Source organism: Lachnospiraceae bacterium, from assembly GCA_025758065.1.
Lineage (GTDB): Bacteria > Bacillota > Clostridia > Lachnospirales > Lachnospiraceae > Enterocloster.
In genome coordinates this window covers 1855172-1912842 of the sequence record CP107199.1, presented here as the reverse complement: position 1 = coordinate 1912842, position 57671 = coordinate 1855172, and the positions used below count along the sequence as shown (strand labels likewise).

Below are 57671 nucleotides of genomic sequence, written 5' to 3'. Positions count from 1 at the left end.
ATCTTTCCTCCGCACACTAAAACATCCTTGATCCCAAGGTGTTCCGGTGCGTATACATCAGCCTGTTTCAATAATATCATGGTTATATTTTCTCCTAAATATATTATATGTTCTCTCGGAATCTTTCTGTACCTGATTTTGTGAGAAGATTTTTTGTCAGTTGTACCCAAATTTCTGAGGCGTATGCGGTGCGTACGTTGATGAAATTCGGGTGCGACTGGCGGAAAATCGGCCACAAAGGCAGGTGCAGGAAAGACTCCGAGAGGACATCCAAATTTTCCAGACGCAGCTGCGTCCGGACCGGATATCCATCTTTTACTTTTCTTTGTAGAAGTCCGGTACGACTTTTTCATGGTACTCTGCTGCCGCCTGACGAAGGCTTTCATCTAACAGCAGGTCAAGACCGGTCATTGCCAGTCCCTGTGCCCCCTTGATGCAGATCTCATCTGCAGCCGGTTCTGCTGCTGCTTTGGCATATTCTTTGGAATGTGCCGGGATCTCTTCATCTGTAATAGACAGGTAATCGTGGATCGCCGGGATCTTAATAGACACATTTCCAATGTCAGAAGAACCAAAAAGCAGTTTTGGATCCGGCAGGCACATGCTGATACCTACACGGGCCATATTTTCCTTAAAATCTTCACAGATGGGCAGACATGGATAACGCTCTGCATAGATCGGTTCTGACTGGATCTGTACCTTTGCACCTGTAAGGCTTTCTGCACGTTTTGCACAGCCGATGATCATGTTCTGAAGCTCATCAATACGCTTCATGGTAGCCGCACGGATACAGAACTCCGATTTGGAAAATCCCGGAATTACGTTAGAAGCAGTTCCGCCCTCTAAAATAACACCGTTTACATTGTCCTCTGTTTCAAATAACGGACGCAGCATATCGATCTGGTTAAACACGCTGATAGCCGCTGTCAGGGCATTGATGCCAGTTGCCGGTGCAGAGGAATGGGCAGACTGTCCTGTAAAGGAAATGGTAAGACTTCCGGAAGCTCTTCCGTTCCGGTTAATATAGTTCCTGCTTTCACCGCCACAGGTGGGATGGATCATCAGTGCAAAATCCACTCCATCAAAGCCGCCCCGTTCCAGCATAATAGCCTTTCCGGCACCTCCTTCTTCTGCAGGAGTTCCAATGATCCTTACTTCTCCTGCAATTCCCATTTCCACAAATATTTTTGCCAGAGAAGCAAATGCACCGGAAGCACAGGTGGCGATCACATTGTGGCCGCAGCCATGTCCTACGCCTCTTAAAGCATCATATTCTGCCAAAAACGCCACTACCGGGCCTTTTCCTGTTCCTTTTTTCACTGCCTTAAAGGATGTTGGAAGGTCACAATAATCTCTTTCTGTTTCAAATCCCTGTTTTTCCAGAAAATCACATATTTTAGCAGATGATTTAAACTCCTGAAAACCGATCTCCGGTTCATCATGGATGCTATGGGAAAGTTCGATCAGCTGCGGTCTTAACCGTTCTGCTTCCTCACAGATCTTTTTCTTCCATTCATCCACAGAAATCCCTTTTATTTCTGTCATGATCCACACCTCCAAAAAATAAAATGTGTATACAAAAAGCTGCAGACGTATCCAAATGGCGCCTGCAGCCTTACTTAATTACAGCTTAAAGCAGATGACAAGCAGCCATATGTCCTGGTTCTACTTCACGCAGCACCGGCTTTTCCTGACGGCAGCGGTCGGTAGCATATGGGCATCGGTCGCTGAAATAACAGCCCTTTGGAAGGTTTACAGGGCTTGGGATCTCTCCCTTTGCATCAATTCCCTGAACCAGCGGCTTTTCGCCTACAGTAGGAACTGCTGCAAACAGCACCTTGGTATACGGATGTACCGGATTGGTGAAAAGGGTGTGTTTATCTCCCATTTCCACAATACTTCCCAGATACATAACGCCCAGTCTGTCACTGATGTGGCGTACAACTGATAAGTCATGTGCAATAAACAGATAAGAGAAATTAAATTCATCTTTCAGATCCATTAACAGGTTTAAGATCTGGGCCTGAATGGATACGTCCAGAGCGGATACCGGCTCATCGGCAATGATGAACTCCGGATTTACAGCTAAGGCTCTTGCAATACCAATACGCTGTCTCTGTCCGCCGGAGAACTGATGAGGATATCTTCCAGCCTGCTCCGGTCTTAAACCAACACGGGCTAAAATACTCATGCAGCGTTCTCTTGCTTCTTCTTTGGTCTTTGCAATGCCATGGAACAGAAGAGGTTCCATAATGATGTCAGCAACTCTCTGTCTCGGATTTAAGGATGCATAAGGATCCTGGAAGATCATCTGCATACTCTTGCGGTAAGGAAGAAGCTCATTTGGTCCTAAGTGGCTGATATCTTTTCCTTTATAGAGTACCTGTCCGGAGGTTGGCTCCAGAAGGCGGATAACGGTTCTTGCTGTAGTAGATTTACCGCAGCCGCTTTCTCCTACCAGACTGAAAACTTCCCCTTTTTTGATCTCAAAGCTTACATCATTTACAGCATGGACTACTTTATCTTCTTTTACAAGCTTTCCCTTTTCAAAACGAAGGGACTGCAGGAGGCCTTTTGTAAGGTGGAACTCCTGACATACATTTTTCACTTCAATGAGTGTCTCAGATGTTTCCATTTATGCTTCCTCCTGTTCTTTTTTCTTTAACAGTGGGAAGTGACATGCAGCCATATGGCCCGGTCCCACTTCCTGCATCTGCGGCTTTTCATGGCGGCAGATCTCCTGGCAGTATTTGCATCTTGGTGCAAAATAACAGCCTTCCGGCAGCTCAAACATATTTGGAACCATACCGGGAATATAGTCCAGACGGTCTCTGTCCTCATACAGCTTTGGAATGGAATTTAAAAGTCCCTCAGTGTATGGATGTGCATTATGATAAATAATATCCTCTGTCTTTCCGGTCTCTACCAGTTTTCCGCAGTACATAACATTGATCTTGTCAACCATCTGGGATACAACTGCCAGGTCATGAGTGATCAGCATCAGAGATGTATTATGCTCCTTCACCAGCTTTTTCATAAGCTTTAATATCTGTTCCTGAATGGTAACATCCAGGGCAGTAGTAGGCTCATCTGCAATCAGCAGCTTCGGGTTGGTAGCCAGTGCAATGGCAATGATAACACGCTGGCGCATACCGCCGGAAAACTGGTTTGGATATTCTTTTAAACGTTCTTCCGGATTTGGGATGCCTACTGCATGGAGCAGCTCAATACAGCGCTCTCTTCTCTGTGCCTTGTTCATCTGTGGCTCATGAAGGATCAGCACCTCTTCCATCTGTCTCTGGATGGTATAAAGAGGATTTAAAGATGTCATAGGATCCTGGAATACCATGGAAATGTCTTTTCCACGGATCTTTGACATATCTCTTTCACTGATCTTTGCCAGGTCTTTTCCATCAAACATGATATGGTCTGCATCTACCACACCCGGATCTTCTACCAGCTTTAAAATAGAGAAACTGGTAACAGACTTTCCACTTCCGGACTCACCTACGATACCTAAAATCTCACCTTCTTTTAAGCTGAAGCTTACATTATCTACTGCTTTTACCACGCCCTTGAAGGTGTGGAAATATGTTTTTAATCCCTGTACGTCTAATAATACTTTATCTTCCATACCGCACCTCCTATTTCAGATTCGGGTTCAGCTCATCTCTTAAGAAGTCACCTAAAAGATTGATACCGAATACGATCAGCATGATATACAGACCTGGGAACACAGATGCCCACCACAGACCTGAGAACAATACATCAAAACCAGTTTTTACAAGCAGTCCCAAAGAAGGCTGTGTAATCGGCACACCAACACCTAAAAAGCTTAAGGTTGCCTCTGTCAGGATAAAGCTTCCGATCTGGATAGTTGCTAAAACGATAATGGAATTGATAACGTTTGGAAGTACATGTTTTATAATGATAATGCGGTTTGGAAGGCCAATGGTACGTGCTGCTTCCACATATTCCATTTTTTTAACGGAAAGTGTTTCACCGCGGACTGTTCTTGCATAAGTTACCCAGCCTACCATAGTCAGGGCGATGAGCAGTTTTCCCACGCCTCGTCCAAATACGGACATGATGAATAATGCGATCAGCATTGATGGGAAAGACAGCTGTACATCTGCAATACGCATGATAACAGCATCTACTTTGCCGCCAAAATATCCTGCTAACAGTCCCAGTGTGGTGCCAATGGCACAGGAACAGATCATGCCTACCAGACCGATCATAATGGAACTTGCGCTACCATAGATAATGGCACTTAAAATATCACGGCCCTGTTCATCACTTCCCAGAAAAAATCCGGCTTTTCCGCCGTCTAACCATACCGGTGGAAGATAAGAATCTGCCAGGCTGATGGCAGTCAGGTCATATGGGTTCTGCGGAGCCAGGAAACGTCCAAATACTGCAACCAGGATTGCAACTACCACCAGGATACTTCCGATGATGGCTGGAATATTGTGTTTATAGTGATAGAAAAACTCAGACTTTAAAAAGCTTTTCCACCATCCTGTTTTTTCAATGGTTACTTTCTCTTCCATGTTCATCACCTCAATTCAATTCTAGGATCAATGAGTGTATACAAGATATCAACGATAAAGTTCAGCACCACAAACATGCAGGCTGCTGCCATCAGATAAGCCACGATAATAGGTCTGTCTGATTTATTAATAGCATCAATAAGCAGCTTGCCCATGCCAGGCCATGCAAAAATGGTCTCTGTAATGGTGGTGAACGCGATCATATTTCCCAGATCCATACCGAAAATAGTAACAACCGGGATCAGCGCATTCTTTAAAGCATGTCCAAAAAGAATGGACTTGGCAGGAACACCTTTTGCTCTTGCAAACTTAATATAATCCTGACGCATATTTTCCAGGATACCGGAACGGGTCAGTCGAAGCATGGTAGCCACATTGGTCAGGGCCAGTGTTATTGCCGGAAGAATGACATAACGGATACCTCCGGGAGCAAAAATGCTTAAAGCTACATTTCCCACCATTACCGTATTTCCACGGCCGGAAGCCGGAAGCAGTCTTAAAACAACTGCAAAAATGTAGATCATCATCATGCCAACCCAGAAGGAAGGAAGAGAAATACCTAAAATAGAACCGGACATAATAAGCTTGCTGCTGGCTCTCTTAGGATAAGCACCTGCATATACACCTAAAGGAATGGCAATACACAGTACAAGACAGGCTGCAACAGCAACTAATTCAAGAGTCGCAGGCATACGTTCAAAGATCAGATCCATAGCAGGTTTTCCATATATATAAGATTTACCAAAATTGCCATGAAGCACATCTCTGATAAAAATACCATACTGAACGGGAAGGGGCTTATCAAGTCCCAATCTGGTTCTTGCGGATTCGATCTGTTCAAGGGTTGCATTTTCCGGTACCAGCATATCAACCGGGTCACCGATAAAGTTGGTCAGCAGAAATACGAGAAGAGATACTATAAAAAGTACCACGATCATCTGCACAAACCGTTTTACAACATACTTTATCATAAAATCTTACCTCCTGTTATCATCAGAGTATCTAATATTCCTTTTATCCTCATCTTCACCTGCCTTTGCGGCTGGTTTGGATCATCACCGTCAGCTGCACACGCAGGTACAGAGAGGATGTTGGGGCTCCGGCGAATCCCGGGAGCATATTTTAATGAAAAGGAGCCGTTTAATTTTACACGGCCCCTTTACTTTGTTACCTAACGTTTATTTATAAGAGAACTCCCATGCATATACATACTTGTTCATTCTTGGGGTGTAATTTAAAGTATCCTTGATCGCATATGTATCCTGCTCAAAGTGAAGCGGAATGTATGCATAATCTTCTCTTGAGATCTTGTCAGCCTCTGCTACCAGTTCACCTCTCTTGGTATCATCCATCTCAGTGAATGCCTGATCAACTAAGGCATCTACCTGTGCGTTGGAGTAATGGCCTCTGTTGACACCGCCATCACCTGCCTCACGGTTATAGGTGTAAAGCATATCGTGCATAAGAGAAAGTCCATCACCAGAAGCATCAGACCATCCGGTCATTAAGAACATGGATTTATTCTCTAATGGTTTAATGTAGCTGAAGAAGTTAGCCTTTGGCATCAGGTTTAAATTAACCTTGATACCTACTTTTTCAAGATAACCTGCTACTGCCTGGGCGATCTGCTCATCGTTCATGTAACGGTCATTTGGAGCATCTAAGGTTACTTCAAAACCATCTGGATATCCAGCTTCTGCTAACAGCTGTTTTGCCTTTTCAGGATCATATGCTTCACGGGTAACTTCGGTGTAGCCTACATAATCTTCCGGAACAACAGAGTTCATTTCATATGCGCATCCATTCATGATGTTCTTGATAATGGTTCCTTCATCAATTGCCAGATACATAGCCTGTCTTACTTTGACATCAGACATTGGATTTTTCTGTCCAGGGAACAGAGGAGAATCCTCACGGCTGTCCAGGTTCAGGTAGATCTCACGAAGACCCTTCTGCTTGATCACGCTGATACCCTCAGTTGCATCCAGACGGTCAATATCTCTTGCAGATACGTCAATAGTAAAATCAACATCGCCAGTCAGCATGGTAGCGGTTCTGGTTGCTTCATTTGTAATAGGACGGAAACGTACATTCTTAATAGCCGGAACTTCGCCCCAGTAATCTTCGTTTGCTGCCAGGTCGATATGGTCTTCCTTAACCTGCTCTACGAATTTGTAACGGCCGGTACCAATTACATTGTCTGCAACCTGCTCTTCTGTGCCAACTTCTGCAATTTCCTGTTTTAATACATACAGCTGGGCAACGTTAAACAGCATTAAAGGGTTTGGTTTTTCAGTCTTAATAACAACGGTATTTGCATCAGGTGCTTCCACAGACTCAAAGCTGGATGTGTAGCTGCTGTATGCAGATGGGGAATCAGGATTGGAAGCCAGATTGATAGATGCAACAACGTCGCCGGAATCCATTACATCACCATCATGGAACTTAACGCCTTCTCTTAAATGGAAGGTCCAGGTTAAACCATCCTCAGAGGTCTCCCAGCTTTCTGCCAGACAAGGACCAAAGGACATATCTGCATTCTGGGCAACCATTGCCTCATAGATATGGAGCATGATCTGGTTTGTAGGTCCCTCATCATATCTGTATGGGTCCATAGACAGTACATCAGATGATGTTACGATAACCAGGCTGTCCTTTCCAGAAGCGTCTGCTGCTGTGTTTCCAGCTGCTTCACTGCTTTCTGCTGCGCTGCCAGCTGCTGTGGTGCTGGATGCAGAAGATCCGCCGCAGCCTGCAAGGCTTGCTGCCATTGCTGCTGCAAGTGCTACTAATAAAGCTCTTTTCTTCATTTTTCATATCCTCCTCTATCTTACTTTTTCCGCCAGCCTTCCTTGCGGGAAGACTATATAGAAAAAGCAGGGCACACTTCTCGCATGCACAGTTCCCTGACTGTTTTCAAAGCGCCCTTGCTTTAGTGACCATTCTATACGATTCTTTATATCGCTGTCAAATGTCCGTACAGAAAATACAACACTTTTCTTATTAAAATTTATTTTTTATTGTCTTTAGGTTGTTTTATTTGTTTTATCGATATATAATCAACCTAATAAGGAGGATTACTTACATGAAGCATAAACTATTGATCCTGACCCGGAATCCGGTGGCAAAAGTAGGGATCGCCTCTTACCTTTCTTCCCTTTTTGGACAATACCTTACCATTGTGTCTACCAGAATTGCTGACCTGAAGCCGGAGGATATGGAAGATGCAGGCTGTATCCTGTATACAACAGGTGAATTAAAAGAACAGATGCCTTTTTCCATTCCGGATTCTGTAAAACAACTGGTATGTATGCGTACATTTAACCATACCTATCTCCAACGCATCCTTCAGATCCCGCCTGGGTCTTTTGTATACCTGGTCAATGATACAGTGGACACCACCTATGAGATCATGGAACAGTTAAAAGAATATGGCTTTTCCCAGTACCATTTTCTCCCCTATCTTCCGGGTACTGGAGAGGTACGGAAAGATATCCAGTATTGTGTAACTCCAGGAGAAGTTCATCTGGTTCCTTCTTTCATCCATCAGGTAATCGATATTGGCAACCGTATTGTAGATATTTCTACTATTAACGAGCTGATCGCCGTTTTCAAACTTCCTTCCAGCCTGGCCGATGAGGTTACAAAAAATTACTTAAACCATATTATCCAGATACAGAAGCTTTCCAACCAGCAGTTAAGCCAGGCTCTGGATATGAAAGAGATCACGCGGGGAATTTTGGAGAATGCCTCAGAAGGCCTGTGCCTGCTAAACCAGTCCGGCAAAATAGAACTGTGTAATTCCCTTTTTCTGAGGATGACCGGGATCAAAGAACGGAATATTCAGGAAAAAAATTTTTCAAGATTGTTAGAAGAGGCCGGGATCATTTATGATTATCCCAGCGAGAATGACGGAATTGCTGTACACAATGGAGAAGAAGCTTTCCGCATGTGGTTTCAGGACTTCAGCATTGCAGACAGCCGTCAGGTACGCCTGATCCATACAAACCCACTCCAGGATGCCCAGTTTCCTACCCGTATTACGAAATTATGCGATTTCAGTTACTTTTCTACTGTAAACCCACTGCAGCTGCATATGTTAGACACAGCACGAAGAGTATCTGTCAATGATTTTCCTATTATTATAGAAGGGGAAAGCGGCACGGAAAAGGAACTTTTAGCCCAGGCCATCCATTTAAATTCCCGCCGTCACGACGGGCCATTTATTTCCCTAAATATTTCTTCCCTGAAGTCAGAGTCCGCTGAAGCAGCCCTCATTGGCAGCTATGAACAGCAGGAAAATGGTGTCCGTAAAAAAACCGGCGCACTGGAAGCTGCAAAAGGAGGAACACTGCTGATCAATAATCTTCAGTATGCAGATTCAGAACTGCAGCGCCTTCTTTTAAGTATCTTAAAAAATGGCTTTTTTATCCCGCTGGGAAATAATTGTTCCCCCCAGCCTCTGGACCTGCGCCTGATCGTTACCTCTGTCAGCGATCTGTACTCCCGCGTTCTGGAAGGGAAATTCTTAGATGAGCTGTTTTTCCTGTTAAGTACGGTATCTTTGTATACCATTCCTTTAAGACAGCGCAGAAATGATATCCCCCTGCTTTTGGAAACCTTCTTAAAACGGGCCTTCCAGGAACCGGGACTGACCTCCAAACAGCTACTTACAGAGCCGGTACTCACTTTCTTAAACCAGTACGACTGGCCGGGAAATGTACTGGAGCTTAAAAATGTTTGTACTTACTTTTCCTGTATCTATCACAGAGAACCACTGTCTTTAAGTGATCTTCCGGGCTATATTTTAAATCAGATCCGCAGGCGTGAACAGCAGCTTGATATAACAGAGCACCGGATCTTATCCCTGATCGCTGCTAATCCCCGCAGCGGACGTTCCTTCCTCTGCGACAAGCTAAATGAAGAAGGGCTGCAGCTGACCCAGGCCAATATCCGCACCAGCCTGCAGCGGCTGGCAAATGCCGGATATATTAAGATCCACAGGACCCGGGGCGGCTGTGAGATCACAGAGCTGGGAGCACTGGTAAATACACAATAAGCCCCTATGATAATGCCAAAGGTGCCAAAATAAGTTTACAAAGCTGTTTTAATCCTGTGCCTCTGCTTGTTTGAAATCTGACGTTCCAGGGCCGTCTGTACTGAACGGCTCTGGTTCCTGATGAGATTCACACCAGATATCGTACCAGAAAAGACAGGCATCCTTCCATGCAGACTGGGCAGTTTCATATTGCTCTGTAAGAGCAGCCATTTCTCCCTCTGCCGGTTCTTTCCTGTCCCCAGAACAAAACTGCTTATTTTCAGCATCTGCTGTCTCACACCAGTGTTCCAGCTCCCATTCTTCTCTATTTCCATTTTTTTCCAGAATCTGCTGATATATTGCTTCTGCACGCTCTGCAGCATTTTCTATGGCCTCTGCAGCCAGGCGCAGTCTCCACTGTTCATAAGCTTCTTCCTCCGGGATTTCCCGCAGCCTGTGACGTTCTGCCCTTGGCACAGCTTTTAAACCTTCGATCAGTGCCTGTTCCTCTGCTTTGATACGGGCCGCCAAAGGCTCTCCGGAAGCTTCTTTTTCCTTCCGCTCCAGATAATGCTCATATCCAAAAGGATAATAAAAAGCAGCGTTATTTTCAAAAATAAGCACAGACCTGGCTACCTGGCGGATAAAATACCGGTCATGGGATACAAAAAGAATGGTGCCTTCATATGCCTGGAATGCTGATTCCAGGGTCTCCTTTGCCTGAATGTCCATATGGTTGGTGGGCTCGTCCAGGATCAGAAAATTTGGCCGGCTCTGCAAAAGTTCTGCCAGTACCAGCCTTGCTTTTTCACCACCGGACAGGTCATCCACCCGTTTTGCACCATCCTTCCCTTTAAAAAGATAGGCGCCTAAAATAGTCCTCACTTCCTTATCCGTCAGAGACGGAAACAGGTCTGAAAAATGCTCCACCACTGTTTTTTCTGACTGGATCGCCGCTGAATACTGGTCAAAATATCCAATGGTAATATTATTTCCCAGTGAACAGTCTCCTGCTACAGCAGGCAGGAAACCTGCCACTGTCTTTAAAAATGTAGTTTTTCCGGAACCATTTACACCTAAAATCCCGATCTTCTGGCCTTTGCGTATACGCAGGCTCAGTTCTAACAGGGGATGTTTATCATAACCGATCTTTAAATGCTCTGCTTCAAAGACCCACTTACTTCCTGATACCAGCGGAGTGATCGTCCCTGTAAAAATATGTGCCATATCTTCCCTTGGCTTTTCCACAGGATGCATCCGCTCTAATATCTTCTTCCTAGAACGGGCGAAAGCGGCCTTTGAAGGCTTATTTTTAAACCTTTTGATCAGTTCTTCCTGACGTTCTATCTCCTCCTGCTGGCGCAGATATGACTTCATCTGGATCCCATAGTTTTTACGTTTCTGTTCACGATACTGGGTATAATTTCCCGGATACCGGGTGATCTTCCCCTGATCCAGTTCATAAATAATATCCGCAGTACGGTCCATAAAAAAGCGGTCGTGGCTGACCATGACTACAGCTCCCTGATACTGCTTCAGATAACCTTCCAGCCAGCAGGCTGTTTCCATATCCAGATGGTTCGTAGGCTCATCCAGCAATAACAGATCCGGCTTTTGAAGAAGAAGCCGGATCAGGGCGATCTTAGTCTTCTGGCCTCCGGAAAAGGCTGCTACAGAACGCTTTTTGTCCTCTTTCTGAAATCCCAGACCTGTAAAAAGGGTGTCATATTCCCGCTCATATTCAAAACGTTCCCTGTCAAAAAGGCCTTTCGCAGGACAATGAAGCATCATAAGCTCTTCTACTGTCCGTTCTTCCTCTGCCAAAGCCTGCTGTCCAAGCATCTCCACCGTCAGCTGTCTGGAAGCCAGGATCCCCGGTCCCTGACGTCTGTCATCCCGGTCCAGGCTCAACTCTCCTGCGATCAGCCGCAAAAGCGTAGTCTTTCCCGCGCCATTTCTTCCAACTACTGCAATTTTCTGATTTCCCTGTATTTCAAAATCAATATGGGATAATATAGTTTCACCGCCTAAGGTAACGGTGCCGTCTTTTATCTGGTATTTCATGATGTAAACCTCATATTCCTGCAAATGATCCACAGCTATATTAGTATAGCGAAACAGCGGCTCTGATGCAAGTGTGGCACCTGTAAATCGAAAAAAGTCCCCTTTCTGTGGCAAAACTTCCACAGAAAGGGGACAAATTCACAAATCGGACATCGGATATGTTTTTATGTAAATGGATTTTCTGTCTTATAAAGCATTCCTGCCGGCTGGTTAAAGCCGATCTCTTCTACATCAACGCCAATATACTTAAATACCTCATACAGGCTCTTGCCGAAGTGACCGAATGCAACTGCACCGTGATGCGGGAAGCCCTTCTCGATCAGTACATGACGGTAGAAACGTCCCATCTGGGGAATTGCAAAGATGCCGATGGAACCAAATGACCGGGTTGCCACTGGCAGTACCTCGCCCTGTGCTACATAAGCGCGCAGAATGTTGTCAGCTGTACTCTGTAAACGGTAAAACGTAATATCACCAGGCATGATATCACCTTCCAGAGTTCCCTGTGTAACTTCTTCCGGAAGAGAACGGGCCATTATGAACTGATACTTCATTTCACAGAATGCCAGCTTCCCTGAGTTGGTATTTCCACAATGGAAGCCCATGAAAGTCTCCTTTAAATCATAGTTAAATTTACCCTTGATATCCTCATTGTAAAGGTCTTCCGGTACAGAGTTGTTAATATCTAAAAGGGTTACTGCATCCTGGCTGATACAGGTTCCGATAAATTCACTTAATGCACCATAAATATCTACTTCACAGGACACTGGAATGCCGCGTCCGGTCAGGCGGCTGTTTACATAACAGGGGACAAAGCCAAACTGGGTCTGGAATGCAGGCCAGCATTTTCCTGCAATGGCAACATATTTGCGGCAGCCTCTGTGGTCACGGATCCAGTCTGATAAAGTAAGCTCATACTGGGCCAGCTTTGCCAGAATCTCAGGCTTTTTATTTCCTTCTCCCAGCTCTGCTGCCATATCTGCTGCTACTTCTGCAATTCTTGGATCACCTGCATGCTTATTAAACGCTTCAAACAGATCCAGCTCTGAGTTTTCTTCAATCTCAACCCCAAGGTTATACAGCTGTTTGATCGGGGCATTGCATGCCAGGAAATTTAACGGTCTTGGGCCAAAGCTGATGATCTTCAGATCCGACAGACCAATAACGGTTCTTGCAATTGGCAGGAAATCATGGATCATATCTGCACATTCTGCTGCCGTTCCTACAGGATATTCAGGGATATAAGCCTTGATATTTCGCAGCTGAAGGTTATAGCTTGCATTTAACATACCGCAGTATGCATCACCTCTGCCGGATACCAGATCATTTCCGGTCTCTTCTGCTGCTGCAACAAACATCTTTGGCCCTTCAAAGTGTTTTGCAAGTAATGTTTCAGAGATCTCGGGACCGAAGTTTCCAAGATAAACAACTAAAGCATTGCAGCCCTCTTTCTTAATATCTTCTAATGCCTGTACCATATGGATCTCACTCTCTACGATACAGACCGGGCACTCATAAATGTCCTCTGCCTCATATTTTGCCTTGTAAGCATCTACCAGGGCTTTTCTGCGGTTTACAGATAAAGACTCCGGGAAACAGTCACGGCTGACTGCCACAATGCCAATTTTTACTTTCGGGATATTCTCAAACATGTTTTTTCCTCCATATTTACAGGTCTGCTTCACCACAGCCCTTATTTATTCTCTTAATGCCCCTATGCTCTTTCTAATGTTTTTGTAATTCTGCCTTTTAAACTTCTATATTTTCACCTTTCAGTCCAATAAAACTGCCCTCAGGAAGTCCGCCTTCTTCATGGCCGATAAGCCATTTATTCACAGCTGCCAACAGTTTCTCTTCACCACTCTTATTTTCCGGTCTGTGGCTTAATTCACCGTTTGTCCCCTTTGGAAGGACCACTACGCAGCGGAAACCTTTAGCACTGGTCTGACATGGCGCATAATGAAGAGTAGTTGCATACACTTCGATCATAATACCTGCCGGAACAAAAAATGCTTTTACCTTAGATGTATCCAATGTATGATCATCTTCTATTTCCTCTTCTTTGGCCAAAAACAGTACCATATCCGTGACTGCAATATTAATCTCTGAATCCCTGTGATATTCCAGTGCATTTAATCTGCGGTTATGTCCGTTACAGTAACCGATCTGGACAGGCATCTGACCGTAAACCCCGTCTGCCAGTTCTTCTGCGATCTTTAACTCTTCCAGTTCCTTTACGGAAGCCACATACACCACATCATCCGGACATGGGGTTTCTTCCATTTTCTGTAAAATTTCTTTCAGGTCATAGCCTTCGATGACCTTGCCGTACTTTTTAAATTCCGTATCCATTACACTTATCTGTTTGATCATGATAATTCTGCCAGCTCCTTATAATCATTTTTCAGACTTGTATACACTTTCTGGTACAGTCTGTGATATTTTTCATAAACAGCCACTTCTTCTGCCTTTGGGTCTGTGCTGTCCCTGGATGTGATCAGCTGGTCACATGCCTTTTCCACACTTTCATAAATACCGCAGGCAACACCTGCTAAAATGGCAGCTCCCAATGCCGGGCCTTCATCCTGCACTACACGTTCCACAGAACAGTTGTACAGATCTGCTAACATCTGACGCCATACCGGGCTTTTTCCACCGCCTCCGCAGGCTTTCATACAGTCTACCCGGATCCCCATTTCCTTAAGTATCTCATTGCAGTCACAGAGAGAATATGCAACACCTTCCATGATGGCCCGCAGCAGATGCTTTCTTGTATGGATAGCAGACAGTCCGAAAAATACGCCTCTGCAGTCCGGATCAAGGTGAGGAGTCCTTTCTCCCATTAAATAAGGAAGATACAACAGACGGTTGCTTCCCGGTGCTACAGCTGCCACATCTTTATTGATCTGGTCATATACATCTGCGCCCTTTTCCTCTGCCTCTTTTACCAGATCCTGGCAGAACTGATCCTTGAACCATTTTAAAGAAAGACCTGCTGCCTGGGTCACGCCCATCATATGCCATGCACCTGGTACTGCGCAACAACAGGTATGGATCCTTCCCTTTGGATCAATGGCAGGCTTGCTGGTATGGGCAAATACAACACCTGAGGTACCAATGGTTGTAAAGGCAGTCCCGTCTTTTACAACACCGGTTCCCACTGCTGCTGCTGCGTTGTCACCGGCACCGCCTGCTACCATACATTTTTCAGAAAGACCTGTCCTTTTTGCCACATCTGCAAGCAATGTCCCTGTTGCTTCACAGGATTCATATACCTTTCCTAAAAGATCCTTATCAATGTTTAATGCTTTCAGCACTTCATCTGACCAGCAGCGGCCCGGAACATCTAAAAGCTGCATACCGCTTGCATCAGAAACTTCTGTGGCAAATACACCTGTCAATATGTAACGGATATAATCCTTGGGCAGTAAAATATGACGGCAGCGGTTATAATTTTCCGGCTCATTCTTCCGTACCCAGAGGATCTTTGCAGCAGTCCAGCCGGTCAGCGGCGGATTTGCAGTAATCCGGATCCATTCTTCCCTGGGCATGATCTTTAACATGTCCTCTACCTCTGCTCCGGTCCTCTGGTCGCACCATATAATAGATGGACGGATCACTTCTCCCATCTCATCTAACATGACCAGACCATGCATCTGTCCGGAAATACCGATCCCCTTTACGTCATCTTTGCCTGCGCCTGACTGGGAAATAACTTCTTTTATAGTATTAAGAACTGCATCTGCCCAGTCCTCAGGCCTCTGCTCTGCCCATCCGTTCTCTGGCTGATACAACGGATATTCCTGTGAAGCAGAGGCGGTCACTCTTCCATTTTCATCAAACAGCACTGTCTTTGTTGCGGAAGTCCCCACATCAATTCCCAAGAGATAATTCATGATCCCCCGATTCTCCCTTCTCTAAGCCAACTATATTCTAAAATGATTATAACTTATCCTAAACTATCATTCCAGAGCAATTCTTATCCTTATAATGTCACTTTCTTATCCTTTTATATTTTATCATTATATGGTATATTTTATCTGTAAAAGGAGGACTGCCCAATGGCTCTTAAAGATTTTACTTATGAAATGGTCGTGCCAAACGAAGATCTTCCCTGCAAATTTTTTATTTTTGAAGGAAAAAACGGCAATTACCGCCGCGCTAACCACTGGCACCAGTCTGTAGAGATATTCCTGGTCCTGGAAGGAGAACTGAGATTTTATATTAATAATCATTCCCAGCCTTTAAGTGCCGGGGAACTGATCATCGTCAATTCCAATGAGATCCACTCCATTGAGGCACCAAAGCCAAATCTGACTCTTGTTCTCCAGATCCCGGCTTCCTATTTTGCCCCTTATATGGGAAAAGAGGACTATGCTGTATTTATAAGCCAGTCCCAGGAGAAAAACCGTACTCTGGCCATTCTTATTGAACAAATGTATCATGTGTATACAAAAAAAGAAAAGACTTATCTTTTAAAGATGCAAAGCCTTTTCTACGAACTTTTATACCAAATGACCACTAATTTTATGAAAACAGAAGCAGATGAGGGAACCTTACGGCAAAAACGGCACCTAGACCGTCTCTCCAGGATCACCTCTTATATGAAGAAGCATTATAACCAGCCTATTACCCTGGAAAGTGTCGCTGAAACCTTTGGATTTTCCCCCAATTATTTGTCACGTATGTTCCGTCTATATGCAGGGATCAGCTACAAAACCTATCTTTTAAACCTGCGCACAGAATATGCTTTCCGCGAAATGCTCCACACTGACCGCAGTTTAAATGATATTGCCATTAATAATGGATTTCCAAACAGCCGTGCTTTTGCAAAATCTTTTTTTAAACGCTATGACTGTCTTCCCGGAGAATACCGCAGAAAAATGCAGCTTACTGCTTCTAACCCTTAAGTATCATCAAAGACAGATAAGGAATGTCATTTTCCTTTAATTCATTATAATCACAGATCAGGCGCTGCTCCTTTGTTCCCGCCTTTTCCACCAGTACAAAGGAATTCTCCCGTCCGCTTTCTTTGATGGCTGTTAAGAGAGCTTCCTTATCAGAAGAAGGCTTCATAAATACTACATTGTCATGTTCTTTAAGAAGCTTTGTCAGGTCTTCCGGGCTGTTTTTCCGTACCGGTGCCACAAGCAGGTCCTCGTCCCAGGCTGTAAGAGGCATTCTGGAAATAGCTGCTGCTGCACAGAAAGACGGGATCCCGGGGATCACTTCTATCTCTGTGCCAAAAGCTTCTATATAAGGAAGGGTGTACATAAATGTGCTGTATACAGAAGGATCTCCCAGTGTGATAAATGCACCTGTTTTCTCACCTTTTAAATATTCAGAGATAATGCGGCCATTTTCCTGCCACATTTTTTTTAATTCATCCCCATGATAATGCATGGGATATTCCAGATCTACGATCCGGGCTTTACTGTCTTTTATGTGTTCTTTTATAATATCGAAAGCAAAGCTTCCCGCCCCTTTTTTCTTTTCCGGACAAAAGATTACATCTGCTTTCTGTAATATTTTATATGCTTTCAGTGTAAGCAGTTCCGGATCCCCCGGTCCTACTCCGATCCCGTATAATTTTCCCATTTTTTCCCAATTTCCTTTTATTTTTTCCAATCTTCTTTTATTTTTATCAATAGAACTATTTTAACAGCACTTATCTACCACAGCAAGGGATTTTTATGGTAAGATAGTCCTGTTATTATGAATGTTTTCTTATTTTTAAGAAGACATTATCATTTTCAGGAGGAAAATACATTATGAAAAAATCCATGAAACTTCTGGCTATGGCCCTTGCAGGCGCTTTTGTTTTAAGCGGATGCGCAGATAACGCTGACAAACAGACTGCTTCTACTGGGACAGCTGCCTCTACGACAGCTGCTTTACAAACCGCTGCTGAAACAACAGCAAAAAGCTCTGACGAAGCAGAAAGTTCCCAGGAAACTGCTGACCAATCCACCGACTCTTCCAAAAACAGCGACAATACTTCTGTCCGTGTCGGCTCTTTAAAGGGACCTACCTCTATGGGACTGGCCCAGCTGATGGACCGTGCCAAAAAGGGCGAAACAGAAAATGACTACACCTTTACCATGGCTGGAAAAGCCGATGAACTGGTTGGTTCTGTTGCAAACGGCGATCTGGATATTGTTTTAGTACCTGCCAATGTTGCAAGCATCCTGTATACAAAGACCCAGGGCAATGTAAATGTGATCGATATCAATACGCTTGGTGTTCTCTATGTAGTTGCTTCTGATGACTCCATTTCCTCCATGGAAGACCTGAAGGGAAAGACCCTTTACATGACCGGAAAAGGTACTACCCCGGAATATGTAATGAACTATCTCCTTTCTGAAAATGGCCTTACAGATGAGGATGTTACTCTGGAATTTAAGTCTGAAGCTGCGGAAGTTGCTTCTGTATTAAAAGAAGATCCATCTGCTGTAGGTGTCCTTCCCCAGCCTTTTGCAACTGCAGCCTGCATCCAGAACGAAGCTTTAAAGCCAGTTCTTGACCTGACTGAACAGTGGAACCTTTTAAATAAGGAAAATGGAAGCCAGTTAGTAACAGGCGTTACTATTGTACGCAGTGACTTCTTAAAAGAACATGAAGATGCAGTAAAGCTGTTTATAGAAGACCACAAAGTATCTGCTGCCTATACCAGCGAACATCTGGATGAGGCTGCTGAAATGGTAGCTGCACTGGGCATCGTTGAAAAAGCACCAGTTGCGAAAAAGGCTATGCCGGCCTGCAACATTGTATGCATTACTGGGGATGAGATGAAGTCTGCTCTTTCAGGCTATTTATCTGTACTGGAAGCTGCTGATGCAAAATCTGTAGGTGGACAGTTACCTGCTGATGACTTCTACTATCTTCCATAAATAACTTACAGGATCCTTTCCATAATGAAAAATATGATGAAAAAATATGGAAAAAACTGGATCTGCTGGCTAATCTGGATCGGGATCTGGCAGCTGGCAGATCTTTTTATCCATAACAATGTGATTTTTGCCGGACCTGTTAACATGGCAGTGACACTTGCCGGCCTGTTAAAAGATGGGGATTTCTGGCTAAGTCTGCTCCACTCTGCCTTTCGTATCTGTTCAGGCTTTTTAAGTGCTTTTTTCCTTGGTATCCTTCTTGGAAGCCTTGGGTGGGCCTTTCCTCTGGTAAAAGAATTTTTAAAACCACCTATGCTGATGATCCGCTGCGTACCAGTGGCCTCTTTCGTCATTCTGGCACTGATATGGATCGGATCAGAAAACCTGTCTGTTTTTATTTCCTTTCTGGTGGTCGTTCCTATGATCTACGGTGCCACACTGGCAGGACTTGAAAACATGGATAAAAAGCTTTTAGAAATGTCCCAGGTATTTTCCATGCCATTTCTGAAAAAAGTACGCTTTCTCTTTGTCCCGGCTGTCCACCCATATCTGATAAGCAGCTGCCGGACTGCCTTGGGAATGAGCTGGAAATCAGGAGTTGCAGCAGAAGTCATCGGTATCCCTAAAGCTTCCATTGGGGAACAGCTATACTATACAAAACTGTATCTGGATACTTCCGGGCTTTTTGCCTGGACCTTTTCTATTATCCTTATAAGCGCAGTTTTTGAATTAGTTTTCCTAACATTATTAAAGAAAGTACGGCACTGATATGGAACAGATCATTATTAAAAACCTGTGGAAATCTTATGATTCCCTGACCGTTTTGAAAAATGTGGACCTTACGCTGGACCGGGATCAGACTTACTGCCTGATGAGCCCTTCAGGAACAGGAAAGACCACTTTATTCCGCATTCTTATGGGGTTAGAAAAGGCAGACGAGGGAGAAATTGTCTGGAGTGCCAGTTCTGGTTCCTGTTTTGGCTCTGGCTCTGATAGGGATGTTTCCCGGCCTCTGCGTATTTCCACTGTTTTCCAGGAAGACCGGCTCTGCCCCACATTTTCACCTTTAGAAAATGTGATGATGGTGCAAAAAGGAAAATCTTCTGAGTTTTCCATGGAAGAGATCCGCACCACTATGTGCCGTCTACTGCCGGAAGAATGTTTAAACCGGCCGGTATCTACCTTAAGCGGGGGTATGAAACGACGGACTGCGATTTTACGGGCACTTCTTACTAAATCCGATATGCTTTTATTAGATGAACCATTTACGGGGCTGGATGAAGAAACGAAGATAGATGTTATAAGATTTTTACAGGAATACAGAAACAACCGTTTTCTACTGATCTCCACCCACCAGAAAGAGGATGTAGAATTGCTTAAAGGCATATTGATCACATTGTAATATTGATGATGTGAGTGTCAAAAGTAAATTTTGCCACTCACTGATGTAACCGGATTGCTCCATTGCTATGCAATTCCCGCAATCCTCGAACACCTCAAACTCCCATAAAATGACGTGTTCACACCATTTTATTTCGTTTTCGGTGTTCGGCGTGTCAATAAGTATAAATTGCTTATTTGTGCGAGTACAAACGCAATTTATACTTTTGACACTTACATCATATGATGTTGGGGTCAAAAGGTATTTTGACCCCTCTGATACCGAATTGCTACGTGCTTTGCACTCCCGCAATTCTAAAAACATTCGTAATCCGCTCATTTTTCTTCAAAAAATGGCTCCTTACTCATGTTTTTGGCGGGTCCCAAGGTCATAAATCCTCCTGCAAGCAAGCTTGCAACGGATTTATGACCTTTTGACCCTGGTATCATCATATTGATCCAATACTGACTGTGCCAGATATGGTTCAGCCTGAATATTCGTTACAGTCCAGCCATTACGAATATTTTGCTATTTTAAAGCCCGGTTTTGCCGGGCTTTTTTGCACAGTAAGAAATTTTTATGATCTGTTTAATTTCTCGGCTGGATCACGCTTTTTCCATTGTCAAAAGACGGATTAAAAGCATAGAAATTTTTGCTGTCTAACTTCTCCTGGGTGATGCGCAGGGCTTCACCAAAGCGCTGATAATGAACGACCTCACGCTCTCTTAAATATTTAATAGGCTCACATACATCATAATCAGTCACTACACGAAGGATATTGTCATATGTGGAACGGGCTTTCTGTTCTGGGGCGACCTTGTAAGTACAACATATACAAAAATATAGAGGGTAAAGCAGATATTCCGCCTTTCCAGTGTATCAATTCAGACGTTCAGAAATGAGCGTCTATTTTTTTACCCTAAAGCCAGAAAGGATGTGATACCACGAAGAAATCACCACCGCCGGAGCGTTCCCCTCCGCTTCCAGACCGTAACCCGAAACCAACCATCAAACACAACATTCAGAAAGGACAGGTACATCTATATGGAATTAAAATTCGTTATCCCCAACATGGAAAAGACATTCGGCAACTTGGAGTTTGCCGGAGAAGACAAAACAGAACAGAGAAGAATCAACGGACGCATGGCGGTACTTTCTCGCAGCTTCAATCTTTATTCAGACATACAGAGGGCAGATGATATTGTGGTTATTCTCCCTGCCGAAGCCGGAGAGAAGCATTTTGACTTTGAGGAACGTGTGAAGCTCGTCAATCCCCGTATTATCGCAGAGGGCTATAAAATTGGCACAAGGGGCTTTACTAACTACATTTTACACGCTGACGATATGGTAAAAGCGTAAGGAAAAGGAGGACATCAGACTATGAGATTAGCAAACGGAATTGTGATTGACAAGGAAGCAACATTCGGGGCATTGAAATTTTCTGCCCTCCGCCGTGAGGTTCACCTCCAGAATGAAGACGGCTCGGTATCAGAAGAAATCAAGGAGCGTACCTATGACTTAAAATCCAGAGGACAGGGGCGTATGATTCAGGTTTCTATCCCTGCCAGCGTGCCATTAAAGGAGTTCGATTACAACGCAGAGGTGGAAATTATCCATCCTGTGGCAGATACCGTGGCAACGGCTACCTTTCAGGGAGCAGAGGTGGACTGGTACATCAAGGCTGATGATATTGTTCTGAAAAAAGGTGCTGCCATGAATCCGCAATCACCAAAGAAAGAACCGCCAACAGAAAAATAAGTATGGACGCAATTACTGGATATGAAGAATACGAACAGGACTTCCGGCTGGTTTCTCTGCCGGAATACTGCTGGATGGCAGGTCAGCTTCTTATCGAAGCCCTAGAAGATTATCAGCCGCCGGAAAATCTGGCAGTTTATATGCCGGAATGTCTGTGCAGGGAGTTGTCCGGCTATACTTTTTTATTTCAAGCCCATATGGAAGACAACAAGAAAGGATATTCGCTGCTTTATATGGGCTATTTTTAATCACGGAAAGGAGGATTGTTCCCATGAAACAGCTTTTCCCCCGTGGAAAACGTATCCGCCCCACGGATAAAGACCTTGTGTTCCATACTGCCCTTGCCGCCCTGTTCCCTGTCTTCCTGCTGGTTGTCCTGCTGTTTCATATCCGGCAGATTGCCGGAACCAACTGGCAGGAAGTGTCCCTTTCCCAGATAGCACAGGACATAAATATCCCTTACCTGTTATTCAGCATGGGCGTGGCAGGGCTGGTGTGTCTTACAGCAGTTCTTCTGTTCTGGCGATACCGCAGGGACGAAGTAAAGCAGCTCATCCACCGCCAAAAGCTGGCAAGGATGGTGTTGGAAAACAAGTGGTATGAATCGGAGCAGAGAAAGGAAGACGCTTTTTTCAAGGACTTGTCTTCCAGCCGTTCCAAAGAAACCATCACTTATTTTCCCAAAATCTACTACCGGATGAAACAGGGCTTGCTCCATATCCGTGTGGAAATCACCTTGGGGAAATATCAGGAGCAGCTCTTACACTTGGAGAAAAAGCTGGAAAGCGGCTTGTACTGTGAGCTGACGGATAAGGAATTAAAGGATTCCTATGTGGAGTACACCCTGCTTTATGATACCATTGCCAACCGTATTTCCATTGAGGATGTACAGGCAAAGGACGGCAGGCTCCGGCTTATGGAAAATGTCTGGTGGGAGTATGACAAGCTCCCCCATATGCTCATTGCCGGAGGAACCGGCGGCGGAAAGACCTACTTTATCCTGACCCTCATTGAAGCCCTGCTCCGCACCAACGCCGTCCTGTTCGTATTAGACCCGAAGAACGCCGACCTTGCAGATTTACAGGCGGTTATGCCGGATGTGTACTACAAAAAGGAAGATATGCTCGCCTGCATTGACCGTTTCTATGAAGAAATGATGAAACGCAGCGAAGACATGAAGCTCATGGAGAATTACCGGACAGGGGAAAACTACGCTTACTTGGGGCTTCCGGCAAATTTCCTTATCTTTGATGAATATGTGGCATTTATGGAAATGCTCGGCACAAAAGAAAATGCCGCTGTCCTCAACAAATTAAAACAAATCGTTATGCTTGGGCGGCAGGCTGGCTTCTTCCTGATTCTCGCCTGCCAGCGTCCGGACGCAAAGTATCTGGGGGACGGAATCCGTGACCAGTTCAATTTCCGTGTGGCTCTGGGGCGGATGTCGGAAATGGGCTATGGAATGATGTTCGGGGAAACCACAAAGGATTTCTTCCTAAAGCAGATAAAAGGGCGTGGCTATGTGGATGTGGGAACCAGTGTTATCTCAGAGTTTTACACGCCCCTTGTGCCAAAAGGACACGATTTCCTCAAAGAAATAAAAAAGCTCATAGACAGCAGGCAGGGAGTGCAGGCGGCGTGCGAAGCGAAAGCCGCAGAAACGGACTGACCTGCTGTGGCTGGTGTGCCGCAAGGCACGCCAGCATGAACCCCTCGTATCTAACAGAGGGGTACAAATCGACAGGCAATAACCAAACAACAGGGCAGAATCCCACGGTACACAAGGGATTTTCCCATATCCGGCGTATGTCAACAAGGCTCTGAAAGTTGACATACGCTTTTTTAGACAGGAGGGATTTTCACTGAATGAAGAAACATGGGTACGGAACATCAAAGAGAAACGGGAAAGTTACGGTATCTCACAACAGAAACTTGCCCTAGCTGCCGGAATCACCCGTCCGTACCTGAGCGATATTGAAACGGGCAAGGCTCACCCATCCGAAGCATTACAGGAAACCATCACGGAAGCTCTGGAACGCTTTAACCCAGACGCTCCCCTTGAAATGCTCTTTGACTATGTGCGGATTCGCTTTCCCACTACAGATGTGAAGCATATCGTGGAAGACGTGCTGCGGCTAAAGCTGCCTTACTTTATCCATGAAGACTACGGCTTCTACTCTTACACGGAGCATTACTATCTTGGGGATATTTTCGTTTTGGTATCGCCGGAACTGGAAAAAGGGGTGCTGCTGGAACTGAAAGGGCGTGGCTGCCGCCAGTTTGAAAGCTATCTGCTGGCACAGGAACGGAGCTGGTATGAATTTTTCATGGACGTTCTCATGGAGGACGGCGTGATGAAGCGGCTTGACCTCGCTATCAATGACAAAACGGGAATCCTGAACATTCCCCATCTGACAGAGAAGTGCCGGAATGAGGAATGTATCTCGGTCTTCCGCAGCTTCAAAAGCTACCGCAGCGGCGAACTGGTACGGCGTGAGGAAAAAGAATGTATGGGGAACACCCTGTATATCGGTTCCCTCCAAAGTGAGGTGTACTTCTGCATTTACGAAAAGGACTATGAGCAGTACAAAAAGCATGATATTCCCATTGCGGACGCAGAGGTAAAGAACCGCTTTGAAATCCGGCTGAAAAATGAGCGTGCCTTTTACGCCATCCGTGACCTGTTAGAACATGACAATCCAGAACGGACAGCTTTTCAAATCATCAACCGCTATATCCGGTTCGTGGACAGGGACGATACGAAGCCCCGTTCTGACTGGCGTATCAATGAGGAATGGGCGTGGTTTATGGGGGAACACAGGGGAAGTCTGAAACTGACAACGAAACCGGAACCCTATTCCTTTGAACGCACCCTGCACTGGCTCTCCCATCAGGTAGCCCCCACGTTAAAGCTGGCTCTCCGTCTGGATAAGATGAACCACACCCAGATTGTCCATGACATCATCACCCATGCAAAGCTGACGGAGAAGCACGAAAAAATCCTGAAGCAGCAAGCCGCCGCTGCAAAGGAGGTGGTACTTTAACGGTGGCAATTTTGGAACCTAAGAACTCTTACAGGAAAGAAAGGAGCTTTTATGAATTTCGGACAGAATCTTTACAACTGGTTTTTATCCAACGCCCAGTCCCTTGTGCTGCTGGCAATCGTGGTGATTGGACTGTACCTCGGATTTAAGAGGGAATTTTCCAAACTTATCGGCTTTTTAGTAGTGTCCCTTGTAGCGGTTGGTCTGGTCTTCAATGCGGACGGTGTAAAGGACATCTTACTGGAACTGTTTAATAAGATTATCGGTGCATAGGAAAAAACATATTACACTTCCGTTATGGAGCAAGCTCTGATTGCTTCATGGCGGAAGTCCACTAGGGGCTTGGGGAGCGTAACTCCCCAAACAACCTGACAGAGAAAGGACGTGATACTGATTGAGGAAATGAAAATCTACATCCTGAACACCACAAGGTTTTACCATGAGGATTTTGAGGAATATCCGGGGGCATGGTTTTCCTGCCCCGTGGATTTTGAAGAAATCAGGGAACGTCTTGGGGTTCAGAGTGAGGAAGAAATCGAAATTGAAGACTATGAGCTGCCGTTTCCATTGGAGGGCAACACAAGGCTCTGGGAAATCAACGCCCTTTGCCGGATGGTACAGGAAATGCAGGGAACGCCTCTCTATTATGAAATGGATGTGGTACAAAAGCGGTGGTTTTCCAGCTTTACGGAATTTATCGACCACAAAGACCAGATACGCTGCTATCCGGTGCAGGACGGAGAATCCCTCGCCCATTATCTGGTGCAGGAGATTCAGGTATTCGGAGAAATACACCCAGACTTAATGAACCATATCGACTACGCTGCCATTGGTCGGGAGCTGGAAACCAGCGAAAACTACCTGTTTACGGACAATGGTATCTTTTATTACCGCTAAAAGGAGGTGAAGGAACTTGGAAGAAATGCGGATTTACATTGCCAACTTAGGAAAATACAATGAGGGCGAACTGGTAGGGGCATGGTTCACGCCGCCTGTGGATTTTGAGGAAGTCACGGAACGTATCGGCTTGAATGATGAATATGAGGAATACGCCATCCATGATTATGAGCTGCCCTTTGCGATTGACGAATATACCCCCATTGAGGAAGTCAACCGCCTGTGTGAAATGGTGGAGGACTTACCGGAATATATTCAGGAGGAACTATCAGAGCTGCAATCCTACTTTGGCAGTATCGAAGAACTCTGTGAGCATGAAGACGATATTATCTGCCATTCCGGCTGTGACGATATGGCGGATGTGGCTCGCTACTATCTGGAAGAAACCGGACAGCTTGGGGAACTTCCGGCACACTTACAAAACTATATCGACTATGCCGCCTATGGGCGTGACATGGAATTGGAGGGAACCTTTGTTGTCACGAACCACGGCGTATATGAAATCATACGGTAGACCCGTCTGTATCTCTTTCAGGAAATGCAGGCGGATTTTTTGATTCAGGGGCGGCTTTTGCTGCCCCCATCTTTTAGAAAGGACGGACAACATGAAGAAAATACGAAGCTATACCAGTATCTGGTCGGTGGAAAAGGTACTCTATTCCATCAATGATTTTAAGCTGCCATTCCCCATCACGTTCACACAGATGGCGTGGTTCGTGGTGTCGGTGTTTGCGGTTATGCTCTTGGGGAACCTCCCTCCCCTTTCGTTCATTGACGGGGCATTTTTGAAATATTTCGGCGTACCCTTTGCCCTTACTTGGTTCATGTGCCAGAAGACCTTTGACGGGAAGAAGCCTTACGGCTTCCTGAAATCCGTACTGGCATATCTGGTACGCCCGAAACTGACGTATGCAGGAAAGCCCGTGAAGCTGGAAAAGGAATATCCGGCACAGCCCATCACGGCAGTTAGGAGTGATATTTATGGCATATCCGATTAAGTATATCGAAAATAACCTTGTGTTCAACCATGACGGGGAGTGCTTCGCTTACTATGAGCTGCTTCCCTACAACTATTCTTTTTTAAGCCCTGAACAGAAATATCAGGTACACGATTCGTTCCGGCAGCTTATCGCCCAGAACAGGGACGGGAAGATTCACGCCCTGCAAATCAGCACCGAATCCAGCATACGGGCGGCACAGGAACGCTCCAAACAGGAAGTAACAGGCAAGCTAAAGGACGTTGCCTGTGCAAAGATTGACGCACAGACCGAAGCCCTCATTTCCATGATAGGGGAAAATCAGGTAGACTACCGCTTTTTTATCGGCCTTAAGCTGCTTGTCAATGAGCAGGAAGTCACCATGAAGCAGTTTCGCAGGGAAGCAAAGACCGCTGTTTCCGACTTCCTCCATGAAGTCAACCACAAGCTCATGGGGGATTTTGTTTCCATGAGCAATGAGGAAATCTGGCGGTTTCAGAAGATGGAAAAACTGTTGGAGAGTAAAATCTCACGCCGCTTCAAAGTCCGGCGGCTTAACAAGGACGATTTTGGCTATCTGATTGAGCATTTATACGGGCAGACCGGAACCGCCTACGAAGATTATGAGTATTATCTTCCGAAGAAACGGTTTCAGGAGGAAACGCTGGTGAAATACTATGACCTCATCAAACCTACCCGTTGTCTGATAGAGGAAAACCAGCGGTATCTGAAAATCGAACAGGAAGACGGGACAGTTTATGCCGCCTACTTTACCATCAACAGCATTGTAGGGGAACTGGACTTCCCATCCTCGGAAATCTTTTACTATCAGCAGCAGCAATTCACTTTTCCCATTGATACCTCTATGAATGTGGAGATTGTGACAAACCGGAAAGCCCTCTCCACGGTGCGGAACAAGAAAAAAGAGCTGAAAGATTTGGACAACCACGCATGGCAGAATGACAGTGAAACCAGTACAAACGTGGTGGACGCTTTAGACAGCGTAAATGAGCTGGAATCCACCTTAGACCAGAGCAAGGAATCTATGTATAAGCTGTCCTATGTGGTGCGTGTGACGGCTCCCGACTTGGAAGAACTGAAACGCCGCTGCAATGAGGTGAAAGATTTTTATGACGATTTGAACGTGAAGCTGGTTCGCCCCTTTGGGGATATGCTGGGGCTGCATGGGGAATTTCTCCCTGCCAGCAAACGGTATCTGAACGATTATATCCAGTATGTCACCAGTGACTTCCTTGCTGGTCTTGGCTTCGGGGCAACCCAGATGTTAGGGGAACCGGAGGGCATTTATATCGGGTACAGCCTTGATACAGGAAGAAACGTGTACTTAAAGCCTGCCCTTGCCAGTCAAGGGGTAAAAGGCTCCGTCACCAACGCCCTTGCTGCCGCTTTTGTCGGCTCCCTCGGCGGTGGAAAATCATTCAGCAACAATATGATTGTCTACTACTGTGTATTATTTGGGGCACAGGCACTCATTGTTGACCCGAAAGCGGAACGGGGACGCTGGAAAGAAACCCTGCCGGAAATCGCCCATGAAATCAATATCGTAAACCTGACTTCGGAGGAACAGAACAGGGGCTTACTCGACCCGTATGTGATTATGGAGAACCCAAAGGATTCTGAATCACTGGCAATCGACATCCTGACCTTTTTAACAGGCATTTCCAGCCGTGACGGGGAGAAATTCCCGGTTCTTCGGAAAGCCATCCGTGCGGTGACAAACAGTGAGGAACGAGGGCTTTTCAAAGTGATTGAGGAACTACGGGCAGAGGGAACCACCATCAGCACCAGCATAGCCGACCATATCGAATCCTTTACGGACTATGACTTTGCACACCTGCTCTTTTCGGATGGGGATGTCACACAGTCCATCAGCCTTGAAAAGCAGCTCAACATCATTCAGGTGGCGGATTTGGTGCTGCCGGATAAGGAAACCTCGTTTGAAGAATACACCACAATGGAGCTGCTTTCCGTGGCAATGCTCATTGTAATCAGCACCTTTGCCCTCGACTTCATCCATACTGACCGCAGCGTGTTTAAGATTGTGGATTTGGATGAAGCATGGAGCTTCTTACAGGTGGCACAGGGCAAGACCCTCTCTATGAAGCTGGTTCGTGCCGGACGTGCCATGAACGCAGGCGTTTACTTTGTCACCCAGAACACGGACGATTTGCTGGATGAAAAGCTGAAAAACAATCTGGGCTTGAAATTTGCGTTCCGTTCTACGGACATCAACGAAATCAGGAAGACCCTCGCCTTTTTCGGGGTGGATTCCGAAGATGAAAACAACCAGAAACGGCTCCGTGACTTGGAAAACGGACAGTGCCTTATCAGTGATTTGTACGGGCGTGTGGGAGTGATACAGTTCCATCCTATCTTTGAAGACCTGTTCCATGCCTTTGATACCAGACCGCCCGTGAGAAAAGAGGTGGAATGATGGTGATACATAGAACTTCCAACGGGCAGCAGCTCCCTGTTCCCTATTCAGCAAAAAAGGGCTTGTCTTGGAAAATAGCAGGAAAAGTGATTGGCAGGGTGCTTCTGGCACTCCTGCTCATCCTCCTGCTGCTTGCAGTCTTCGGAACAGCCGCCCACGCTGCCGGACTGGTGGATGATACGGTGGACGCTGCCAACGAATACAGCAAATATCCTCTGGACAACTACCAGCTTGATTTTTATGTGGACAGCGGATGGGACTGGCTCCCGTGGAACTGGCTGGACGGTATCGGAAAACAGGTGATGTACGGGCTGTATGCCATCACAAATTTTATCTGGACAATCAGCCTGTACCTTTCCAACGCTACGGGGTATCTGATTCAGGAAGCCTACTCGCTGGACTTCATTTCCTCTACAGCGGATTCCATTGGGAAAAATATGCAGACCCTTGCAGGCGTTACCACAGGCGGCTTGTCCTCGGAGGGATTTTATATCGGGTTCCTGCTGATTCTCATTCTGGTGGTGGGGCTTTACGTTGCCTACACAGGGCTTATCAAACGGGAAACCACAAAAGCCATCCATGCCGTTGTCAATTTTGTGGTAGTGTTCGTGCTGTCCGCTGCCTTTATCGCCTATGCCCCTGATTATATCGGGAAAATCAATGAATTTTCCGCAGACATCAGCAATGCCAGCCTGACCCTTGGTACAAAGATTGTGCTGCCGAACTCGGAAAGTCAAGGAAAAGACAGCGTGGATTTGATACGGGACAGCCTGTTTTCCATTCAGGTCAAGCAGCCGTGGCTCCTGCTGCAATACGGCAACTCGGATGTGGAAAGCATTGGGGCTGACCGTGTGGAAAGTCTGCTCTCAACCAGTCCAAACGAAAACAACGGGCAGGACAGGGAAGAAATCGTGGTGGAGGAAATCGAAGACAGGGAAAATACCAACCTTACCATCACAAAGACCATCAACCGCTTGGGAACCGTCTTCTTCCTGTTCATGTTCAACATGGGTATCTCCATTTTTGTATTCCTGCTCACAGGGATAATGATTTTCTCACAGGTGCTTTTTATCATCTACGCCATGTTCCTGCCTGTGAGCTTTCTCCTTAGCATGGTTCCCTCTTTTGAGGGGATGTCAAAACGTGCCATTACAAAACTGTTCAACACCATCCTTACCAGAGCCGGAATCACCCTGATTATCACGGTAGCGTTCAGTATTTCCACCATGCTCTACAACCTGTCTGGGGAATATCCGTTCTTCCTGACGGCGTTCTTACAGATAGTGACCTTTGCCGGAATTTATTTCAAGCTGGGGGATTTGATGGGGATGTTCTCCTTACAGAGTGGGGATTCCCAAAGCATGGGGAACCGTATCATGCGAAGACCCCGTATGCTCATGCACGCCCATATGCACCGTTTACAGCATAAGTTGGGACGTTCTGTGGCAGCTCTTGGGGCTGGAACGGCTGCCTACCATGCAGGAAAACAGGCTGGCTCAGACCAGAGAACTACTTCAACATCTGGTTCTTCCAAACGGACGCAGGCAGACCACAGCAGACCAGATGGACAGGCAGCACCGGAAAAGGAATCCGCATGGAAACAGGCTGGTTCTGCGGTGGGTACGGTGGCAGATACCAAAGATAAGATAGTTGATACTGCCGGACAGCTTCGGGAGCAGGCAAAGGATTTGCCTGTCAATGCAAAGTACGCCCTTTATCACGGGAAAACACAGGTATCAGAGGGAGTACGGGATTTTACTTCCAGCGTGACCCAGACCCGAACTGCCAGAGCCGAACAGCGGAACGCACAGGCAGAAAGCCGCAGACAGACCATTGCAGAACGCAGGGCGGAACTGGAACAGGAAAAACAGCCGCAAAAGACAGCTTCCGAAGCCCCCAAAGGGGCGGCTCCCGTCCATGAACGCCCTGTTACTGCAAAGCAGCCGGAAGATTTCCGAAACCATGCAGATACCATTCATGCAGGAAAACCAGCCATGCAGCCTGTTTCCCCATCCATCAGGGAACGGGGACAGGTTCCTTATGGGGGAACTGTGGCAGAACGGGCTTCGGTTCCGGTGGTAAAAGCGGCTTCCATCCACCATGAACAGACACCGCCTGTAAGGACAGAACGCCAGATAGCCCCTCCGGCTCCCCCAGACAAACCAGAGGAAAGACAAAAGACAACTACTACACCTGCTGCTCCCCGTCCGGCAAGACCTGTCCAGAATGATACGGCTCCTGTGATACCGGAAAGAAAACGGGCTGCCCCTGTGGTAAAAGAATCGAACTTTACCATCCGGCGTACCACCGCCAGAAAGGAGTGGACAAAAACGGAAAAAACGGCTTCCAAACAGAAGAAAGGGGAGAAACCATGAAGTTAAGACACCTTTTCTTCGCCTGTTCCGGCGTGTTCGTGATGATGTTCTCCCTACTCCTTTTGGTGGTGATTGTCTTCTCGGATGAGGAAGACGGAGGAAGCGGCGGAAACCTTATCTATGGGGGCGTGAGCGTATCACAGGAAGTCCTCGCCCATAAACCTATGCTGGAAAAGTATGCAAGGGAATATGGCATAGAGGAATACTTAAATGTGCTGCTCGCCATCATTCAGGTGGAATCCGGCGGCACACTGGAAGACGTTATGCAGTCCTCGGAATCTCTGGGGCTTCCCCCGAACTCCCTTAGTACAGAGGAATCCATCAAACAGGGCTGCAAGTATTTCTCGGAACTGCTCGCAGCGGCAGAAACAAAGGGCTGTGACTTAAACAGCGTGATTCAATCCTATAATTACGGCGGCGGTTTCCTAGACTATGTGGCAGGACACGGAAAAAAATACACCTTTGAACTGGCAGAGAGCTTCGCAAGGGACAAATCCGGCGGAAAGAAAGTCACCTACACCAACCCTGTTGCGGTAGAGAAAAATGGGGGCTGGCGGTATTCCTACGGAAATATGTTCTATGTCCTCTTGGTATCGCAATACCTGACCGTGGCACAGTTTGATGATGAAACGGTACAGGCTATCATGGAGGAAGCCTTAAAGTATGAGGGATGGACATATGTGTATGGGGGCGATTCCCCCTCCACTTCCTTTGACTGTTCGGGACTGGTGCAGTGGTGCTATGGCAAGGCAGGAATCGCCCTGCCACGGACAGCACAGGAACAGTACAATGTGACGCAGCACATCCCCCTGTCCGAAGCAAAAGCAGGGGATTTGGTCTTTTTCCACTCCACCTACAACGCCGGAACCTACATCACCCATGTGGGGCTGTATGTGGGAAATAACCGGATGTACCATGCCGGAAATCCCATTGGTTACGCAGACCTGACAGGCTCCTACTGGCAACAGCACCTTGCCGGAGCCGGACGAATCAAACAATAAGAAAGGATGAACCGATATGATTCAGATTAGAAAAGAGGATAACCAGAAAAAGCAGAAAGAAAAGAAACTGAAAGTTTACAAAGTCAATACCCACAAAAAAACCGTGATTGCCCTGTGGGTGCTGCTGGCAATGAGCTTCCTGTTTGCCGTCTATAAGAATTTCACGGCGATAGACATTCATACTGTCCATGAAACCAAAGTGATTGAGGAAACCATCCTCGACACTCACAAGATAGAAAACTTTGTGGAGAATTTCGCAGAAGTCTACTATTCATGGGAACAGTCTGCCGCTTCCATTGATAACCGGACAAACGCTTTAAAAGGGTATCTCACCGGAGAACTGCAAGCCGTGAATGTAGATACTGTCCGAAAGGACATCCCCGTATCGTCTGCCCTCACCGACTTCCAGATATGGGAAATCACAGAAGAAAAGGAGCAGCATTATCAAGTAACCTATACGGTGGAACAGCGTATCACAGAGGGAGAATCCAGTAAAACCGTCCGTTCCGCCTATCAGGTGACCGTCTATGTGGACAGTTCTGGGAACCTGACGATTATCCAGAACCCAACCATTACCAGCGTTCCCGTAAAATCCGGCTACACTCCAAAAGCGGTACAAAGTGACGGTACGGTGGATTCCATCACCACGGAGGAAATCAACGAATTTCTCACTACCTTTTTCAAGCTGTACCCTACGGCAACCGCAAAGGAGCTGACCTATTATGTGAATGAGGGCGTGCTGAACCCTGTGGGGAAAGAATATATCTTCTCGGAACTGGTAAATCCTGTCTACAACCGAAACGGAAATCAGGTGACAGCTTCCCTTGCAGTAAAATATCTGGATAACCAGACCATGACAACACAGGTATCGCAGTTTTACCTTGTGCTGGAAAAGAACGGGGAAAACTGGAAAATTGTGAAATAGTTATAGAGAAACGTGCATTTCTCATTTGGAGATTTGCACGTTTCTCTTACAAAGTATTTAAAAGAAATTTTCGTTTAATCTTTATATTTTTGATTAGCTCCCAGCAGTAGTGTATCAATTGCTTCGGATAATTCTTTTCTTACTTTATCAGGATTTGAAAAGGCATATCTTAATTGTAATGTTGTATAACCATGAAGCATACCTGTTACCATGCTCAAAATTTCAGTGGTCTTATCTGGATTAAAGCCACATGAGCAAATAAGTGTTTTAAGTAAAGATAGATAATCATTAAAAATGATTGCTGTTTCCTCTGTTCCATTCCAACTAGCCCATTGAATTATTTCATACACACCGGGATGTTCAATCATATAATTAAGATATTCAACTGCCACTAATTTTAACGCTGAATCCCCTGTCTTACCGATTGCTGCACGAATCATTTTTTCATTCATAGTACGCATACCACTATGTGCTATCTCCCTAAGAAGTTCATCCAAACTTCCTATATGATTATATAAGGAGGGGGTACGAATCCCTAAATTTTCAGCAATAGCTTTCAAAGAAACATTATGAAGTCCATTTCTATCAGCCATATCAGACGCTGTTTTTATAACTTCGGCTCTTGTAACTCGCATATTCATTTTCCTCTTTCTTCACATCATTTACCTCATTTTAAGTAATTAAATTAGCGAAGTCAATAATTAGGTTAGAAAAAAAGAACTTTTATATTGACAAATTGTCTTATAATATTTAATATTACTAATATAATTAGTTTTAATACTACTATAATTAGTTTATGAAAGGAACTACAAATATGTGTACAAGATTTGTGTATAATGGGAAAGAAACCATTGTTGGGTTCAATTTTGATATTGACCTTTCTGAATGGGAACATACCGTAATTGCTGAAAAAGACCGTTTTTTTATAGGGATAAAAATGTCCGATAATAAGTATCACTCTTTTCACGGAATCAATAGAAATGGGAATGTTGGCACATTGTTGTATGTACATGGAAATGACAATGCACAATTTTGCGGTAATGAATCATGCTATACAATAGCTGATTTGACAGAAAATTTTATAAAAGGCAACCTCTCTTTTGATGATTCATTGGAAATAGTGAAAAAAAAGAAAATTACTTATGCTCCTGACACTACTATGCAGGCTATGTTTTCAGATAGAACTGGGCGTGTTCTCATTATTGAACCGGGGATTGGGTATCGTTTGGAAAAAGAAAAATATTCCTTAATAACAAATTACTCCATTTTAAAACCAGAATTGACTAATCCATATGTTTTATCTGGGGATAACAGATATGAAAAGGCAAAGGATTTACTGCAAGGATATGGAGAAAACTTCTCTATTTCCAACGCCTTTGATGTACTTAGGTCAGTACGTCAGGAAGGACTTTGGGCAACCAGAGTTTCTTTTGTATATTCCGTTACTAAAAATAAGGTATATTATGTGTTGAACAATGATTTCAAAAATATTGCAGAGTATCAATTCTAATATCACTGCAATTATAAGCAAAAGTGGAGGATTTACATTTCCCCCACTTCCTTAGATTTGACAATACCATCTGCCTATTGCAATTTTTATTTACTTTTCCATCAATATTTCAAACAACAATTTCTACTTCGACAATCAAGTTAATTTATGTTGTTTAACCTCTATTTCCTTTGTCTACTAAGACATTTAATTATTTACCATACATCTGTGATAATTTTTAATTTGCCTATTGACTTTAACGTTACGTCATAGTATATGATAAAACCAAAAGGAGGAACTAGAATTATGAAAATATCCGCTATCCGTTCTGACAAAGTTTATTCAAAAATTATGAATGCACCGTTAGACAAAAAAAATGACATTTATAGATATGAACTTATGAAGCCTTTTGAAAAAAAGTGGGCTTGTTATAGTGTTCCTATGAAAGCTCTAACGCCTAATGGATATGATGTAATTATGGCAAGCGAAATGCTTGGACATATCGCCCCAACCGCTGTTGACCAAAAGCAACAAAATAATATTAAGCTAATTTCTGATAATACACTCTGGGAAAAATGTGAGTTATCCATTCAGCAGTCGTTGAATTGCTTTGTTGAACACGGTGTTAATCTACCCATTAAAGAATATGCGTTTACAATTTTACTTGCAAATGCTAAAAATCCTTACATTATTTTAAATGATGGTTACTGTGGTGATGGTGGTATTCCAGGATATATTTTTTCTTGGTTACTACCTAATGAATACACTTTATCACATCTTCATGTAGCATTAGCACATGAAACTAATCACAACGTACGATTTCAATTTATTAAATGGAAGAATGACATCACTCTTGGTGAAATGATAGTCAATGAGGGATTGGCAGAAAACTTTGCAACATTTCTGTATGGTGAAGATAAAGCAGGTCCTTGGGTAACAAAAACTGATATAGAAACCTTAAATGAATATATTAAGCCTATTATTCGGGACGGTTTAAATGTTCAAGGATTAGAAAATCTGAATGCATACCTTTATGGTGATGAAATGGCAGCATTACAAAACTATCCTCAGGTCGGATTACCCTATTGTTCCGGATATGCGTGTGGCTATCACTTGATTAAACACTACTTGCAAAAGACTGGAAAAAACATTGTCGAAGCAACTCTATTACCTGCAAAAGAAATTTTAAATGCTACGGAGGATTTTTGGAATGAATGAAAAAGCTAAAACAGTCCATGAAGTTGCTAAATTAACAGGTATTACTGCTCGAACACTACATTATTATGATGAAATTGGTTTATTAAAACCATCTATTATAACCGAAGCAAAATACCGTCAGTATACAGACGACGATTTAACTAGGCTTCAGGAAATTTTGTTTTTTAGAGAAGTTGGATTCGCCCTAAAAGAAATTAAGGAACTGCTGGATTCACCTCATTATGTTCGTTCAGAAGCATTAGAGCGTCATGTACTGATTTTGGAAGCTCAGAAAGAACGAATAGAAGCTTTGATTTCACTTGTAAAAGACACAATCAACGGAAATAAAGAAATTAAATTTTCTGCATTTTCAAATGCAAAAATACTTGAGTTACAATCGCAATTTCAAGAAGAAGTATTAGAACAATGGGGAAATACTGAAAGTTTCAGAGAATACAAGACTATGTTTTCTTCCCATTCAAAGCAAATACAAGAGAAAGAAATAGAATCTTTTTATTCAATGGCTCGCAATATTTTTGAAAAACTAGCTATGTATGAAAATAGTCCTGCGGAAAGTTCAGAAGTACAAGCAATAGTACATGAATGGCAACAATATATTTCTGAACACTTTTATGAATGTAATAAACAAATTTTATCTAATTTGGGAGTTCTCTATATTACAGATGAAAGATTTACCACTTTTATAAATAGATTTAGTAGTGGAAATCTTGCAGCTTTTTTTAATGAAGCAATACAAATTTTTTGCAGAGGTTCAGAATGAATATGATGAAGTGGGTTATTTGTCCTATATGCAACAATAAAACAAGGATTAAAATACGAAAAGATACACAGCTAAAAAACTTTCCGTTGTATTGTCCAAAATGTAAAAAAGAAAGTTTGATATGCGTAAATAACTTCAAAATAGAAATTATCAAAGAGCCAGACGCCTAGACGCAGAGCCGATAATTTATAAGCTATATAGCTTATAGACTATCGGCTCATTTTAATTTCAATCTTATTCTTGCAGGCAATAGAAGTTATTTATCTTCCATTTCCTTGTATTTGACAATACCATCTGCAACGCTTTCCATGATAACAAGGTCTGCGTCTGTAAAATTGTCAATTTTGCTTTCAAGCTGTCTTCGTCTGCTGCTTTTTGCCAGACTATCAGAGGATAAAAAGAACTCATCCACTGATACATTCAGCAGAGATACAAGGTCGTACAGCACCTGTAAACTTGGGTGCTGCCCTTTATTCTCAATATTGGTTAAATAGCGTGGGTCAATTTCAATCATTGCTCCCACCTGTTCACGGGTCAAACCCTGTTTTTTGCGGGCTTCTTTTATGGCAAGCCCAAACGCCCTGAAATCATATTTATCTTCTTTTTTACGCATAATACACCACCTCTGTACATTTTACTGTTCCTGTTGTAATAGCGACAGGTATAGAAAAACGTATTACATAGTTGTACAGTTCCTATTATGCGTATCAAAGATAAAACTATGCTGCCGAAACGGAAATAAAAAAAACCGTTATTTGGCAGCATACTTTCCCTGCGTCAAAATCACATCATCTTTTCCAGACGACGGTTTAACAAAAGCCGCCGTCTTTTTTTGCATGAAATATAGATGATTTTTAAAGTCTACTACTTTATACAGACAGCGGCTTACAGGAGGAAGCCGCTATGCAAAATATTTTCTTAAATATATCTACATTCGGTAAACCGTTAAAAAAAGCCATCCACCTACGCTAGAAAAGTCTGACCTGCAATATGGTTTTTTACAATACATAGTAAGAACTATCGAAGCACACAAGCAGAAATATCGTCTGTTTGCGTGCTTTTTTAGTTGGAAGAAAAAGTTTTTAAATTTTTCTTCTCAAAACGCAACTGCACCCCCTGTCCTGTCGGGACTAAGAGCGAAAAGGGGGAAAGAAGCAGAAATTCCTATCAACTCGCTCCCTTTCAAGGCTGGAAAGGGGGTGAGCAATGATGAAGCCATCTGAATTTCAGACAACCATAGAGAACCAGTTTGATTATATCTGTAAAGTCGCTATGGAGGATGAACGCAAAGACTATCTCAAAGCGTTGTCCAGACAGTGTAAACGGGAAACCCTGTTCTGTGATATGGACGATTACACCGTCAATCTGTTTTCTTCCGAAGACACCTATCCCTCCCATTTCCATACTTTTGAAATGGATGGATTTACTGTCCGCATTGAAAACAGCCTATTAGCAGAAGCATTAGAAAATCTGGATGGAAAGAAACGTGACGTTATCCTGAGATATTATTTCCTCGGATTTGACGATACGGAAATTTCAAAAATTCTGGAAGTCAACCGTTCTACCATCCAGAGAAGAAGACACGCCGGACTGGAATTTATCAAAAAATTTATGGAGGAAGAAGCATGACAGCAAAGCACCCTATGATTCCGTTTCCTGTGATTGTCAGGGCTGCGGACGGCGATATTGAAGCAGTCAACCAGATTGTACGCCATTACAGCGGTTTTATTGCCAGCCGTTCCATGCGTCCCATGAAAGACGAATATGGCAATACCCACATGGTTGTAGATGAAACCCTACGCCGCCGGATGGAAACACGTCTGATTGCAAAGATTTTATCTTTTGAAATCAGGGAACCAAAGTAAAAATAACGCTCTCCTGTGGAAGCATGGACAAGCCCATGCTTCCCAGACAGAGCTTGCCAGTCTATTAAAGTGCATTATCACCAGTGCATTTTAACAGGCTGACAAAGCCAGATTGTTCCTTGAAAAAGAAAGCGTCTAATCAACGCAGCATAAAGCAGCCGAATACGTTTCGATAGAAAGAGAGCCGTTGGGCTGGCACGCCGTAACCCACCAAAGGAGGGATGAAACCGGATAGCGATTCCTGCCAGCGTTCCATAAGCAGCTTACCGCAATAGCTGCCGCCATGACCTTTCTATCGTGATAATGATACTTCCGTACAGCCTTAGTCCGTGTGATGATGTAGCACCGCTGGCAAAGGGTACGGCTGGATGAGAACCATGCAGGGGTGAGATTCCCATGAGCTTTAGCGGAAGCTGTTCGGTTTGCTAAGGATGATTCTTTCATAATGAACAAGCATTTTTGCATAGTCTGTAAACATAGTAAAGACTGTGAGGTGGAATTATGCCAAAAGAAGCAGAAATTTCCTGCAAAAATGTATTTAAGTGTGAAGATAAGTCGGCATTAAAAAAAGAGTTCAATCAGAAATGGATAGAACTCATCAATCAATTAGAAAAATCCAAAGGACAGGTATTACCTGTAAAATGATAGACAAACATTTCTCAACACGGTATAATAAGTGTAGGTGGAATGTTTGTTTTATCTTCTCTTTAAGGGAGATAAAATATGATGAACACAAAGTCAAAAGTTGCTATTTATTGCCGCTTATCAGAAGAAGATAGAAACAAACAACATGAAACTGATGATAGTAACAGTATTCAAAATCAAAAATCCATGCTGATTCAATATGTATTGGAACAAGGTTGGGAAGTCTACAATATATACAGTGATGACGATTATACTGGTTCAGATAGACGAAGACCAGAATTTAACAAACTGTTAAATGACGCTGAACACCGAAAATTTGATATTATCCTCTGTAAAACACAATCCAGATTTACCAGAGAGTTAGAGTTGGTGGAAAAATACATACATGGATTGTTTCCTATTTGGGGGATTCGTTTTATCAGTATTGTAGATAATGCAGATACCGCTAATAAAGGAAACAAAAAATCAAGACAAATCAATGGTCTGGTTAATGAGTGGTATTTAGAGGATATGTCAGAAAACATCCGCAGCGTATTGACTGACCGCCGGAAGAATGGATTTCATATTGGTGCATTTGCTCTTTATGGTTATAAAAAAGACCCCGAACAAAAGGGACACCTGATTATTGACGAAGAAGCTGCTGCTGTTGTCAGAGAAGTTTTTACTTTATTTTCACAGGGATATGGCAAAACAGCGATTGCCCGTATGCTGAATGACCGTGGGATTCCAAACCCTACGGAATATAAACGGCTTCATGGTTTACGCTATAAGCAGCCTACCAGAAAAAATAGTACCTTATGGAAATATTTTGCTATTTCCGATATGCTGACAAATGAAATTTATATCGGAAATATGGTTCAAGGAAAATACGGCAGTGTTTCGTATAAGACAAAACAAAATAAGCCCAGACCTAAAGAGGAATGGTACAGAGTAGAGGGAACACACGAACCGATTATTGACCGTGAACTTTGGGATAGAGTACAATCTATGGTAGCTGAAAAAGCAAAACCATTTACAGTAGGAACCATAGGGCTGTTTGCCAGAAAAGCTCGCTGCATGAACTGTGGCTATACCATGCGTTCTAATAAGCAGACAGATGGAAGACATTATTTACAATGTTCAAATCGCCATGTTGCAAAGGACGCTTGCATAGGCTCATTTATTTCTGTGAAGAAGTTGGAGCAGGCAGTTATTTCTGAACTGAACAAGTTATCACAAGAATATCTTGATAAAGATGAATTGGAACAGAACGTGGAATTTCACTCCAACGTAAAGGAGAAAAAAACTGCTTTAGAAACACAACTTGCTACTTATCAAAAAAAGATTGAAGAAGACGCAAAGGTAATCAGAGAACTTTATCTTGATAAAGTAAAAGGGATTCTTTCCGAAAATGATTTCCTGAATTTGTCAAAAGACTTCACAAATGACAGAGAACGGCTTGAAAAGCTGGTGATTGAAACGCAAAAACAGCTTGATGTAATTGAGAGAAAAATCCAGACAGGCGATAATCGCCGCCAGCTTATTGAGCAATACACAAATCTTGAACATTTAGACAGAGAAACCGTTGAAACTCTAATTGATTATATATTAGTAGGAAAACGGATTCCAGGGACAAGAAATGTCCCGATTGAAATACATTGGAATTTCTAAGTTCTGTAAAATCTGGTGTCTGGCACACCAGATTATATAGAACTTCTACTTAACACTTCTATGTTGCACTTATGCAGTTGCACCATCCGCAGCCATATCTTCATGAAGGTCCGTGATAATATCTCCCTTACTCTGGAACTCGCAGGCATTAAAGGGCACTCCACCGGCTGCCTGGGGCCAGATCCCGGTAGCATGGTCAATATAATAAGGGCCAAATCCCTGTTCTGCCAGCTGTTCAGCTGTTAAATTACGGGTAAGCTGGTGGATAATAGCCGCCACGATCTCCAGATGAGCCAGTTCTTCTGTACCAATATCTGTAAGGACTGCCCTGCATTCCTTATATGGCATGGAATAACGCTGGGAAAGATAGCGCATGGATGCACCCATCTCCCCATCCGGGCCACCATACTGACTCATTATAAACATCGCCATTTTCGCATTTGGCTCTTTAATATTTACAGGAAATTCCAGTCTCTTTTCATAGATCCACATTAATAACCGCCTCCTTCCCATGGCCACGGGTCATCTGTCCAGGACCAGTAGACTGTATCTTTTGCATTTTCAGCACGTAACGGCCCATACTGGGCTTCGTAGGCATTTCTGGCATCTGCATATGCCTGTGACATCTGCTTTAAATAGGCAATGGCCTGAGAGTCACAGGGATGTGTATCCAGATAGAGATTTGCCTCTGTTACTGCAAAACCAGCCTGATTTACTGCCATAAGCAGGGCATCCCTTGAAGTGTTGTTCATCTAACTGCACCTCCCTTTATCAAAAGCCAGGTCCAGTTCTGAAAAGATGGTTCCCTGGGCTAATCCCCGCTCCGGACCATAAGGGTTCTTCCACTGCTGCCATGGCACATAGGCCATTGCCAGCGGATAATCTTTTTCTAAAACTCCCGGCATACTTCCCGGACAGAAAGCATTGCCCTCCAGTCCCGGCATGTAGTTCCATCCGAAATCTCTGTTATTTTCCCAATTATTTCCATTTTGCGGCACCTGCATGGTTGCGTCATTTGCCGGCAACCGTCCGGTTCCATTATTTGCTGGCATTATATGAGGCATCTGCCCTGCCATCCCATTTTCCGGCATCATCCGGGGCGTCTGTCCTGTCATCCTATTTTCCGGCATCATCCCATCATTCATCGGGTTTCCCATCTGAGGATACCGGATTACGTTTCCCGCCTGCATTGCCGGATCCAGGCAGCTTCTCACAGACTGGTTCTGGTTTCCGGATACCTTACGGCACCGGCCGCTGCAGCCGCAGTCACTATATTTCATATCTGTATATGGCTCCATATCAATTAATATCTCCTTTTCTTTTCCCTATTAATTTATGTAGTCCTGCTAAATGCTGTTACAACCGCTGCCATCTTTTCCTGTATACCACTGCCCTTTCCCACATTCTGTTTTTTCTCCATTATCTGCACACATTGTCCCTCTATCCCATATCTTATAGTACAAACATATCAAAGACAGCACTTACCGGTGCCTCTTTCCTGTGTTTAATCAATCATCAGTAAGTAATTAAAAGGAGCGTGGATTTATGTGTTGGTTTGGATGTAATAATCGCTGGAACAATGGATGCAATGGCTGGAATAACGGATGCAGCGGCAGTTGTGGACGTTGTAATAACAACGGATGCGGCGGCAGGAATTCCTTCCGCGAAGGCTTCCGCCAGGGATACTGGCAGGGATACAATGATGCACTGTGGAACCGCGGCAGCTGTGGCTGTGACCATGATGGCGGCTGTGGCGGATGCGGCAATGACCGTGATGGCGGCTGTGGCGGATGCGGTGGCAGCTGCAACTAGTACATCGTTTCGTAAATAACTGTACTAATCACGTAGGATGCAGATTTGAGTGTGCAGGTCTAAAAACGCAGGCGTAGCGGGCTACGCTGAGGCTTTTAGGCCTGTGCAATCAGATTCGCAGACAAGTGAGTGGTATAGTTATTTCGAATACGATCCGGTACAGATCTGCTTAGACAGGTATGAAAAAAAGGAAATATGTAATTTGGAACGAAAAACGGCGGCTGGGAAAACCTCAGTCGCCATTTTTGTATATATTATTCTGTTTAGAATTGCGGGAGTGCAAAGCACGTAGCAATTCGGTATCAGAGGGGTTTAAATACCTTATAATCCACCCAGTCAAAATCTGCCTGAACTCCATCTCCATGAAGATCCTGACAGGAAACCCCCACCATGGCACCTGTAAAACCATTTCCGTCTACACGTTCATCGGAAAGATTTCTCATATCAAGCACATCTCCTACCTGGGTATAAGAGATTCCGTCCTGTGAAACGAAAAATGTCACATCACATTCTCTTACTTCTGCCTTTAAATATACAGGTTTTCCATTTTCTTGCAGATAAACCTTTTCCCCCTGGGTGATCTCCTTATTAACAGAAACATTTAACATCACATAAGTTTTTCCTTCATCATCCACAGACATATGCAGATAATAATTATTATCATAATTATAATAACATACAATCCCGGCCATATGGCAATAATCTCCTGGATCAAACTCCATTTTTGCAGTAAAGTCGTAGGAATGATGCTGATGTCTGCGTGCTAACAGTCCCTGATTGTATTTAGATGCCAGGGAATTTCCCCCCTGAATGTGCAACTTCCCCTCAGAAATGCTGATCCCGCAGGTTTTGGCACTCTGGCGCAAAGTCATATATTCCAGAGGAATTTCTGTGATCTTTCCAAAATCTGTAAATCCTGACTTTTCAGGCTTTACTTCCACTTCACCCGGAACTTCAAAGAAATCTTCCGGTGATGCTGTATCATTAGCTGACAGCTTAAACCAGCCGTCATCTGTATAAAGCATATTCTGGATAGCTGTTTCACGTCCTGTAATACTGCAGTTATCCAGACTTCTGGAACAAAGATGTGCCATATACCAGTTTCCATCTTTTCCCTGAATGATCTGTCCGTGACCTGCCCGTTTTAACTGTACATCTTTTCCAAAAGAAGTAAGGACCGGTACATACGGACTGATCTCATAAGGTCCTGTCAGTTTTTCAGAACGGCACATAGTCACACAATGCTTAAATTCTGTACCGCCTTCTGCTGTTACCAGGTAATACCACCCGTCATGATAGAAAATATTCGGGCCTTCCGTTGTTCCTTTATCACTGCCTTTAAACACATTATAAACAGGGCCAACTAATTTTTTTGTCTCCGGATCATACTGCTGTACACCTACACCACCGAAACGTTTATGATCCAGCCTATAGTCAAAAAGCATATTGACCAGCCACTTGGTACCGTCCGGATCATGGAAGAGAGAAGGGTCAAATCCCATTTTATTAAGGGGAATAGGATCAGACCATGGGCCTTTTGGATCCGAAGCAGTTACCATAAAATTATGAGTATCTTTAAAACGGTTCCGATTGGTGTATACTATGGTATAGATCAGGTAGAAAGTACCATTATCATATGTAAGATTGGGCGCCCATATACCGCAGGCAGTGTCCATTCCTTTTATATCAAATTTTGTTTCATCTGTAAGAGCATAAGAAAGGATCTCCCAATTTACCAGATCTTTTGAATGATGGATACAGATACCCGGAAACCATTCAAATGTAGAGGTTGCAATATAATAGTCATCCCCCACTCTCACCAGGGATGGATCCGGATTAAAACCCGGAAGTACAGGATTCATTACTTTCATGTTCTGATTCTCCTTTTCAAATGTATGTACTCTCGGAATCTTTTTGTACTTGCTTTTGCGAGAAGATTTTTTGTCAGTTGTGCCCAAATTTTTGAGACGTTGGCGTTGCGTCCGCCTCTAAAATTCGGGTACGACTGTATCTCATTAACCCTTTAAACCGCTGGTAGCAATACCTTCTACAAAATATCTCTGTGCGGCAAAGAACAGCAGGATAACAGGAACTACTGCAACAAACGCCATTGCCATTACCTTTCCCCACTGCACAACGGACTCTGCATCCAGAGACATGCGAAGTGCCAGAGAGATAGGAAACTTCTTTACTGAGTTGATAAATACCAGAGAATTGAAGTAATCATTGTAGGTCCATAAAAACTGGAACAGGCCTGCGGAGAATAATGATGGCTTCATCAGAGGCAGTAAAATATGGGTAAAGGTCTTGAAGGTTCCGCAGCCATCAATATAAGCAGATTCATCCAGATCCTTTGGAAGTCCTCTTAAAAACTGGATCAGCATATATGGGAAGAACGCATTACAGCACAACAATGCCGGTGCATAAAATGGCATGTAAGTATTGATCCAGTTAAACTTATTGTATAAAGTATAACGAGGAATGATAACAACAGAATTTGGCAGCATCAGCATGGCAATGAGCAGTACAAAAAGGATCTTCTTTCCCGGAAACTGAAATCTTGCAAAGCCATAAGCAACCAGGGCACTGGACATAACCGTAAATATGGTAGTGGGAATGACCAGTAAAAATGTATTAATAAAAAAAGTCGTATAAGTTACCTTACCGCTTCCCTTCCAGCCTTCAATAAAATACTTAAAGCTGAAATTCTGAGGCAGTAAACAAATGGAACCAAATATCTCATCATTTGATTTAAAAGATGCAAAGAACATCCAGATGATCGGATACAACAGTATGACACCGATCACAAATATGACCAAATAATCACGAACCAGTGTGGCAGTTCTGTGTTTTGTCTGTTTCATGATAACTCCTCCTTTTATTCATCAGCGTAATGTACCCATAACTTGGAAGATGCAAAGATCGCCAGTGTAAAGATCATAATAGCTGCAAATACAACCCATGAAATAGCACTTGCATATCCCATTTTGAAATAAGAAAAACCTTCTTTGTATAATTTCAGTCCCAATACATAGGTAGACTTTAATGGTCCGCCTTCTGTGATGACCTGGGCAGAGGTAAAGTTCTGCAGTGCCTGGATCGTCTGGTTGATCAGATTAAAGAAAATGATCGGAGATATCTGAGGCAATGTAATATGGAAGAAACGGGTTACTTTTCCGGCACCATCGATCTCTGCTGCTTCATAAAGAGAACGTGGAACCTGTTTCAACGCTGCTAAAAACATAACCATAGAAGAACCAAACTGCCATATTTCCAACATACAGATAGTCCGCAGTGCATAACGGGTATCACCTAACCGCTGGATCACAGGAAGATGAAGCGCTGTTAAAATTGCGTTGATCACACCATTATCCAGGAACATTAATCTCCATAACAGTGCTACTGCTACGCTTCCTCCAAACAAAGACGGAATATAATACAAAGTGCGGATCAGGTTGATTCCCTTTAAATCCCTGTTTAAAAACATGGCAACTGCTAAAGCCATGATCAGTTTTCCAGGCACTGTATAAAGAGCAAACAGAATGGTTACTTTTAAGGAATTCCAGAATTCTTTGTCCTGGGTAAATAATTTCTTATAATTTGCAAGTCCCTGAAAGGTGGCTTTGGCACCAACGGTATAATCTGTAAAAGAATAAATAAAGGATGAAACAAACGGATACAGCTGAAGGATAACAAATCCTAAAATCCAGGGGAGTATATACAAATACGCCTGATATTCCCTTTTCATCGTTTTTTTCCTGTTCATAATGACCTCCTGTAGACAGAAAAAGAGCGCCGCAAAATATATTTGTGTCCTTTTTGCGGCACTCTCTGTTTTTGATCAAATATCTGATTACTGTTCCAGACCTGACAGCAAATTAATGGTATCAGCTGCTGCTTCCTCTGGTGTGCTTGCTCCGTAGCCAATGGTCTCTACTGAATCAAAGAGGATCGTCTTTGACTCCTGGGAAGATGAGATCTTATCATTTGGAGTTCCGCCCATAGCTGCTGCAATATCAGCACCTTCCATGGTGATCTCACTTAAAATTCCCTTGTCAGAGCAGATCTTTCTTGCCTTTTCTGTTGGAGGAACGCTTCTGGTCGCTCCTAAAGTCTCTAATGCAGTATCATCATTATAGAAGTAATTCATAAACTCTACTGCTGCTTCCGGATGCTCGCAGGTCTTTGTGATCGCAATAACCTGAGGAGTATTGGATGCCCAGCCTTTTTCAACAGCTCCGTCTAATGCAGGAAGCTGTCCCATTACATAATTTGCTTCAGGATTAGCTGCCACCATAACATCAATGGTTGAAATGTAGGTTGGCGCTGCTACATACTTACCGGCGATCCAGTTTGTATCAGACTGCAGGCTGTCACCTGTATAAGATGCCTGATAGGAAGCCGGTGCAACTACTTCTTCATCATACAGCTGCTTTACATATTCATATACTGTCTTAAGATCATCTTCTGTTAAATTCAGTGTCTTTGCATCTGCATCAAAGAAAGTCTTTCCAAGAAGCTGTTTTCCATAGTTAAATACAACCATGTTCACAAGATACTCTTTGTTTGCGCAAAGCAGATACATGCTGTCGTCATATGCACGTACTTTTTTGCCCATTTCGATCATATCATCCCATGTATATGGCTTGGTAAAATCAATACCAATAGCATCTGCCAGATCCTTGTTTACCAGCATACCAGAACCGGAAATACCAGTTGGAAGACCTAACTGCTTTCCATCATAGCGTCCATTGATCTCCAGGGAAATATAATTTTCATCAAAATTGGAAAGATCCATATCATAATCCTTATAATCAATGAAATAGTCACCTGTAGTCACATAAGTTGGGAACACTTCCGGATCTACCTGCACAATATCTGCCGCTGTTCCAGATGCCAGCTGGGTTGCCAGTTTATCATGATAACCATCGCTGCCGCCGTATTCAGCTTCAATGGTAATATTTGGATGAGCCGCTTCAAACTGCTCGATCACCTTTAATGTTGCTTCGTTTCTTTCATCACCGCCCCACCATGCAAAACGAAGGGTGATATTTTCATCAGAGCTGCTTTTTTCTGTTGTCTCCCCACCAGCAGATGCGGCCTGTGTGCTATCCTTTGTGGATGAACCTCCACATCCAGCCAAAGTACCTGCTGCCACAGCAGCTGCCAACACTACACTCACCAGTTTTTTCTTCATAACCGTCTCCCTCTCTTTTCCTTTAATACATTCTTGATACATCTTTTTGATGATTTTATTGTAGTAAATTTCTGCCGAAACTGAAAGGAACCGGTCTTTTCATTTTTATTCATTTTTTACCGTTTTTTTTGCAAAAAGTATCATTTCTTTTGATTTTTATTCTTCATTTGTTCCCTGTTCTTCACAGCCCATATTTTCCGGGAAACAAAATTCCATAACGCAGCCCATGCCTTTTTTGCTTCTGATCCGGATCCCTGAGCCATCTCCAAAATGAAGCTTCAGCCGGCTATTTACATTTGCAAGGCCAATATGATGCACATTGATCTCTTTCATCGAATCCTGCAAACGCTCTTTTTCCTCTTTGTCCATTCCCACGCCGTTGTCTATGACCCGGAAATATACTTTTCCCTTACGTCTGAGGATCTGTACCTTAATATAACCTCTGCCTTCTTTATAACGCACTCCATGAAGTATACTGTTTTCCACTAATGGCTGGAGCATCAGGCGGAATACTTTCAGATCCATTAATTCCTCATCCACCTCATAATAGATGATAAATTTCTCTCCAAAACGGAATTTCTGGATAGCCACATACTTTTTCAGATACAACAGTTCTTCCCGGAGGCTGATCATCTCTGTGGCTTCTGCCAGTGCATATTTTAAAATATCTGATAAGTATTCCAGAATGGTAACGGATTCTTCTGACGAAGCTTTCGACTGTATCTGGAACTGCAGCGTTTGCAAGGTATTAAAAAGGAAATGTGGATTGATCTGCAGCTGGAGAGCCGTCAGCTCCGCTACTTCCTGGTTATGACGTTTTTCCGTCAGTTCCGTCTGCAGCTTCACCGTGTTTAAAAACAAGTAAATGATATTATTCATAAGAATATCATACTCGTCTTTTACTTCCTGCCGTGGTCCAGAAGGATAGATCCCGCTTTCTGCATCATAAAATACCTGGATCATGTATTCGATCTGACGGAATGTCCGCACAGTCGTGGTATATGCCAATGCCATCATTGCAATAATATTAAGCAGGAATACAGCAAAAAAAGCTCCGGCTACCTGAAGGATACCATTCATCTTTGCCTGTGCAGATATCAGTGACACCAGAAAAAGATCATATTGCACATTAACATCTGTGTGGACCAGATAAGACTTTCCGTTGATCCGTTTCCAGTAATTCTGCTGTCCCTTATTTCTGTATTCTGCACTGTTAAAGCCTTCTGCTGCCCCATTTTCATCATTCCAGGAAAGAAGGAGCTGATCCTTTTTATCCAGATAAAGCACGGTTTCGTTGTCTTTTTGCAGGATTTCATCCAGACTTGCCAGATAATCTCCCGCATCAATATTCATAACAACAACACCTTTTTGCAGCTTCATTTTCTGATAAATAGTAAGCATACTGCGTCCATAACCGGTATCTTTGGCCGCCCGCATCTCCATCAGGCTTTCTTCCTCTTCTCCCATGGCACGGTAACTGCTGTACCAGTTGTTTTTCCCTTTGGGTTCTAACTGTACCAGCCCATAATCAGAGGAAAAATAATTACTATAGCCATCCAGATATAGATAGACTGACTGGATATAAGGATAAGCCCGTATAATGCTGCTTAAAGTAGCTTTGATATTTCTCAGATAGATCGCATCACTGTAAGGGATCTTTGTTTCTCTTTGCATCAGTCGTTTTAATGCAATGAGAGTATACGCATTATTAGTCAGCTGCTCATTTTGATAAGCCACATTACTTACCATCATTTCCAGACTGTTATTTACATTTGAAAGGGTATTTTGTGCCCTGGCATCCAGTGACTTATCCAGCTGATAATTATAGGAAATCATGGCAAAAGAAAAGATCATGACTGTGGGGATCATTAAAAGCAGCAGATATCGCAGAAAACGTCGTATGAAAAATTTTCGTTTCATTCTTTTTCAAGCACCTTTCCATTTCTGTATTCTTTCGGCGTCATGCCAAAATATGCCTTAAATGCCCTTGAAAAATTCTTTGGATTATCGTAGCCGATATAATAAGCAATGTCATAGCTTTTATATTTGATATCGCCTAAAAGCTCACATGCCTTTTCCATACGGGTTTTCGTAAGGTAATCTGAAAATCCCATGCCGCATTTTTCCTTAAAGATCCTGGACAGATAACTGGGGCTTAAAGAAACCTGGACTGCTGCATTTTCCAATGAAGCTTCCTTATAATTTTCTTTTATATATTCTTTTACAGCTGTAACCACCTGCTCATAATAATTTCCTGTTGTTTCCTGGGACACTGCATATTTTTCATCCAAATACTGCCGTATTTTTCCAAAACAATTTAAAATATCACCACTTTTAATCGGTTTTAACAGATAGTCTTCCACTCTGTATTGGATCGCATACCGAAAATATTCATAATTCTGATGACTGCTGATAAACACAATTTTAATGTCTGTGTCCTGCAGCTGTCTGCATAATTCCAGACCGTTCATTTCCGGCATTTCAATATCACTCATAAGTACATCTACCTTGTGCTGCCTTACATATTCCAGTGCTTTTAACGGTCTGCTAAACCAGGTTACCTGAAATCCCAGCTGCTCCCATGGAAACAGATTAGCAATTCCCTCTACGATCTTATCCTCATCATCTACGATCACCAGCTGATACATGCCTTTTCCCCCGTAATCTTTCTATATTCTCCCACAGTCTTTCTTGCATCTTCCCGCAACTCAGGCACAGAAAGATTCCAAAAGAACATTTTATCTTACCTACCGCTATTATACCAGACTCTCTAAAAATCCGTTATTGATTTTAACATGAAAAAGGATGCCCCTTAGTATCAATGTCTACTAAGACAGCATCCCTTTCTTTTCATTGCTTATTAGTTTAACCATTCCTTCATGGCTGTGATCTGTCTGAGCGCATCATCCCGTCCCAGCTCATAAACTTCCTTAAGCTTCTTTGGGTCTGCCTCCATGCGTCCGATGGACAGCGGAACGCTTGGGCGGATCACAAAGATCCTTCCTTCTTTTTCCCATTTTTCAATCTCATCTAATGTATGATTATACACATCCGGGCGTTTGTATACAGCTTTTACAAATTCCGGATATTTCCTGTATACAAGCTTTGTCAGACTGATTCCTTCTTTTTCCTTCCTGTATCCCTTATGGCGGGTCAGTACCACTACATCCTTGTTATATCCCATTTTTACAAATGCCTTTACCGGGATACTGTCTGTACAGCCGCCATCAAGAAGCTTCATTCCTGCTGTCTTTACGATTTTTGAAACAAGAGGCAGTGACGCGGAAGCTCTCATCCGGTCTATCTCCTCCTTCATATCTGTAATAGGAAGATACTCTGCTTTTCCAGTCTCTACATTACTGCAGCCTACATAAAACTTTGTATGGCTTTTCTTAAAGGCCTCGTAATCATAAGGATCCAGCTTTTCAGGCAATGTATGATAGCAGAATTTTTCCTCTGCAATGTTGCCGGTTAAAAACAGGCTCCGAAAGCTCATAAAGCGCCAGTTACGGCAATACTTCATATAATACCGGATGCTTCTGCCCTTCTGTCCTGACACAAAGGAACAGCCATGAATGGCACCTGCAGATACTCCGATCACACCATCAAATGTAATGCCGTTTTCCATAAATACATCCAGCACTCCGGCCGTATAAATACCTCTCATACCGCCGCCTTCTAACACCAGTCCTGTCTTTTTTTCTTTCATAATCTATTCTTCCGGCTCTGAAACCGGCTCCTCTTTCTGTTCTGTCTCTTCTTCTGTCGTATTTTCTGTTTCTGTCTCCTGGACCACATTTTCTGCTGCTTCCGTCTTTTTTTCCTCTGTGGTCTCTTTTACAGGCTCTTTTGCTGTTTCTTCCTGGACAAAACCATCCTCTGTCACAGCAATGTGCTGTTCCTCTGTCCCATCTTCTTCCTTCTGGATCGGTGTACCGCACTTACTGCAGAAAGAATCACCCTTTTTCACAGCAGCACCGCAGCAGGGACATTTTTCCGTAGTATCCAGCTGGCTGAGTTTTTTCTCTAACTCTGCCACATGAACCATGGCACTTTCGATCTCCGGGAAGAATATTTTGTATTCATCTTCCGAATCATCTCTGTGGTTTTTAAAATACACTGCACCAATTGCAGCATACAGTTCATTGATCTTCTGCTTTTCCCCCCGGATCTGGGCCTTTAACTGAAGCACCTGTGCAGCATCTTTTGCCTTTCTTGCAGCTTCTTTTCCATAACCGGTCAGATTTTTACTGATCTCATCAAAGAATGTCATACTGTTCACGCTCCTTCTTCTTTTTCGCTCATTATAGACCATTAGAAACAGGAATGTCAACGGCAGAAAAAACAGCGGATATAAGATCTCAATTTCCCATATCCGCTGTTTTTGATCTTCAAAAAAGCCACTTTTTTAATGCTTATAAAAGCTTATGCAAGTTTTTCTTCATTACTATGTTTTAATTCAGCCTTCTTCTGGAACAGTTCCTTACCAGATGTGTATACAATGATCACACCAAGGACCATTAACAGGATGGCAATGATCAGCTGCAGTCCTTCTACCATAAATACAGCAGTTCCTGCGCCAAATGCATTAACCAGGGCAATTGTTCTTTCAACCAGTGCAGTAAAGGTTACGCAGAGCATGATGATCAGTGGCGGGAACAATGTCTTGTTCTCTCTTCCTGTCACCTTTAAGAATACACATAAAGTGATCAGTACCAGGGCACTTAACAGCTGGTTTGCACTTCCGAACAGAGGCCAGATATTTGAATATCCGATCTTTGTTAAGATAAAGCCGCATACCAGAGTAATAACAGTTGAGAAATATTTATTACAGAATAACTTTCTCCAGCCTTCTGCATGTTCCATATCATCTACACTAAACAGTTCCTGGAAGGACATACGTCCGATACGTGCTACAGAGTCAAGGCTTGTAAGCGCCAGGGCAGATACACACATAGTCATAAAGCACTGTGCTACATAAACCGGGATACCGAACATTTCCAGGAAACCTGCAACACCTGCAGAGAAGATCTGGAATGGGGTTCCTGTTGCAGCAGTTCCGTCAGCAGCTGCAGCAGCACCTGCTACGCAGAGAGCCAGAACAGCTAATAAGCTTTCCAGTACCATTGCACCATAACCAACCTTTAACATATCCTTTTCATTGGAAATGGTCTTAGAAGAGGTACCGGAGGAAACCAGGCTATGGAAACCGGAAACAGCACCACATGCAACAGTTACAAACAGGATCGGGAACATATCTCCCATTTTTGCGTTCTTAAATCCAGTATAAAATGGAAGGTTCATAGTTGGATGAGCAACTAACAGACCTACAACAGCACCGATGATCATTCCTGCAAACATAAATGTGGTCATATAATCACGAGGCTGCATTAAAAGCCACATTGGCATTACAGCTGCCATAAAGATATAAGCAAAGGTCAGATAAGACCAGGTATCTTTTCCGGCTACTAACGGGAAAGCCATACCGATTGCCAGTGCTGCAATGGTGCATGCAAGTCCGGCAGCTGTTTCTTTCCAGCCGGTGAGATGTAAATGCTTCTGCATTACGCCAAATACCATGGCAAATACGATGAATAACAGGGAAATAGAACCGGCTGCGCCGTTTGTCTGTGCTGCAGCAGACAGCTCTGTTACACCATCCTTTACAGTATAAGCGTTAAATGTACCTGCTACCATGTCTGCAAATGCTGCAATAACGATCAGGGTAAACAGCCAGCAGAACAATAAAAACAGCTTACGTCCGGTCTTGCCAATATACTTTTCGATCAGAAGTCCCATAGACTTTCCTTCGTTCTTAACACTGGCGTACAGAGCGCCGAAGTCTGTAACAGCGCCGAAGAAAATACCACCGATGATGACCCATAAAAGTACGGGAAGCCAGCCAAATGCTGCCGCCTGGATAGCTCCGGTCACAGGGCCTGCGCCTGCGATGGATGAAAACTGATGGGCAAAAACAGTCCAGCCGTCTGTAGGAACATAGTCCTGTCCGTCTTCCTTAGCAACTGCCGGTGTCTTGGCTTTTGGATCAATTCCCCACTTATTAGCCAGCCAGCGGCCATATAATGTGTAGCCTGCAAAGAGGCATACAGCTGCGATCAAAACAATTACAAGTGTATTCATAATCTTTACTCTCCTCTCATGTAATTCTGTGGTCTAGTACATCGTATTAATTCAATGTAAAACATCCAACTGCCATTTTCCGTAATCGGATCACTAACCGAAAGTTTTATCGCCAAATGTCTATGTGTCCTTGCATACCTGCACACAGTCCCCATAGCCGCCTGGCAATGCTTACACAGTAAAAAAAGGCCCGTCTTCCCGAATATCCCAAATGGATACTCCCCAAGAAGACGAAGCCCCAAAACTCCGCGTTACCACTTCTTATTGCCGGTTTTCACCAGCCACTTAAGCCCTATCCTCCGACTCTCCGTTCAGACGAATAGGCTCCCTTTTAACGGCGGGATCCCGGTCTGTCTTACTGGCAGTTTCCTGTTTTCATACAGACTGCTTGCAGGTGATATCTTTTTTGCCGCGCTGCTTTCTCTCACCAACCGGAAGCTCTCTGCAATGCGTAGGTGGCAAAAAAGTGTTATCCTGTTCTTCGCATTTGAATGTCAAACTCTTGAATAGTTGTCATTATAGTCTCTTTTTTTCATTTGTCAATTCCCTGTGTTTATACTTTCTTTATATTTTCTATATCTAAATTTTATAAAATATATTCCTACAGGTTCTAATAACCTGTTAAAGTCCTATGTTTTTAAGATTCAACGTGAATTTAACTAGGAATTTTCTTCTATTTGAATTATAATATCTACAGATTTTTCAAAGAGCTTCTTACAAAATTTTCATTTTTTTCAATTTTAAAAAGATTTTTAAAGAGAGGATTTAAACCATTATGAACGACTCACACAAGCAGACACCTAAAAAAATGGCCCATGGATCCGGTCACTCCATTGCAACCTGCTTCGGGGTTATTGGCTGGCTCTTTCATGGCATACTGTCTGTGATCACCGCCGGTCTTATTATCATGGCGATCGTCGGCCTTCTGATCTATGCAAAAGCAAAGCCGGAGCTGGATAAATGCCGTGAGATCGCCTATGACAAACTGGCGCAGATGGAACGGTCCGATTTTTCCATGCTCTCTGATACCCTCATTTATGATAAGGACGGAAAACAGATCGGGCTTATTAATGCAGGCCATTATCAATATGTAGATATCAGTAAGATCAGCATGAACCTGCAAAACGGCTATATTGCCCAGGAGGACCGCCGCTTTAAGAGTCATGGCGGTGTAGACTGGATAGCAACCTTCCGCGCCGGTCTCGCCTTGGTCAAGCACGGCGGCCATGTGACCCAGGGAGGCAGTACCATTACCCAGCAGGTGATCAAAAATACATATCTTACCCAGGAGCGTACCTTTACAAGAAAGATCGTTGAGATCCTTCTTGCACCTGAGATTGAGAAAAAATACTCCAAAGCAGACATTATGGAGTTTTACTGCAATACCAATTTCTATGGCCACCAGTGTTATGGTGTAGAAGCTGCCAGTCTGTATTACTTCGGAAAACATGCCAGCGATCTGGCTCCGGAAGAAGCAGCCATCCTCATTGGTATCAGCAACAGTCCCTCTGCCTATGATCCGGTAGCCCATCCGGACGCCTCCAAAGAAAAGCGGAATGATGTTTTAGACAGTATGAAGGATGTAGGCTATCTCTCTGAGGAGGATTACGAAAGCGCCGTAAATGCCCCCTTTAAGATTGTACAGCAGGAATCTGAGGGAACCGACGAAAATTACCAGAGCAGCTACGCCATCCACTGCGCAGCCCTGGAACTGATGAAAAAGGACAATTTCCAGTTCCAGTATGTATTTAAAGATAAAGAAGATTATACACAGTATACAGACCGGTATACAGCAGCTTATTCTGAAAAATCTGACCTAATCCGCGGCGGAGGCTTTAAGATCTATACTTCATTGGACAGCCAGCTGCAAGGCCAGCTCCAGGTCCAGATCGACCAGTCTCTTTCCGGCTTTACAGAGCTTCAGGATAATGGCAAATTTGCCCTTCAGGGCGCCGGTGTTATTGTAGATAATAAAACCAACTACGTAGTTGCCATTGTGGGCGGCCGTGGAACAGAGGATAAATTTAACAGAGCCTATTTAAGTGCCAGACAGCCCGGAAGTACCATAAAGCCTTTGATCGACTATGGCCCTGCTTTTGATACCGGTGAATATTATCCTACACGAATTGTAAATGACCACAAGTGGAACGACGGTCCTTCCAACAGCGGCGGCCGCTATTTTGGAAATGTAACAGTCCGCGAAGCCTTAAACCGAAGCTTAAATACAGTTGCATGGCAGATTTTAGAGGACATCGGTATTGATTACGGTCTGGATTACCTGGGAGAAATGCAGTTCCAGAAGCTGACTTATGTGGATAATAACGTTCCTTCCTTAAGTATCGGCGGTTTCACCAACGGTGTCCGGGTTGTAGATATGGCAAAGGGCTACAGCACCCTTGCAAACGGCGGTGTATACAATGACCGCACCTGTATTACAAAGATCATTCATGAACACGACGGTGAACTGACTAAGGACTTAAAGCCCTCTGCACACCAGGTCTACAGAGATGATTCTGCATTTATGCTTACAGACGTTTTAAAGGGCACTTTCACTGCTTCCTACGGCACCGGTCAGGGACTGGGACTGGACAATGATATGCCGGCAGCCGGAAAAACCGGTACTACCAACAGCAGCAAGGATACCTGGTTCTGCGGCTACACCCGTTATTACACCACTGCCATCTGGGTCGGCTATGATATACCAAGAAATATGCCTGGTATCTATGGTGCTACCTATGCAGGAAGGATCTGGAAATCTGTAATGGATCAGATCCACGAAGGCCTGGAACCCTGGGACTGGATACAGCCTGAAACTGTAGAACGAAAGGTGGACACAAAAACAGGCATTGAAGACTATTTCAGCACCACAGCCCAATTCCGCGCAGAGCAGAGTCTTCATGAAAAAGAGCAGGAGCAATTAGAGACCAGTCTTCAGGCTTCTGTAGATGCTTTTATGGAAAAAGAGATCACATCTGTAGAAGATACCTATACTGTAACAGATGAATACAACAGCATTACTTCCAAACTGTCTCTGTTAGACGACGGGGAACTTCGCGCCAGCCTTTTAGAGAAGGCTGAAAGCCGGTATGACTATTTTAAGGAGATCATTGCCGGTATGGGCGATGAGATCAGCCGGTATGAGGCTGTTCAGGCAGAGGAAAAGAAACTGGCCCAGGAACAGGCTGCAAAAGATGCAGAAAACAAGCGGGCCCAGGAAGAAAAGAATGTAAAGAAGCAGACCTTCATGCAGGCCTTAGAGCGGATCGAAAATCTGGAATACCAGGAAATGGATGCCCAGGATCTGGTATCTGACGCTATCGACAAGCTTTCCCTTGTTACAGGAGATGAGGAGGAAGCTTCCCTTTCCGCAAGACTTCAGTCTGCTATCTCCCGTATCACCACGCTTCCTACTGAAAGTGAGTGGAATGCCGCACAGACAGAAAAAGAGGCAGAAGCAGCCCAGAAAGAAAGCCAGGCGCAGATGCAGGTACAGTCCCAGCAGCACCAGCTCCGCTCTGCTTTAAGCAAAGAACAAT

Annotated in this window: 53 protein-coding genes and 2 pseudogenes (2 of these 55 running past the window's edge); 28 read left to right on the top strand and 27 right to left on the bottom strand. The window is 43.8% G+C overall.

The window, feature by feature from the left end; genetic code table 11:
* The 7 genes from iadA to OGM16_08930 form a co-directional block, all read right to left on the bottom strand.
* A protein-coding gene (iadA, locus tag OGM16_08960; GenBank protein ID UYJ48320.1) for a beta-aspartyl-peptidase crosses the window boundary here: on the bottom strand, positions 1 to 80 show its beginning. Its footprint begins 1087 nt before the window's first position; 80 of the gene's 1167 nt are visible here — the first part of the coding sequence; it begins with the start codon at positions 78 to 80; its stop codon lies off the left edge, out of view.
* Between the two features lie 235 nt (positions 81 to 315).
* Positions 316 to 1545: a M20 family metallopeptidase gene (locus tag OGM16_08955; GenBank protein ID UYJ48319.1), complete on the bottom strand. Its 1230-nt coding sequence runs from the start codon at positions 1543 to 1545 to the stop codon at positions 316 to 318.
* A gap of 85 nt (positions 1546 to 1630) precedes the next feature.
* Positions 1631 to 2635 (bottom strand): ATP-binding cassette domain-containing protein, encoded by a 1005-nt coding sequence (locus tag OGM16_08950; protein ID UYJ48318.1) that lies wholly within the window; start codon positions 2633 to 2635, stop codon positions 1631 to 1633.
* The gene (locus tag OGM16_08945) at positions 2636 to 3634 is read right to left on the bottom strand and encodes an ABC transporter ATP-binding protein (protein UYJ48317.1); all 999 of its coding nucleotides are present in this window, start codon (positions 3632 to 3634) and stop codon (positions 2636 to 2638) included.
* Positions 3635 to 3644: 10 nt separating this feature from the next.
* Positions 3645 to 4553 (bottom strand): ABC transporter permease, encoded by a 909-nt coding sequence (locus OGM16_08940; protein ID UYJ48316.1) that lies wholly within the window; start codon positions 4551 to 4553, stop codon positions 3645 to 3647.
* A gap of 5 nt (positions 4554 to 4558) precedes the next feature.
* Positions 4559 to 5524 (bottom strand): ABC transporter permease, encoded by a 966-nt coding sequence (locus OGM16_08935; GenBank protein UYJ48315.1) that lies wholly within the window; start codon positions 5522 to 5524, stop codon positions 4559 to 4561.
* A 207-nt stretch (positions 5525 to 5731) separates the two neighbouring features.
* Positions 5732 to 7363, bottom strand: coding sequence for an ABC transporter substrate-binding protein (locus OGM16_08930; protein ID UYJ48314.1), 1632 nt, complete (start codon positions 7361 to 7363; stop codon positions 5732 to 5734).
* Positions 7364 to 7638: 275 nt separating this feature from the next.
* Between OGM16_08930 and OGM16_08925 the strand changes: the two genes are divergently transcribed.
* Entirely contained in the window at positions 7639 to 9612 is a 1974-nt protein-coding gene (locus tag OGM16_08925) for a sigma 54-interacting transcriptional regulator (GenBank protein UYJ48313.1), read from the top strand.
* A 48-nt stretch (positions 9613 to 9660) separates the two neighbouring features.
* Here the strand turns inward: OGM16_08925 and OGM16_08920 are convergent, their stop codons facing one another.
* The 4 genes from OGM16_08920 to xylB all read right to left on the bottom strand — a co-directional run bounded on the left by OGM16_08920 (position 9661) and on the right by xylB (position 15551).
* The gene (locus OGM16_08920; protein UYJ48312.1) at positions 9661 to 11655 is read right to left on the bottom strand and encodes an ATP-binding cassette domain-containing protein; all 1995 of its coding nucleotides are present in this window, start codon (positions 11653 to 11655) and stop codon (positions 9661 to 9663) included.
* Positions 11656 to 11819: 164 nt separating this feature from the next.
* Positions 11820 to 13307 carry an L-fucose/L-arabinose isomerase family protein gene (locus OGM16_08915; protein UYJ48311.1) on the bottom strand — a complete coding sequence of 496 codons (1488 nt, stop codon included), beginning with the start codon at positions 13305 to 13307 and terminating at the stop codon, positions 11820 to 11822.
* Positions 13308 to 13404: 97 nt separating this feature from the next.
* The gene (locus OGM16_08910; protein UYJ48310.1) at positions 13405 to 14028 is read right to left on the bottom strand and encodes a DUF4867 family protein; all 624 of its coding nucleotides are present in this window, start codon (positions 14026 to 14028) and stop codon (positions 13405 to 13407) included.
* Complete coding sequence (gene xylB / locus OGM16_08905; GenBank protein UYJ48309.1) at positions 14025 to 15551, bottom strand: xylulokinase; 1527 nt, start codon at positions 15549 to 15551, stop codon at positions 14025 to 14027. The genes OGM16_08910 and xylB overlap by 4 nt, the downstream gene beginning before the upstream one ends.
* Before the next feature lie 165 nt (positions 15552 to 15716).
* Here xylB and OGM16_08900 point away from each other — a divergent pair, with 165 nt between their 5' ends.
* Positions 15717 to 16565, top strand: coding sequence for an AraC family transcriptional regulator (locus tag OGM16_08900; GenBank protein ID UYJ48308.1), 849 nt, complete (start codon positions 15717 to 15719; stop codon positions 16563 to 16565).
* On the opposite strand, the gene cobI is transcribed toward OGM16_08900, so the two are convergent.
* Positions 16555 to 17253, bottom strand: a complete 699-nt coding sequence (cobI, locus tag OGM16_08895; GenBank protein UYJ48307.1) for a precorrin-2 C(20)-methyltransferase — start codon at positions 17251 to 17253, stop codon at positions 16555 to 16557. The genes OGM16_08900 and cobI overlap by 11 nt on opposite strands.
* Positions 17254 to 17426: 173 nt before the next feature.
* Between cobI and OGM16_08890 the strand changes: the two genes are divergently transcribed.
* Genes OGM16_08890 through OGM16_08880 form a run of 3 tightly spaced genes read left to right on the top strand, consistent with a single transcriptional unit; the run spans position 17427 to position 19947 of the window.
* Positions 17427 to 18545, top strand: coding sequence for an ABC transporter substrate-binding protein (locus OGM16_08890; GenBank protein UYJ48306.1), 1119 nt, complete (start codon positions 17427 to 17429; stop codon positions 18543 to 18545).
* 24 nt (positions 18546 to 18569) lie between these two features.
* Complete coding sequence (locus OGM16_08885; protein ID UYJ48305.1) at positions 18570 to 19313, top strand: ABC transporter permease subunit; 744 nt, start codon at positions 18570 to 18572, stop codon at positions 19311 to 19313.
* Between the two features lies 1 nt (position 19314).
* Positions 19315 to 19947 carry an ABC transporter ATP-binding protein gene (locus OGM16_08880; protein UYJ48304.1) on the top strand — a complete coding sequence of 211 codons (633 nt, stop codon included), beginning with the start codon at positions 19315 to 19317 and terminating at the stop codon, positions 19945 to 19947.
* 567 nt (positions 19948 to 20514) lie between these two features.
* Here the strand turns inward: OGM16_08880 and OGM16_08875 are convergent.
* Positions 20515 to 20742, bottom strand: a pseudogene (locus OGM16_08875) (manganese catalase family protein).
* A 228-nt stretch (positions 20743 to 20970) separates the two neighbouring features.
* Here OGM16_08875 and OGM16_08870 point away from each other — a divergent pair.
* From OGM16_08870 to OGM16_08810, 13 genes are all read left to right on the top strand, one after another.
* A complete protein-coding gene (locus OGM16_08870; GenBank protein UYJ48303.1) occupies positions 20971 to 21285 on the top strand; it encodes a YdcP family protein in 315 nt (104 codons plus the stop codon).
* A 21-nt stretch (positions 21286 to 21306) separates the two neighbouring features.
* The gene (locus OGM16_08865) at positions 21307 to 21684 is read left to right on the top strand and encodes a YdcP family protein (GenBank protein ID UYJ48302.1); all 378 of its coding nucleotides are present in this window, start codon (positions 21307 to 21309) and stop codon (positions 21682 to 21684) included.
* A gap of 2 nt (positions 21685 to 21686) precedes the next feature.
* A complete protein-coding gene (locus OGM16_08860; GenBank protein ID UYJ48301.1) occupies positions 21687 to 21932 on the top strand; it encodes a hypothetical protein in 246 nt (81 codons plus the stop codon).
* A 23-nt stretch (positions 21933 to 21955) separates the two neighbouring features.
* The gene (locus OGM16_08855; protein UYJ48300.1) at positions 21956 to 23353 is read left to right on the top strand and encodes an FtsK/SpoIIIE domain-containing protein; all 1398 of its coding nucleotides are present in this window, start codon (positions 21956 to 21958) and stop codon (positions 23351 to 23353) included.
* Between the two features lie 151 nt (positions 23354 to 23504).
* Positions 23505 to 24728, top strand: a complete 1224-nt coding sequence (locus tag OGM16_08850) for an XRE family transcriptional regulator (GenBank protein UYJ48422.1) — start codon at positions 23505 to 23507, stop codon at positions 24726 to 24728.
* 51 nt (positions 24729 to 24779) lie between these two features.
* On the top strand, positions 24780 to 25001 hold the full coding sequence (locus OGM16_08845) for a hypothetical protein (protein UYJ48299.1): 222 nt from the start codon (positions 24780 to 24782) through the stop codon (positions 24999 to 25001).
* Between the two features lie 111 nt (positions 25002 to 25112).
* Positions 25113 to 25625, top strand: coding sequence for an antirestriction protein ArdA (locus tag OGM16_08840; GenBank protein ID UYJ48298.1), 513 nt, complete (start codon positions 25113 to 25115; stop codon positions 25623 to 25625).
* A 16-nt stretch (positions 25626 to 25641) separates the two neighbouring features.
* Positions 25642 to 26139 (top strand): antirestriction protein ArdA, encoded by a 498-nt coding sequence (locus OGM16_08835; GenBank protein UYJ48297.1) that lies wholly within the window; start codon positions 25642 to 25644, stop codon positions 26137 to 26139.
* A 91-nt stretch (positions 26140 to 26230) separates the two neighbouring features.
* The gene (locus OGM16_08830) at positions 26231 to 26623 is read left to right on the top strand and encodes a conjugal transfer protein (protein UYJ48296.1); all 393 of its coding nucleotides are present in this window, start codon (positions 26231 to 26233) and stop codon (positions 26621 to 26623) included.
* Positions 26607 to 29057, top strand: coding sequence for an ATP-binding protein (locus OGM16_08825; GenBank protein UYJ48295.1), 2451 nt, complete (start codon positions 26607 to 26609; stop codon positions 29055 to 29057). Before OGM16_08830 ends, OGM16_08825 begins: the two co-directional genes overlap by 17 nt.
* Entirely contained in the window at positions 29057 to 31432 is a 2376-nt protein-coding gene (locus OGM16_08820; protein ID UYJ48421.1) for a YtxH domain-containing protein, read from the top strand. Before OGM16_08825 ends, OGM16_08820 begins: the two co-directional genes overlap by 1 nt.
* The gene (locus OGM16_08815) at positions 31429 to 32433 is read left to right on the top strand and encodes a bifunctional lysozyme/C40 family peptidase (GenBank protein ID UYJ48294.1); all 1005 of its coding nucleotides are present in this window, start codon (positions 31429 to 31431) and stop codon (positions 32431 to 32433) included. The genes OGM16_08820 and OGM16_08815 overlap by 4 nt, the downstream gene beginning before the upstream one ends.
* 16 nt (positions 32434 to 32449) lie before the next feature.
* Positions 32450 to 33358 (top strand): conjugal transfer protein, encoded by a 909-nt coding sequence (locus OGM16_08810; protein UYJ48293.1) that lies wholly within the window; start codon positions 32450 to 32452, stop codon positions 33356 to 33358.
* A 74-nt stretch (positions 33359 to 33432) separates the two neighbouring features.
* On the opposite strand, the gene OGM16_08805 is transcribed toward OGM16_08810, so the two are convergent.
* The gene (locus OGM16_08805; GenBank protein ID UYJ48292.1) at positions 33433 to 33993 is read right to left on the bottom strand and encodes a TetR/AcrR family transcriptional regulator; all 561 of its coding nucleotides are present in this window, start codon (positions 33991 to 33993) and stop codon (positions 33433 to 33435) included.
* A 179-nt stretch (positions 33994 to 34172) separates the two neighbouring features.
* On the opposite strand from OGM16_08805, the gene OGM16_08800 reads away from it, so the two are divergent.
* The 4 genes from OGM16_08800 (at position 34173) to OGM16_08785 (ending at position 36995) form a co-directional block, all read left to right on the top strand.
* Complete coding sequence (locus OGM16_08800; GenBank protein UYJ48291.1) at positions 34173 to 34868, top strand: conjugal transfer protein; 696 nt, start codon at positions 34173 to 34175, stop codon at positions 34866 to 34868.
* A 285-nt stretch (positions 34869 to 35153) separates the two neighbouring features.
* Positions 35154 to 36065: a DUF2268 domain-containing protein gene (locus tag OGM16_08795; GenBank protein UYJ48290.1), complete on the top strand. Its 912-nt coding sequence runs from the start codon at positions 35154 to 35156 to the stop codon at positions 36063 to 36065.
* Entirely contained in the window at positions 36058 to 36825 is a 768-nt protein-coding gene (locus tag OGM16_08790) for a MerR family transcriptional regulator (protein UYJ48289.1), read from the top strand. Before OGM16_08795 ends, OGM16_08790 begins: the two co-directional genes overlap by 8 nt.
* Positions 36822 to 36995, top strand: coding sequence for a cysteine-rich KTR domain-containing protein (locus OGM16_08785; GenBank protein ID UYJ48288.1), 174 nt, complete (start codon positions 36822 to 36824; stop codon positions 36993 to 36995). Before OGM16_08790 ends, OGM16_08785 begins: the two co-directional genes overlap by 4 nt.
* An 86-nt stretch (positions 36996 to 37081) precedes the next feature.
* On the opposite strand, the gene OGM16_08780 is transcribed toward OGM16_08785, so the two are convergent.
* The gene (locus OGM16_08780) at positions 37082 to 37438 is read right to left on the bottom strand and encodes a helix-turn-helix domain-containing protein (protein ID UYJ48287.1); all 357 of its coding nucleotides are present in this window, start codon (positions 37436 to 37438) and stop codon (positions 37082 to 37084) included.
* 596 nt (positions 37439 to 38034) lie between these two features.
* Here OGM16_08780 and OGM16_08775 point away from each other — a divergent pair.
* The 4 genes from OGM16_08775 (at position 38035) to OGM16_08760 (ending at position 40985) form a co-directional block, all read left to right on the top strand.
* Complete coding sequence (locus OGM16_08775; protein ID UYJ48420.1) at positions 38035 to 38454, top strand: sigma-70 family RNA polymerase sigma factor; 420 nt, start codon at positions 38035 to 38037, stop codon at positions 38452 to 38454.
* Complete coding sequence (locus tag OGM16_08770; GenBank protein UYJ48286.1) at positions 38451 to 38690, top strand: helix-turn-helix domain-containing protein; 240 nt, start codon at positions 38451 to 38453, stop codon at positions 38688 to 38690. The genes OGM16_08775 and OGM16_08770 overlap by 4 nt, the downstream gene beginning before the upstream one ends.
* Positions 38691 to 39191: 501 nt before the next feature.
* Positions 39192 to 39335: a hypothetical protein gene (locus OGM16_08765; GenBank protein ID UYJ48285.1), complete on the top strand. Its 144-nt coding sequence runs from the start codon at positions 39192 to 39194 to the stop codon at positions 39333 to 39335.
* A 78-nt stretch (positions 39336 to 39413) separates the two neighbouring features.
* A complete protein-coding gene (locus OGM16_08760) occupies positions 39414 to 40985 on the top strand; it encodes a recombinase family protein (protein ID UYJ48284.1) in 1572 nt (523 codons plus the stop codon).
* Between the two features lie 84 nt (positions 40986 to 41069).
* Here OGM16_08760 and OGM16_08755 read toward each other — a convergent pair.
* The 3 genes and pseudogenes from OGM16_08755 to OGM16_08745 all read right to left on the bottom strand — a co-directional run bounded on the left by OGM16_08755 (position 41070) and on the right by OGM16_08745 (position 42283).
* Positions 41070 to 41477: pseudogene (locus tag OGM16_08755) on the bottom strand (manganese catalase family protein).
* Positions 41477 to 41737 carry a spore coat protein CotJB gene (locus tag OGM16_08750; protein ID UYJ48283.1) on the bottom strand — a complete coding sequence of 87 codons (261 nt, stop codon included), beginning with the start codon at positions 41735 to 41737 and terminating at the stop codon, positions 41477 to 41479. Before OGM16_08750 ends, OGM16_08755 begins: the two are co-directional and overlap by 1 nt.
* Positions 41738 to 42283 carry a spore coat associated protein CotJA gene (locus OGM16_08745; GenBank protein UYJ48282.1) on the bottom strand — a complete coding sequence of 182 codons (546 nt, stop codon included), beginning with the start codon at positions 42281 to 42283 and terminating at the stop codon, positions 41738 to 41740. It abuts the gene before it with no gap.
* 247 nt (positions 42284 to 42530) lie between these two features.
* Between OGM16_08745 and OGM16_08740 the strand changes: the two genes are divergently transcribed.
* Positions 42531 to 42797, top strand: a complete 267-nt coding sequence (locus OGM16_08740) for a hypothetical protein (GenBank protein UYJ48281.1) — start codon at positions 42531 to 42533, stop codon at positions 42795 to 42797.
* Between the two features lie 302 nt (positions 42798 to 43099).
* Here the strand turns inward: OGM16_08740 and OGM16_08735 are convergent, their stop codons facing one another.
* From OGM16_08735 to OGM16_08695, 9 genes are all read right to left on the bottom strand, one after another.
* A complete protein-coding gene (locus tag OGM16_08735; GenBank protein UYJ48280.1) occupies positions 43100 to 44668 on the bottom strand; it encodes a glycoside hydrolase family 43 protein in 1569 nt (522 codons plus the stop codon).
* Between the two features lie 144 nt (positions 44669 to 44812).
* On the bottom strand, positions 44813 to 45661 hold the full coding sequence (locus OGM16_08730; GenBank protein ID UYJ48279.1) for a carbohydrate ABC transporter permease: 849 nt from the start codon (positions 45659 to 45661) through the stop codon (positions 44813 to 44815).
* Between the two features lie 14 nt (positions 45662 to 45675).
* Positions 45676 to 46563, bottom strand: coding sequence for a sugar ABC transporter permease (locus tag OGM16_08725; protein ID UYJ48278.1), 888 nt, complete (start codon positions 46561 to 46563; stop codon positions 45676 to 45678).
* 87 nt (positions 46564 to 46650) lie between these two features.
* A complete protein-coding gene (locus OGM16_08720; GenBank protein UYJ48277.1) occupies positions 46651 to 47994 on the bottom strand; it encodes an extracellular solute-binding protein in 1344 nt (447 codons plus the stop codon).
* A 156-nt stretch (positions 47995 to 48150) separates the two neighbouring features.
* Complete coding sequence (locus OGM16_08715; protein ID UYJ48276.1) at positions 48151 to 49914, bottom strand: histidine kinase; 1764 nt, start codon at positions 49912 to 49914, stop codon at positions 48151 to 48153.
* Positions 49911 to 50642 (bottom strand): response regulator, encoded by a 732-nt coding sequence (locus OGM16_08710; GenBank protein ID UYJ48275.1) that lies wholly within the window; start codon positions 50640 to 50642, stop codon positions 49911 to 49913. The genes OGM16_08715 and OGM16_08710 overlap by 4 nt, the downstream gene beginning before the upstream one ends.
* Before the next feature lie 212 nt (positions 50643 to 50854).
* Positions 50855 to 51703 (bottom strand): patatin family protein, encoded by an 849-nt coding sequence (locus tag OGM16_08705; protein ID UYJ48274.1) that lies wholly within the window; start codon positions 51701 to 51703, stop codon positions 50855 to 50857.
* Positions 51704 to 51706: 3 nt separating this feature from the next.
* Complete coding sequence (locus OGM16_08700; protein ID UYJ48273.1) at positions 51707 to 52267, bottom strand: zinc ribbon domain-containing protein; 561 nt, start codon at positions 52265 to 52267, stop codon at positions 51707 to 51709.
* A 152-nt stretch (positions 52268 to 52419) separates the two neighbouring features.
* Complete coding sequence (locus tag OGM16_08695; protein ID UYJ48272.1) at positions 52420 to 54135, bottom strand: carbon starvation protein A; 1716 nt, start codon at positions 54133 to 54135, stop codon at positions 52420 to 52422.
* A 775-nt stretch (positions 54136 to 54910) separates the two neighbouring features.
* Between OGM16_08695 and OGM16_08690 the strand changes: the two genes are divergently transcribed.
* Positions 54911 to 57671 carry the 5' portion of a transglycosylase domain-containing protein gene (locus OGM16_08690; GenBank protein UYJ48271.1) on the top strand. It continues 56 nt past the right edge of the window, so 2761 of the gene's 2817 nt are visible here — the first part of the coding sequence; its start codon is at positions 54911 to 54913; its stop codon lies off the right edge, out of view.

Coding starts and splice junctions, on each gene's coding strand:
- OGM16_08915 (UYJ48311.1), bottom strand. CDS start 13,307: ATGTTTGAGAATATCCCGAAAGTAAAAATTGGCATTGTGGCAGTCAGC.
- OGM16_08765 (UYJ48285.1), top strand. CDS start 39,192: ATGCCAAAAGAAGCAGAAATTTCCTGCAAAAATGTATTTAAGTGTGAA.
- OGM16_08810 (UYJ48293.1), top strand. CDS start 32,450: ATGATTCAGATTAGAAAAGAGGATAACCAGAAAAAGCAGAAAGAAAAG.
- OGM16_08800 (UYJ48291.1), top strand. CDS start 34,173: ATGTGTACAAGATTTGTGTATAATGGGAAAGAAACCATTGTTGGGTTC.
- OGM16_08870 (UYJ48303.1), top strand. CDS start 20,971: ATGGAATTAAAATTCGTTATCCCCAACATGGAAAAGACATTCGGCAAC.
- OGM16_08720 (UYJ48277.1), bottom strand. CDS start 47,994: ATGAAGAAAAAACTGGTGAGTGTAGTGTTGGCAGCTGCTGTGGCAGCA.
- OGM16_08725 (UYJ48278.1), bottom strand. CDS start 46,563: ATGAACAGGAAAAAAACGATGAAAAGGGAATATCAGGCGTATTTGTAT.
- OGM16_08935 (UYJ48315.1), bottom strand. CDS start 5,524: ATGATAAAGTATGTTGTAAAACGGTTTGTGCAGATGATCGTGGTACTT.
- OGM16_08830 (UYJ48296.1), top strand. CDS start 26,231: ATGAAGAAAATACGAAGCTATACCAGTATCTGGTCGGTGGAAAAGGTA.
- OGM16_08740 (UYJ48281.1), top strand. CDS start 42,531: ATGTGTTGGTTTGGATGTAATAATCGCTGGAACAATGGATGCAATGGC.
- OGM16_08825 (UYJ48295.1), top strand. CDS start 26,607: ATGGCATATCCGATTAAGTATATCGAAAATAACCTTGTGTTCAACCAT.
- OGM16_08790 (UYJ48289.1), top strand. CDS start 36,058: ATGAATGAAAAAGCTAAAACAGTCCATGAAGTTGCTAAATTAACAGGT.
- OGM16_08860 (UYJ48301.1), top strand. CDS start 21,687: ATGGACGCAATTACTGGATATGAAGAATACGAACAGGACTTCCGGCTG.
- OGM16_08945 (UYJ48317.1), bottom strand. CDS start 3,634: ATGGAAGATAAAGTATTATTAGACGTACAGGGATTAAAAACATATTTC.
- OGM16_08805 (UYJ48292.1), bottom strand. CDS start 33,993: ATGCGAGTTACAAGAGCCGAAGTTATAAAAACAGCGTCTGATATGGCT.
- OGM16_08865 (UYJ48302.1), top strand. CDS start 21,307: ATGAGATTAGCAAACGGAATTGTGATTGACAAGGAAGCAACATTCGGG.
- OGM16_08900 (UYJ48308.1), top strand. CDS start 15,717: ATGGCTCTTAAAGATTTTACTTATGAAATGGTCGTGCCAAACGAAGAT.
- OGM16_08750 (UYJ48283.1), bottom strand. CDS start 41,737: ATGAACAACACTTCAAGGGATGCCCTGCTTATGGCAGTAAATCAGGCT.
- OGM16_08890 (UYJ48306.1), top strand. CDS start 17,427: ATGAAAAAATCCATGAAACTTCTGGCTATGGCCCTTGCAGGCGCTTTT.
- OGM16_08735 (UYJ48280.1), bottom strand. CDS start 44,668: ATGAAAGTAATGAATCCTGTACTTCCGGGTTTTAATCCGGATCCATCC.
- OGM16_08795 (UYJ48290.1), top strand. CDS start 35,154: ATGAAAATATCCGCTATCCGTTCTGACAAAGTTTATTCAAAAATTATG.
- OGM16_08925 (UYJ48313.1), top strand. CDS start 7,639: ATGAAGCATAAACTATTGATCCTGACCCGGAATCCGGTGGCAAAAGTA.
- OGM16_08940 (UYJ48316.1), bottom strand. CDS start 4,553: ATGGAAGAGAAAGTAACCATTGAAAAAACAGGATGGTGGAAAAGCTTT.
- OGM16_08760 (UYJ48284.1), top strand. CDS start 39,414: ATGATGAACACAAAGTCAAAAGTTGCTATTTATTGCCGCTTATCAGAA.
- OGM16_08780 (UYJ48287.1), bottom strand. CDS start 37,438: ATGCGTAAAAAAGAAGATAAATATGATTTCAGGGCGTTTGGGCTTGCC.
- OGM16_08950 (UYJ48318.1), bottom strand. CDS start 2,635: ATGGAAACATCTGAGACACTCATTGAAGTGAAAAATGTATGTCAGGAG.
- cobI (UYJ48307.1), bottom strand. CDS start 17,253: ATGGGAAAATTATACGGGATCGGAGTAGGACCGGGGGATCCGGAACTG.
- OGM16_08745 (UYJ48282.1), bottom strand. CDS start 42,283: ATGGAGCCATATACAGATATGAAATATAGTGACTGCGGCTGCAGCGGC.
- OGM16_08815 (UYJ48294.1), top strand. CDS start 31,429: ATGAAGTTAAGACACCTTTTCTTCGCCTGTTCCGGCGTGTTCGTGATG.
- OGM16_08880 (UYJ48304.1), top strand. CDS start 19,315: ATGGAACAGATCATTATTAAAAACCTGTGGAAATCTTATGATTCCCTG.
- xylB (UYJ48309.1), bottom strand. CDS start 15,551: ATGAATTATCTCTTGGGAATTGATGTGGGGACTTCCGCAACAAAGACA.
- OGM16_08710 (UYJ48275.1), bottom strand. CDS start 50,642: ATGTATCAGCTGGTGATCGTAGATGATGAGGATAAGATCGTAGAGGGA.
- OGM16_08700 (UYJ48273.1), bottom strand. CDS start 52,267: ATGACATTCTTTGATGAGATCAGTAAAAATCTGACCGGTTATGGAAAA.
- OGM16_08695 (UYJ48272.1), bottom strand. CDS start 54,135: ATGAATACACTTGTAATTGTTTTGATCGCAGCTGTATGCCTCTTTGCA.
- OGM16_08955 (UYJ48319.1), bottom strand. CDS start 1,545: ATGACAGAAATAAAAGGGATTTCTGTGGATGAATGGAAGAAAAAGATC.
- OGM16_08930 (UYJ48314.1), bottom strand. CDS start 7,363: ATGAAGAAAAGAGCTTTATTAGTAGCACTTGCAGCAGCAATGGCAGCA.
- OGM16_08715 (UYJ48276.1), bottom strand. CDS start 49,914: ATGAAACGAAAATTTTTCATACGACGTTTTCTGCGATATCTGCTGCTT.
- OGM16_08705 (UYJ48274.1), bottom strand. CDS start 51,703: ATGAAAGAAAAAAAGACAGGACTGGTGTTAGAAGGCGGCGGTATGAGA.
- OGM16_08920 (UYJ48312.1), bottom strand. CDS start 11,655: ATGAAATACCAGATAAAAGACGGCACCGTTACCTTAGGCGGTGAAACT.
- OGM16_08785 (UYJ48288.1), top strand. CDS start 36,822: ATGAATATGATGAAGTGGGTTATTTGTCCTATATGCAACAATAAAACA.
- OGM16_08775 (UYJ48420.1), top strand. CDS start 38,035: ATGAAGCCATCTGAATTTCAGACAACCATAGAGAACCAGTTTGATTAT.
- OGM16_08730 (UYJ48279.1), bottom strand. CDS start 45,661: ATGAAACAGACAAAACACAGAACTGCCACACTGGTTCGTGATTATTTG.
- OGM16_08820 (UYJ48421.1), top strand. CDS start 29,057: ATGGTGATACATAGAACTTCCAACGGGCAGCAGCTCCCTGTTCCCTAT.
- OGM16_08770 (UYJ48286.1), top strand. CDS start 38,451: ATGACAGCAAAGCACCCTATGATTCCGTTTCCTGTGATTGTCAGGGCT.
- OGM16_08885 (UYJ48305.1), top strand. CDS start 18,570: ATGAAAAATATGATGAAAAAATATGGAAAAAACTGGATCTGCTGGCTA.
- OGM16_08855 (UYJ48300.1), top strand. CDS start 21,956: ATGAAACAGCTTTTCCCCCGTGGAAAACGTATCCGCCCCACGGATAAA.
- OGM16_08845 (UYJ48299.1), top strand. CDS start 24,780: ATGAATTTCGGACAGAATCTTTACAACTGGTTTTTATCCAACGCCCAG.
- OGM16_08910 (UYJ48310.1), bottom strand. CDS start 14,028: ATGATCAAACAGATAAGTGTAATGGATACGGAATTTAAAAAGTACGGC.